Consider the following 57,671-nt stretch of genomic DNA (forward strand, 5'->3'; position numbering starts at 1 on the left):
GATTGAAGGAGAACGAGATGCAGAACCACGTCGAGACGCTGGCCATCGCCTGGGCGGAGCAGGACGGCCTAGAGAGCTGGATGCTCGCCGCGCCAGATGCACGGCCCCTTTCGCAGGCAACCCTAAGGGACATTGTGTCCGACTACCTCGCCAGTCACGATCCTTTCCCAGATGGCATGAATGTCGAAGTCGCGCGACAGGACGGCTCTGGCTGGGAGCCGGCCGTCATCATCGAGCGACCAGGCACGGATGAATGGACCGTCGAGTACGACGACGGCACCCAGGCCTGGCGCGATCACAGCGAGCTGCGTCCACGCCATTAACCGTCGTTTCCAGCGCGCCCGACAATCAGGCCCCCGCGGGGGCTCGTCCTCTTCTTCCCCGTCCTCAAAATCGTCCTCGTCCTCAAAGTCGTCATAGCGATACACCCAGTCGATCCCTGGAGGTCGGTGCAGCCCGCTGTGCGGGACACCTTCGCGGGACAAGGAGTGTGCTCCGCGAAAGCTACCAAGGCGGAGAAATAAGCTCCAGTGGCGAGGCTCCGCTGTCCTGTCCGTTGGCCAAACCTTTCATCGCGGCACTGGCCGGGCGGGCAGGATTACTTGAACTTGAAACGGCCGAGGAGTGGGGATATGACGCCGTAGATGATCTGGACGTTATCAACAATTGAGTTGAGGGCCACCCTCGTGCGACCAGCATCGTGAGCCACCTGCTCGGTTGTCTCGGCCAGGACTCGAGCGGCTTTGACGAGATCAGTTAGGAATCGTCGCTTCATGTTCAACTCTCTTTTCTCCTGAGGATCTCGTGATACATTACACGGACACGAAGTCTTTGTGTTGTGGTGAAATCGAAGATACACGATTTACAAGGAGTTTGTTAAGTGAAATCCGGATCTAGTTCCGCAGTGGCTTTCGGAACCGTGTTGCAGGCTGTGCGGAAACGCTCGTCGAGGAACCAATCCGAGGTCGCCGCTTTTTTTAGCCCCAAGCTATCCGTTGCCGCTGTCTCAATGGCCGAGGGTGGGAACCGTCCGCCCAAGACCGAGGCGATGGTCCGCGGCTACGCTGATGCGCTGGAACTCGATGCCGATGCCCTGCTTGTACTCTGGTGGGCCTTGCAGGGAATGGTCGAGGAGGAGGACCCGGGGAACGAGCGTCCGATCCAACAATGGTGGCACCAGCTCGAGGCAAGTCCTCAGCTCCAAATCGACCATACCCAGGCGGAAGAGTGGGCTGAGGACGAATCGGGTCGGAACGACGAGAAGTACGTCCCTTCACTGGAGGCCTTTGTGCTCGCCGATCGGATCTGCAAAATCCTTAGGAACCTTTTGGGCGACACTTGGCAGATTGACTACAAAGTCCATCTTGGCCTCAGTGACCCTGTCGACGGGTGGCCGGCGGTACTCAAGATCGAACTGCGCTCGGTTCCGGAGGAGGGCGACTTGGGGAGGGGCCAGGAACTGATCGGCTCCTTCGCATGTCCGGAACCCGTGACGCGACCCGTCACGGCCGATGCGACGCAACGACCCAATGCCGAGACCATCTCGCCAGACGTGGCATGGATTCTGTCATCGGTCGAGGCGATGCCTGTCCGGGAACGAGCAGCGGTCGCCGGATTCATCCACGGACTGCGAGAGGGGGCCACCCTCTTCTCCGGGCCCCCGCAGCCGCCTCACCCTGCCCGTTAGCCGGTCGATCCCCCTGTTTGGTCCTGGGCTGCACCGCCGGACCGGTTGCTCCTGGGGTAGTGGACAGACAGTCACCAGGACTTCATCCGATCGAGTGTCGAGCGAGAAGCCCGAATCGAGTTTTGAGAAGAGCGAGACGCCAAAATATCGCCCTCATTGAGATCGGCGAGCTTAGCACCCGCCGGGCTCCATGGAATCCGAGTTGCAACCTAGGAGTTGTCGCGTTGGCGAATCTTTTCGGAGAAGGATATTCCATCCCACCATCGCTCTTTCGTGGCGTCGCTCGGATCGGGGTACCAGCCCGGGGGCGGGCCCGGTTGTATCGAAGTCTCAGCAGCGGAATTCGCCCCAACAAGACTGACGCCGAGAACAATTATGATGCACACACCGATAATGCCTGCCAGCACCATAAGAACAATTGGGACCGTGTGGCTGTTCGCGCACGCGCTGCCAACAAGAGCCCGAGTTGGAAACCAAGGCGAGCCGCATGAGGCAGTCTTCCCGTCAAATTCCACCGTGTTTGGCGTGATGCCGGCTGCCAAGACCACGGCCGCGCAGATCGCGATAGCCGCGCCAAGGTGTCTACGAGTAATCTTCACCGCCCCCTTCTGCCCGATCGCGGTGACCGAAACGATTTCAGCCAGATCATACTGCCGAACCCGGCCCTTCTCGAAGTCCCTGCCGGGCCCCGTTCATTCGCCAAGGAAGCGGTTCTCCGACGGAACCGGGGCTTTCGCGTCGTCTTGGCTTGAGATGCGAGGCGTCTGACTTCAGTTACGAGACCACAATTCGCTGTGGATCGTAGTCAGTGATAGATGGCGTAGAAATTGCAGCGCTATGTGGCCTGGGTTCCAGCGGAGCCAATGGACGTCTGGTGGCGGTAAAGTGTCGCGCGGCTCCATCCGACGAGAGCGGCAGCGTCTGCCGCTGTGCGTCCGCGTTTGCGGGCATCGGCGACGATTGCGAGCTTTTCCGCGATGACCTCCGGTTTGATTGGTGGTCGGCCGAAGCGGGTTCCGCTTTGCCTGGCTGCGGCGATTCCGGCGTTGACACGTTCGACGATCAGCTCGCGCTCGTATTCAGCCAGAGTGGCAAGCATGTTCAGCATCATCCGCCCTGTTGAGGTAGCCGGGTCGATTCCGTCCGAGATGGATCGGAGGTGTACGCCGTGTTCGCGCAGCAGGTTGACGGTGTTCAGGACGTCGATCAGGGACCGGCCGAGCCGGTCGACTCGCCACACGACGACGGTGTCGCCGGCTTCGGCGTACTCAAGCAGCTTCTTCATCCCGGGACGCTGGGTCGCCGTTCGGCTTCCGGATGTGACATCGGCGAACACATCGCGCTTCTGGACGCCGGCAGCGAGGAGCGCGTCGAGTTGGAGTTGGGCGTCCTGGGTGGCGGTGCTGATTCTGGTGTACCCGAGTTTTCTCACCCCGCCATTCTGTCTCAGAAACACCCAAAACTCGCCGCGAGACACGATGGACAGTGAGACGACTTTGTAAGACACCCGCCGTAGGATGGGGTCCGCGTGATTCCGGGGCATTGAACATTTGAGCCGGCAGGCCAGGTGGTGTCTTGTAAAGCTGTAGTTTCTTGCGACACTATGCGCGCGAGGCGATTGTCGACAGCTGCGAGGGGCGAAGGCACCCGTTATGCACGGATATTGCGGTCGAGTTCTCTGAGCCTCTGATCCCGCTCCGTGTTCACCTGAACGTATCTCACGCAGTAGCGGATGCAATTGATCGCGCCGAACACGATCCTTATGTTCTTGCCAGCTGCTCCTTTAGGACCGTAATGACGGTCGTCAGAGCATCTTCATCGAAGCCTTCTGTTCTGAGTTCGAATCTGTGGAGGAAATGATTCTCTCCCCCTTCCGACTTGCCGTCGTGGTGACGCCTTACTTCTTCGACCTTTAGCAAGCCGAACGATTCCAAGGTTTTGCGGGCGCGTGAGTAAGGATCGCGGCCTATCCCGTAGTGGAGAAGTCTAGTTTCGGCTGGGATGCTTACAAAGGGACCGACCAGACTTCCTTTGCCACAAGCGACCATGAGTAGGAGGGCGAGTTCGGAGTCCTCCAATACGTGGACCCAGGAATTCATAATGAACCCAGACGGCAAGGTGGTCAGGGACTCCTTGGGGCCGGGCACTTTGTAGAGTTGTTGCTCCCCGCTGGCACCTCTCTCATCCAAAAGGTCGTAATTTTCGAAGTCGCCTCGCTTGCCCTCGGATTTGGGAAACCGAATGAGTTCTGCCGTCTCCAGCCGCTTGAAGCTTGCCCTGACGGATCGGGCTCTCTTGTCCTTTGCCTCGAGTGTTGTCAGTCCGTGGCCCGCTCGCTCTGCGTCGGTTGCGACAAGGTCGGTCCAGCCGGGGCGGTCGGTGTTCGCCACGATGGGCAGCCACTGGGGATGTCCTCCAGCTCTCATGGTCTTTTGAGCAATTGCCAGGGCTGTGAGATAGATCCGGAGAGTTGAACCACGGCTTGATGAAATCTCGGTGCAAGGCGGGCGGAGTTCGCGCGGAGGAACCTTTCGGTCCGAATAATCCCCTGCCGGCGCTTCTTGCCGGTAGATGAATTCGTCACGGAGGCGGAACCCATGCATGAACAGGGGCCCTTTTCCCTGAAGAGCGTCAAGTGTCCTGGCCGAGCGTTTGACCGATGCCCCGTAGTTGCCACTTAGCCTGGCGAGTCTGGCTTCGTACGCCTGACGGTCCTTGGGCGTGGGGAGGCGGGAAAAATCTAGGTTCACGATGCTCATTTTCGACGCCTTTCTACTTCTAATATTGAACGTCTAAAGCCGCATGATAATCTTCTAAGCGTCTTCTTAATGACCTGTCTCACTTGCGGCTTTACCCGTCAGATCATTCTAGTGGATACACGCCACGATCGCCCATACAGTTCTACGTGTTCACCCGTTCGCCCCTACTCAGATATGTGCCACTTATGCCTTCAGAACTTCGCGCCTACCTCGATGAGTCCTCAGCTAACCGCTCAGAAGACACCCAGGAGTACCTTGTGTGCGCTGCCGTAGTTCCGGATGACTCCGCTGAAGAGCTTCGGGAGCAGTTGCTGGCTCTGCGCCTCAAGGGGCAAATCAAACTGCACTGGACGGACGAAAGTGAAGCGCGGCGGAAGAAGATCGTTGCTGCTGTGAGCGAGCTGACGCCCATGTCCGCGGTAGTGACCCATGTGAGCAGGCGTTACAACAAGACTGAGCGTTTCAGGCGGAAGTGCTTGGAAACGATCTACTACGAGCTTGCCTCCATGGGGGTCCAGGAAGTTATCTGCGAAGCGAGGATGCCTACCCAGAACCAAAAGGACATCGCCCATATTGTGGCCCTCAAAGGTCAGAAAGTGGTCGATCGCGACTTCACCATCAGCCATTGTCGCGGCGGCGACGATCCGCTTCTGTGGATACCTGACATATTCCTGGGCGCCATTAACGCCAAGCACCTGGGGCAGGACGCCTACTACGAAGCGTTGAAGGATCTCCTGATACTTGAGCGTAAGACCCCGGACTCGGCTTAAACGCGAAAGGCCCTAGATCCAGTCGTCCGGCTGGGGTTCAAGGGCCTTCTTCCCAATCCATCGCAATGGCGGGCAGTTATTACGATAGTCGGCCTCTATTAGGTAAGCAAGTGGACGAGGGGTCGGAGCTTGAAGGCAGGTAGGCCCCGGCCAGACCCCTCTGCCACTTGTTCTGGTTCCTTGGTTCTATCGGGGCCTTGTCTCCTGTTGTGGACTGTGGCACAAGCTCTGTCGCTTGTTTCGTGGACTGCGGTTCTCTCAGTGTGTCGGTCAGGTGGTGGACCCGTTGTGGGTCGATGATTGACGCGGGAGATGACGATGCGAACTTTTCCAGTCAAAATGCCTTCCGGAACGCGGTACTGGACAGTGATCGGCGATGACCTGCTGGTTATGTCCGAGGCCGATGCTTATCTGCGGCACCTGCGGTTCGGGCGTGATGCTGCCGAATCGACGACAAGGACGTACGCGGGCGCGATTGCGCTCTATCTTTCGTGGTGCGCGGCCACCGGACAAGACTGGCGGGCAGCTGCGGAGAAGATGCCATCCTTCGTGCTGTGGCTCCGTCACTGTTCGCTGCATGGGACAGCGGGCGGTTCGGCAACTACTACGGTTCGCGGACCTCGACGGATCAACTGCGTGCTCGCAGGGGTGAGGGGCTTCCTTATCTTCGCAGTAGACCACAACGATGCGCCTAGAGCGGTACTTGCTCATCTTTATGAGCTGGCCAATAGCCAGGATCTGCCAGCCGAGGCGCGCGGTGAGGACGGCGTGTGGAGACTGCGACTGAGGGCCCGGCACCGGGTTCCAGCCATTAACCGTCGCCCTGACCGTGCAAGCGATGACGATTTCCTGGCGCTGCTGAGAGCGTGTCTCTCGGCCCGTGACCGGCTGCTGGTGATTCTGCTCGCGCGGGCAGGGTTGCGTCGGGGCGAACTGGTGGGTTTACGGCGTGAGGACGTCCACTTTCTCCTCGATTCGTCCTCCCTGGGTTGCAACTTTCCGGGAGCTCATCTGCATGTAGTACGGAGGCAAAACATCAACGGTGCGTGGGCGAAATCGCGGCACTCCCGTATCGTTCCGGTGGATTCACTGGTCGTGCAGGCGCACGATCAGTACTTCACCGAGAGGGCTAGGAATGACGCGGCACGGGAGAGCGATTTCGTGTTCGTGAACCTGTTCCGGGCACCCATCGGTGCGCCGATGACGCCAGCTGCAGTCAACGAACTGCTGGCTGCGGCCTCACACCGTGCAGAACTAAACCCGGCCGTGCACCCGCACGCACTGCGTCACGGGTTTGCCAGCAACGTCCTGGATGCCGGCGGAAGCATCGATGAAGTCCAGGAACTCCTCGGACACGCCTCAATCAGCTCAAGCCAGGTGTATCTCCATCCGGCACCTCGGCGGCTACGTGCTGCGGTCGAGCGAGTAGCCCACCACCCCACGCCAGCGTCAAGGTGAACACAATGCCAGCCCATGCCATGGTCGCATCCACCCGTGAAGCCCAGCTGGAGGCAGAACAAACCAAGGACATCTGGGCGATGTCCTGCTTTGGCCACAGCGGACGGTTGGACTTCACGGCCATCAGCCAGCCCTGGTTACGCGAGAGCATGAAAAGGTGGGCACTCCACGACCTGATACGGCGTCGGGGCGAAGAAGTCACCGGGGTACTGCGAGCTCATGTCGCAGCGATAGCCGGGCTCTCAGAGAGCCTGCGCATCCATCGAACTGACCGGGGACTTGTCATCCGCGAACTCGGCCGCCACGACATCGAGATGTTCCTGCAGCGCATCGCCTACCTGGAACACTGCGACAGGATCAGCGAATTATCCCGGGCCCTGAGCTGCCGAAAGGCTCATCATGCACTGCGTCAAATGCGACTACTCGGCCTTACACGGCCCGGAGGCCCACTCCATGGTCTCCCTGACGACTTCGCGCTACGACGCGAGGACATTCCCCCGCGCCCCGACCTGCAACCTCCAAGCCGGGCGCTGCCACCCGAAATCCTCGCCCAGCTCTGCGACGCGCTTCCACTGCTGCGCACGCGCGCCCCGAAAGTGCTGGCCACCGCAATCGAGTTACTCATCGACACGGGCCGCCGCCCCAACGAGATCCTGAACCTGTCCTGGGACTGCCTGGGCCGCGACCATGACGACAATTACGTGCTCGTCTATGACGACCTCAAGAACAACAGGCCGGGCCGGCGGCTTCCAATCGCCAAGGCGACCGCGGAACTGATCAGCGCCCAGCAGCAAGACACCCGGGACCGTTTCCCCGACATCAAGCCAGCGGCACTGCTCCTGCTGCCCTCAGACGACCCGGAGCCGAACGGTAAACATCCGATGGGACGGCACAAGATCGGCCGAACCCACCGCCGCTGGCTCGCTGCCCTGCAGCATCCTCTCCTACGCTCGGACGGCAGCATTTTCGACCTGACCACGATTACGCCGTACTCCTACCGACACACCTATGCCCAACGGCACGCAGACGCCGGCGTCCCGCTCGACGTACTCGCAGAACTAATGGGCCATGAGTTGCTAAGTTCGACTCAGGCCTACTACCAGATCGGCGAGAAACGCCGCCGTGCCGCCGTCGACCGACTGGCCAACCACCAATTCGACCGTCACGGCAACCACCTCTGGCGAGATGCCCAGGCATTACTGGACGACGAGCACGCCCGCCACATCCTCGGCCACGTTTCGGTGCCCTACGGCACCTGCCAGGAACCGACCAACGTCCAAGCAGGGGGCGGCGCATGCCCGTTCCGGTTTCGCTGTGTCGGATGCGATCATTTCCACACCGATCCATCGCATCTGCCCGAGCTGAAGGCATACCTTCATGACCTGCTTCGTGACCGCGAACGCGTCCTGGCCACAACCAATCTCGAAGACTGGGCCAGAACGGAAGCGTTACCGTCAGAGGAAGAGATCCGCCGGATGAAGGAACTCGTGCATAAGGTCGAAGAACACCTCGACCAACTCAACCCCGCCGAACAAGCCGACATCGCCGCCGCTGTCTCGGCGGTCCGGCGCACCCGGCAGATAACCAACCTCGGCATGCCCTCCATCAAGCGGCAAGCCCGATCTCAGAGCGGGACTTGAAAAGCCGTGAATACCAACACCACCGGGATCGCCGCAGCCAGGCAAGCCCACAGCACAAGATGCCGACAACGCGTCATCGCCGCCCTCGAACAGGCGGCCCATCAGGGTAGCGAAATCAGCATCTCCGCGATCGCACGTCGAGCCAAGGTAGACCGCAGCTTCCTCTATCGCCACCGCGACCTGCACTCAGCCGTCCTGGCCAAAGCCGCCGAACCGACCACCACCAAGACCGGAGGACCAGCTGTCAGCCGCGCCTCCCTCATCGCCGACCTGGCCAACGCACATGACCGCATCACCCGTCTGTCTCGGGAGAATACCCAACTTCGCCAGCGTCTGTCCGAAAGTCTCGGCGAACAGATCTGGCGGGAATCCGGCCTCGGTGCGCCCGACGATGTCGACCGTCTGCAGCGCCGGGTCACCGAACTCGAACAACACGCCGCTGAACAACGCCGGCAACTCGCAGAACGCAACGACGAACTCGACGCCGCACGGGCTGCGAACCGCGATCTCATGGCCCACCTCAACCGGCCCCAGACCACGGGTGCAGCCGTTAGTCCCAACTAATGTCCCGGGACTGAACTCCTGTCCACAGTCTCACCACGGAAAGACAAGATTCATGGCCATCAGTACACCAAGGATTATGAACGCCACCCCGAAACATACGGACACAACAGGCATAGACCGCAGGAAAGTCCTCTCACGTTTCATCATGGTCGGTACCTGACGGACAAGAGAGAACACGAAGCGTGAGTAAAAGTCCCTGGCCAGGATGAAGAACGCGCCTGCGAGTATCAGGAAAAGAACCGGCACCGCCCTCATCGTCAGCGTCCCGTCATCAAGCCGAAAATGGCGATTCCTGCGCCGATGACAAACCAAGCTGCTGCCATGAAGCGCAGAATCCTGAGATTCCGACGTTTGAAGGCTGCCTTGTCAAGGTCCGGCTGCAGATACGCGCGGCTGCTCGCAGCGACGTTAGTAAGAAATCGTGAAGCGATCAGGATCAGGATGCCTCCTGCAATCACGACCAGTCCGAATAGTGTTCCGGGTGCCATCTGAATTCCTTTCGCTCCCCCAACGAAAGCCTGAAGCCTCGAGTCCGGATGGGACGAGACTAGGATCGCAGCCGAACATAAGCAAGCTCTTAGTCGATTTTGGCTACGTGATTTCTTTCGTCAAGTCCCTATGGATGGGAACGATAGGCCGGCCGTCTTTCAAGAACGAGGGGGAGCTGGCTCGCTTGGCCAACACATGTAGCCCACGCTAGAACGGCGCCAGATGACGTTTCACCTGCACAAACGAGGCCGTCTCCAAGCATGGGCAGTGTTGGGCCCCGATAGAACCTTGGAACTGGAACAGTGCTCAAGGTGCCGGTTCACCGAAAACTTTCTGAGATTTTCGCGACACGATTCTGCCCGTGGCCACACTGTATCCGTAGGGAGGGGTATGGCCGGTAGCCGGCTCCCCAAGCGCCGGGAAGGCTGACGGCGTGAAGGTCTATGATTCGGGAGGCACCGACAGGGCGTCTGTGTCCATGAATGCAGGAGTCGAGAGGATCACCCATGGAGTTCACGAACGTTTCCGGATTTGTCGTGTTGCTGGACAAGGACATGAAGGAAGCTGTCCCCCGGCAAGATGCCCAGTTCAATTGGCAGCCGCTTAACGGCGGAGCCACCTACCAGATCACCTCAAGTCATGAGTTCGATCTGATCGGGCAGGGGAAGGAAATCTACTATCTCGCGGTTGGTGCGGAAAGCCGGCTGGATTTTGTTTCGCCGCTGCCTGGGGCACCCGTCGAAGGCGGCCTCTTTCAGGTTCGAGGGGCCTAGGGACTACTGGTGTGGCCCGTCGGTGGTGACTGTGGTGATCGCTCCCGTGACCCAGGCGGTAGCCCCCTTAGCGCCTGCGAAGCCGGCCGGCCCCGTGCCCTGGTCATGTTCCCGCAGCGCCCAGGCCCCGAGCGGAAGATCGACCGGTGATGGTGACTAGCAGACCTGCCGTGAACGCGGCGGAACGGTTTTGGTCCAAGGTTGTCAAGGGGCCAGCTCAAGGTGATTGCTGGCTCTGGGCCGCTGCAGTCGGGGATGACGGGTACGGCAGGTTCACCCTCAACGCAGATGGCCGAACCGTGGCCGTCCGTCCCCACCGCTTCGCCTTCCACTTGCTGCACGGCAGCGACCTGGATGCCTTCGGCCCGCTCATGCACACCTGTGATGTGCCGATCTGCGTCCACGCGACTGCTGACACTTTTACTCATTTGGTGGAAGGAACCAGCCGCAGCAACATGCTCGATAGATTGGCCAAAGGACGCGACGCGAACGGAAGTTCCTTCCGCTGGCGCGGACTGGCCCGGGCACAGTTCGCTGCGGGGTCCGTAGCCCTCAGGGACGAAGTCCGCGCCCACGGCTGGGACAGGCCCCTGCGCGTAGCCGCGCTCCTGGCCGGCGTCGATCCCGACGCGCCAACCTTGTTCTGAGGTCCCCCGTATCATCAGATTTGTAGCCGCCAACCGTCGAATCGAGGACCGCTGTGCCTGACGTCCCCACATCATGGGAACTGTCCCGGGAGGAATGGGAGGCAGTAGTCCTGGACGATCTGAACCGGCCAGCGATGAAAGACCGGCAGCGCGTCATCGAGGTCCTGATGATCCGGGACGGCGGCATCTGTGGGCTCTGCAAGACCCCTGTCGATTCCGGCTTCCGGGAACCCCACGATCCGGCCAGCCCTCAGGCGGACCACATCATCGAAAAGAGCTATGGCGGACCGCATACTTGGGAGAACTTGCGCCTGGCCCACGGTTACTGCAACAAATACCGCAACAACTTTCCCGCGTCCGTGGCCGTACCTGAGGAAGTCTTTCGGGAGGCCTTCGAACAAGCCGTTCACAGGTGGGAGAACCCCCATGTCTACCTTCCCCGGGCTATCGCCTGGGACGAGGGGCTCATTGCCGAGTATCGGCCGAAGCTGGCCGCCGCCGAGCGAGAGCTCCGCAAACTCGTTATGGCAGACGGCGACAAGGACGCGATAACGGAAAGCGCCCGGGCCGTCGCCCACTGGGCCAAGCTCGTCAAGAGCGCCCAGACGCACCGTGCCACCCTGGAACGCCGGATTGCGAAGCATATTGCCAAAGGGGTGACTCGTGAAAAGTGAAATATCGGCGCTAACGTCGGATATTTCTCTTTCACAAGCCCTGTGAGTATTTCGACCTCATCGGCCCAACCGATTTCCACGATCAGCCAACACTCGGAGTGCCATGAAGTCGCAAGCTTCGTCTTCGGTTTCAAAGCGTGTATTGCCGGTACGTCCACCGCGCTCCGAATAGAAAACGGACCATCCACCCAACTCAGGCAAGAGGCAAAGGCATTCGTCTGGAACTTCTCCGGTCAAGCTATATGCGTCGGGGTCGACGCCTTCTGACATTAAGAGATCTTCAAGCCTTCTACGATTCATTTTTATGTTCACCACCCACCTCAAACCCGGATACAGGCCATTGCACCCGCAACCTTAGCGCGGGATCTTCACTTTTTCACAAGCCTCCCTGCACCGCCTGGCCATTTCAACGCTGCCGCCCCTTGCGGTCCGCTCCGCACACAGTGACGCCAGAAACGGGACCCACAATCTGTGCTGCCAACCGCCTCTCATCGGTCCCAATCCTGTTCATGGGACCAATCTTTCAGTACGCCACTGAACTAACAGCCCCATCCCTACGGGGCCGGGTCGCCGTCCGTGGATGCAGCTTCGTCTGCGCGGGGGAGGCCCCTGATCAGGGCCGCCATGCCGCGCACCGCCTCGGGGTCGTCCTCCCAAGAGCTCCCGTCACGCGTGCAGGCGCGGAACGTGTTCACGCCGGCATCTTCGGCCGCCTGGTTGAGCTCGGCCCAGGCCTTTCTCAAATCTGCCAGCTGTGCCGGTGTCAACGGCTCGCGCTCCTCCTTGGGTGCGGCCACCGCGGCGGGGGAGGAATCCTCCGTGACTGGGGTCCGGCCCCGGATGAAGAAGCTTCGCAGTCCCACAGTCCCTCTCTCCTTCTGACAAAGAATGTCCCGCCTGGGATTGGGGGAAACCAGGCGGGACAACCCCCACGGTACCAACCCAGTCTGACAAGGCTCAGGGCAAGAGCATGCTCGCGGGGCTCGCACCCCTTTTCGGGCGTCCACTCCGCTTCGCTGCGTGTCCGGCTGTTGGGTGATGACGGTCCGTCGCAGAGCTCCTGCCCGTCATCACCTGTTTGTCTACGACGTTTTCTGGTTGCTGTCCTTCGGATTCTAGGCGTCCGCTCCACCCTGTCCAGCCCCTCCTTCGTCGGGGCCTGCGGCGCAGGAATTTCCCTATGGCGCTCCTTCGTCGCTTATTTCCTCCGGGAATTTCCCACACCTTGCCCAAGGGTAGACAGGGCTCCGTCGGCCGCCGAGCAAGCAAGCTTGCCAGCAACCAAAAAACAACGGGGGAGAGGGAAGCTGGCCGGTCACCTGATCCGCCCCACTCACCCAACTTCTCGGCAAAGAAGGAGCAACACCATGAACGCAATCACCATCAAGACGGTGACCACAGCCGACACCGGCGAAACCATCGACGGCGTTACCGTGCTGGGCGATTACCACATGAACGGCGGCTACGACTGGATGGAACTCATCGGCGAACACGGCTGGGCCGTGATCCCCAGCTGGGGCTGTGACGGCTGGGACCTGGGCCAGTGGCCCTATGTCATGGTCGCCGGGATCCGTACCGCCGATGAGATCGGCAACCTGTTCGGCATGGCCACGTACTGTGAGGGCGACGTTCGGACGACCTTCTACAGGACCAAGGCCCGGTTCTGGGATGCGATCAGCGAACAGGCGTTCTTCCACTGGAAGAACGGACAGGCCCAAGGACCGGAAGACCTGCCCATGGCGGCGGCCGAGCTGCCCAGCCGGTACCGCCAGCTGTGCACCGTCTTCACCGCAGCCTAACCACCGGCGAAGGGTCCCCCGCTCCGACCGGAGCGGGGAACCCCCACCCCGAACCTCCGTCACCGCGGCAGACTCACCTTCCGCGCCGGGGGCGGTCCGTCGTCGTGGCCGGCTGCCGCTGTGGTCACCGGCGACGGACCGCCGTCCGCATCAGGGCCGCGCGGGGTGGCTGATGCCGGCGGCCTGCCCTGAGGGGATGGCCGGGGCGGGAGGACCCATCCGCGTCCTTGGGCAGGTCCTGGTCTCCGCTTCGCTGCAACCAGGTAATCGGGCGTCCGCTCCGCGGCCGGCTGTTGGGTCCAGGGCGTACCGTCGCAGAGCTCCGTCACCCCCTGAACCTTGGTGTCTACGACGTTTTTTGGCTGCTGTCCTTCGGATTGTACGTGTCCGCTCCACCCCGTCTAGCCCCTCCTTCGTCGGGGCCTGCGGCCCGAAGAATCGGCTCCGGCGCTCCTTCGTCGCTTATTTCCTGCGCAGATTCCACGGCCCTTGCCCTGCGGGTAGACAGGCCTCCGTCGGCCACAGCTCCGCAAGCTTCGCCAGCAGCCAAAAAACAACGGGGGAGAAGGAGAGCTGGCCGGTCACCTAAGCCGCCCCACCCACCACATCCTCGGAAAAGGACACACAACCATGAGCGACTTCATCAGCTTCACCAACCCGGCCGACATCCTCGCGCTCATCCCGCACACACTGGGGGAACAGCCCACGGAATCCTTCGTCGTGCTGACCATGAACGGAACGCGGCTCGGCGCGACCCTGCGCGTGGATGCACCGTTCGGAGCGGACCCGCGCGGCTACGCGCAGACGCTCGTCAGCCACCTGAGCGCGGACGAGAACGCCACGGGCACCCTCCTCGTGATCTACACGGACGAGAACAGCCCCGGAAACCCCCGCCCGTACTCGGAACATGTCGAGGCCTTGCGCGCCGAGCTGGCCACCGCTCAGATGCCGCTGAAGGACGCATGGATGGTCACCTCCCACGCGTGGCGGAACTACCTGTGCACCGACCCCGCATGCTGCCCGGACGAACCGCTGGAGGCGATCACGACCAGCAACGGCAACGCCGAACTGATCTACCGGGGGAGCCAGGTCACCGGATTCACCGCGCCGGAACCCTTCACCGGCGACCCGAGAGTCCGGGAAACCATCAAGGCACACACCCCCGAAGGATGGCCAGGGGAACTGGACCGCAGCCGGGCCATATGGGCCGAGGTTCTTCAAAACCCGGAAACCCTGACCGCCGGGCGCGGGCACGAACTGGCCGGAGCATTCCAGCACCCCACGGTCCGGGACTACCTGATGGCCGACGTCATGACCACCGCGCCCGAGCAATTCACCTCCGTCCTGCTGGGCGTGGTCCTTGCCCGTCCGGACTGGGCACGCGTGGACCGCGCCCAGGAAATCGCCTTCGAACTGATGAAGGCAACCCCGGAAGGCCAGCGCGCACCGATGCTCTGCCTGATCGGCTGGCTGGAATGGCTCAAGGGCAAGTCCAGCTTCGCCGCACGGTACTTCAAGCTCGCCATGGAGGACGTCACCGATTACCGGCTGGCGTCGCTGCTGACCGAGCTCCTCAACCGTGGACTGGTCGCTGACTGCGCACGGAACAAGGCAATGTCCTACACACCGTCCATTCGGTAAACCGGATGAACCAAGGCCGGGCCCCAGTTCACACCGGGGTCCGGCCTTGCCGATCCTCCAGCGTGCGGTGGCGGCCTCCTCCGCTGCGCTCCCCCGGCCGCCGTCAACGCTGGCGCGGGCGCAGCACCAATTCCAGACAATGCGCAGGATCCGCCGCTAGGGTGAAAGGACAACCCACGTCCCAAACCCAGGCAAGGAAGACCCCGCCATGGCATCAGAGTTCCGCATGACCGAGGACGACACCGTCGGCCCCGATGCCAGCCAGATCGAAGACCTGCTGGAATTGCGCCTGCTCACGGCAGGCCCGGAAACCGGGCCCGTAGACTTTCCCGTAACAGACCACCGGCTCGAGCAGCCGTAACCCACACAGCATCGACGCTGCACCACAGATTTCCTTTTTCCGAGGGAAAACAGAAAGAGCCGGCGCATTGAGCGCCGGCTCTTTCGCCTTAACCGCTCCGGGGGCGAGCCGGCGGTGACGAGGGCAAGAGCATGCTCGCGGGGCTCGCACTCGTTTTGGGCGTCCACTCCGCAAGCTCCGTGGCCGGCTGTTGGGTGATGACGGTCCGTCGCAGAGCTCCTGCCCGTCATCACCTGGTTGTCTACGACGTTTTCTGGTTGCTGTCCTTCGGATTCTAGGCGTCCGCTCCACCCTGTCCAGCCCCTCCTTCGTCGGGGCCTGCGGCGCAGGAATTTCCCTACGGCGCTCCTTCGTCGCTTATTTCCTCCGGGAATTTCCCACACCTTGCCCAAGGGTAGACAGGGCTCCGTCGGCCGCCGAGCAAGCGAGCTTGCCAGCAACCAAAAAACAACGGGGGAGAGGGAAGCTGGCCGGTCACCTGATCCGCCCCACTCACCCGACTTCTCGGCAAAGAAGGAGCAACACCATGAACACCACGCCCACGCTCGAAATGATCGACCCGGCCACGCTGACCGTCGAGGTCAACGTCCGCAAGGACGCCGCCCTGACCGCTGATTTCATTGCCAGCATCAAGGAACACGGTGTGATGGAACCCGTGATCGCCCACCGCAAGGACGACGGCACCGTGCACGTGCTGATGGGCCAGCGCCGTACCCGGGCCGCTGTAGAAGCCGGACGGGACAGCATCCCGGTCATGATCATCGACAGCCCCGAGGAAGCCGAACGCATCGTCACGCAGGTCGTGGAGAACATCCAGCGCGCCGAACTGACCGAAGCGGACGAGGCCGACGCCTACCACCAGCTCTCACTCATCGGAGTGTCAGCCGCCGCGATCGCCAAGAAAACAGGCCGGACCAAGACCACCGTCGAGGGAGCGTTGAAGGCCAAGGCATCCGAGGCGGGAGCCACGGCGCTGGGCAAGGGATGCACCATCGAGGAGGCTTTGATCCTCGCCGAGTTTGAGTCGGATGAGGAAGCCATCGCTGAGTTGGAATCGGTCATCATCGACGAACCCGAGCAGTTGTTCCACGTAGCCCAGAAGTTGCGCGACGAGCGCAAGCGGGCCGCAGCCCTCGCGGCGCTGATCGGGGAACTGGAAGCCCAGGGCAAGGCCATCGTGGAGGACGCCGGGAACTACGCCGACGAGGAGAACCTGTACGTCTCAGCGGCAAACCGGGCAGATGGAGAACCGGCCACCGAAGAGGACGCCAACGCCTACCTGATCAGAACCGACTACCGGGGCCAGCACAACGCGAAGCCCGTCATCACAGGCTGGAAGGAACTCGGCTTCACCCCGAAGTACGAACGCTACGACGGCGGCACTCAGGCCCGGAAAGGCCCGATGACCGACGAGCAGAAAGCCGAGCGGAAAACCCTGATAGCCAACAACAAGGCCATGGAATCGGCAACGACCGTGCGCCGCGACTGGGTCAAGACCCTCCTGGCCCGCAAGACCGCGCCGAAGGGATGGCAGTACTTCACCGTCCACGCGATCACCCACCACCCCGAAGTCGCCAGCGGCTACGACGGCAAGGTGGCCGCCGAAATGATCGGAGCCAAGTTCGAAGACAGCGACCGCTGGGGATGGAACCCGCTCCGGGACCACGTCGCCAAGTCGACAACGCGGCCCGAGTTCCCCCTGATTGCGCTCGTCTGCGCCGGGTACGAGAAGGCGATCGCCAAGGACTCGTGGCGGTCCCCGTCCCAGACCCACCGGGACTACCTGAACCAGCTGATCACTTGGGGATACACGCCGTCGGAGGTTGAGCAGATCATCCTCGACAGCGACAAGCCCACCGAGGAAGAAACGGCGGAGTAAGACCGGCGTGCCGGGCGGAACCCCACCGCCCGGCACGGCCACGGCCACTCACCGTGAGGGGACAGGGAACCTCCCAAACTTCGGGCGGTCCGCCGCCCAGGGCGAACCACAGCAGCCACTCACCAGCGGCGGACCGCCATTGGACGCGAACACCCGATCCTGCACCCCACAGCCGCGCAACCAGGGACAACGATGTCCACCGATGAGTTGCGACGCGCCATCCATCGTCAGCTAAGCTGAACCGTAGATTTCCTTTTGCCGAGGAACAGAAAAGGCCGGCTAACAAGCCGGCCTTTTCTGTTTAAGCACCATGCGTCCGAGGCGGGACGACGAAGGCTAGCTACGCGGCCTGCACCTCATTCGACTCTGTAACTTCCGGGCCCTGTACCCCATTCGGTTCTGTAGCTTTCGCATGCTCTGCAACCAGGTCTATCATCCGCTTCACTTCGGCGCCGCTCAGGCCAAGCCGTGCCGCCACGGCGGACTTGGCTTCTCCCGCGCCCAGCATCGCCTTGACTGTTTGTGCTGCGGATTGAACGGCGCTCTGCGCGTCAGCTTCGGCTTTCGCCAGGATGGCTTCTGCTTTCTTCTTTGCCTCCGCGCGCAACAGCTCGGCTTGCTCCTGCTGCTCGAAGAATTCCGCGGCCATCTCGATCAGTCGCTCGTGACGTTCCGTCAGTTCCTTGGCCTTGGCGCGAGCTTTCTCGCGGGCGGCCAACTGCTGCGCAGACTTCCGTGGTGTTGCCATAGCTTTGGGTCCCTTCCCCTTGGGTTATCCGCGCCCCGGACCTAACGGCTAGCGCCGGGTCAGGGCCACGGCCGGCGGCGTGCGCCGCAGCGGTCCTCGCTTACGCTCGGGCTGGTTGTGCCCGGGTTGCCCCCACGTGGACAGCTTACGAGAAAAGGACGGTCTCTCCGCTGCCCACCCGGGGATAACCCGGGCGGCGGTTCTACACAATCGAACGGACCGTGGATAACGGAAAAGCGTGTTACCCACCGCCCATTCTCATGTGCAGAACCGCATCAAATCCTTGATGGCCCGATCCTACACTTTTCGTCTTTGTTCCATCGAGTTAGCTCGTCCCTCCCGTCACCGATTCCACAAACCCAAAAAGCGCAATATCTGTCACACCTCATGCATCATCGATAAGTGAGGTGGTTTGGGCGCTATGCTGGGGTTCGTGATGACCGTGCACAAGCTCAGTGCCGGCGACGGATACACGTACTACACCCGTGAAGTCGCCTCGGCTGATAAGCTGCGCTCGGCGGGCCGTCAGCTGGGCGATTACTACACGGTGGACGGCAATCCTCCCGGTCAGTGGGGTGGGGGAGGGGCGGCCCACTTGGACGTTTCGGGTGAGGTCACCGAGTCCCAGATGGCAGCCTTGTTCGGCGAAGGAATCCATCCGAACGCCGAAGCCATGGTGGAAGCCGACAAGAATGCTGACGTGCGTTTGGGTGCCCGCTTCAAGCAGTTCTCGCAGAAAGATCACGAGCTGCAGGGCCGGATTGCCGTCGCGATGGGCGACTACAAGCGCATGAACCATGCCGATCCTGATGCCGATACGAGGCGGCGGATCCGCATGAAGGAAGGCGCCCGGTACTTCCGTGAACTCAACGGCCGCAGCGCCAAGGATACGGAAGAACTGGGCCGGTTCGTCACCGCCCAGACCAAGCCTGGATCGCAGGCAGTGGCGGGTTTCGACCTCGTGTTCGCGCCCGCGAAATCCGCTTCCGTGCTGTGGGCAACCGGGGGTGATGAGGCCCGCAAGGAGATCGAAGCGGCCCACAACGAGGCCATCGCCGAGACCATGACCTTCCTGGAAAAGGAGGCGACATTCACACGCCGAGGCCGCAACGGGGTCCGTCAGGAAGATGTCGACGGCGGCCTGATCTACACGAAGTTCCGGCACTACGATTCCCGCACCGGGGATCCCCAGCTGCACGATCACGTGGTGGTGTCGAACAAGGTCCTGGGCGTTGACGGCAAATGGTCCAGCCTGGACGCACGGCACCTGTACCAGTTCAACGTCGCCGCCTCCGAGCGGTACAACCGGCTGGTCATGGAGAAGATCTGCGCACGCCTGGGCCTCGGCCTGACCGAGCGCAAAGTTGCCGGGGACCGGCCTGTGATCGAGATCGCCGGCGTCGACGTCGCCGCCATCGACGCCTCCTCCTCCCGCCGCGAAGGCATCAAGCCGGTGCTGGATGAACTTGCCCGGGAGTTCATCGACAGGCACGGCTACGCTCCCTCCAAGAAACAGCTGATCGCCCTGGCACAGCAGGCAACCCTGGACACCAGGCCGTCCAAAAAGGAAGCCCGACAGCTCTCCGTCCTGGTCGAGGAATGGATGCAGGACCTCGGATCCATCCCCGGCGTGAAGGTCGGCCCCGAGGCGCTGGAACACGCCCGCGCGCACCGTCACGACCCCCGCGACGCCGGCGAGCAGGACAAGCCAGGCTGGCTTGTCTCGCACGCTGATGAACTCAACCCGGCCGTGGAAGCGGCCGCGATCATCGAGCGTCTGGAACGCGACAGGGGAGTGTGGGGAGAACACCACATCGAGGCCGAGGCACTGCGCCGGCTCGGTTCCCGCCTGGGCGAATTGCCCATCCCTGATGCCCTGCTGGAGCAGGTCACGGCCCGTGCGATCGACCAGTACTCGCTGCGCATCACCCCCGAAACCCCAGTCCCGGAACTGAAGGAGCTGCGGCTGGCCAACGGCGCATCCAAGTACGGCCGCGCCAACGCCACGCTGTACACCTCGGCCGGGATCCTGCACAGCGAAGACCGCCTACTGACTGCCGCGCAGCGCGTCGTCATCCCCGCTGCCACCGTCGAATCATTCGACGCTGCGCTGGCCAGGCAGGACAAGAGGTTCGATTCCGGCCAGTTGGGCATGGCCAAAGAGTTCGCCACCAGCGACCGGCTTTTGATGGTCGGTGTCGGCCCTGCCGGTGCCGGCAAGACCACCGCGCTGAAGCTCGCTGCCGACACGGTGCGCGAGGCCGGTGGCAGGGTGTTCGGTCTCGCACCGACAGCCGTCGCCGCCGCCGTGATGGGTGTCGAACTGGGCGCGACGGCGACGACGATCGACTCCTTCGTTCTCGCCCACAGCAGCGGCCGGGCCGATGAGAAGACCACCCCGAAACCGGGGGACGTGATCATCATTGACGAGGCCGGCATGGTCGGCACCCAGCTGTTCGCCGCGGCCGTGACGATCGCGGACCAGCATGGTGCCGTGGTCCGTGCCCTGGGCGATGACCAGCAGCTTTCGGCCGTCGCATCCGGTGGTGCGCTGCGGCTGTTGAAGAACACCGTCGGCGCCGTGTACCTGGAAGACCTGCACCGCTTCCGCAACGCGGACGGGTCCCCGAACGATGCCGAAGCCGCTGCGACCCTGGCGTTGCGCGAACCCCCGGCAACCGGCGCGGATGACCCGTGGGCGTTCTACCGGCAGAACCGCCGCGTCATCGGCGGGGACACTGAAACCATGACCTCGCTGGTGTTCGAGGCGTGGCAGAAAGACACCAACGCGGGCAAGCACTCCATCATGATGGCGTTCGAGAACGCCACCGTCACCGAGCTGAACGCCCGCGCCCAGGCCTACAGGATCGCCACCGGTGAGCTGGACGCGAAGAAACCGGCCGCGATGCTGCGCGACGGCCTCACCGCCCGTGCCGGGGACATTGTGGTCACCCGGGAGAACAACCGCCGGCTCTCCATCAACCGGGGCAAAGACTTCGTGAAGAACAACGACGTCTGGAACGTCGTGAAGGCCCACAAGGACGGTTCGCTGACGGTCAAACACCACGGACACCAGGGCACGCTGACCCTTCCGGCCGAGTACGTGCGGGCCCACACCATGCTCGGGTATGCCGCGACGATCCACCGCACCCAGGGCCTCACGTGCGACACCACGCACGCCCTCATCAGCTCCGGCCTGTCCCGGTCCCTGGCCTACGTCGCCGCCTCCCGCGGACGGGAGTCCAACAAGCTCTATGGCGTCGTGGCCGACGGCCAAACCCTCGAGGACGTCCTGGCCAGTGTGGCCGCGAACCACGATTCCAACCTGACCGCGCACGAACAGATGGACGCCGCCCGCTCCCAGACCCGCTCCCTGCCGGACATGTCCGCTGCGTACCGGGACATCGATGACCAGGCCAACGAGCTGCGCATGGCCAACATCGCAGCCCGCGTCCTGGGCGAAGGAACAGCCGCCGGCTTCACCAAGTCCACCGCGTGGGGTGCCGTGGCCACGCACCTGCGCCACGCGGAGAACGACGGCTTCAACATCACCAACCTGCTCAAGGACAGCATCAACGAAGGCGGCTTCGACGCCTCCGACGATCCCGGGGCGGTGCTGGCCTGGCGCGTCGAAGACCGCCTCGCCCGGTGGCGTGAGCGCACCCAGAACCCGGGCCGCCGGCCCCTGGAATCCATGAGCGACGACGTCCTTGACCGTCTGAACAAGCGCGCCGTCGGCGAGCTGATGCGCGCCAAGGCCGAAGCATCCAGGATGCCGGCCATGGAAGAACCCGACCGGAAGACCCTGCTGCGCGGCTGGCTGGCCGAACGCAAGGACACCCCGTGGCAACGGCGCCTGCACGGGGACCTCAGCGACGATGACCTGGCCGCACTGATCACCGCCGCGACGCAGCAACTGCGCACCGATACGACCATCAACGACACCGCCGCAACCACTAAAGCCCGGTGGCTTGCATCCTCCTTGCAGAAGGAACAGGCCCTGCGTGAGCTGATGAACCCGGAAGCCCGGGCCGATGAAGCCTACGAGCGCGGCGCCGTGACCAACTACGCCCGGGATGAGCACGCCTCCCGGATCCAGGCCGCGGCACAGATCCAGCACCGGATCCGCGCCGAAATCGAACTGCGCCGCCAACTGCCGGCCCCGGTCACCCGGGAAGCAGCAGATGACAGGCTGCCGGCCTGGATGGCACCGGCCGACGTCATGAACCACCAGGACACCCCGGCACTGTGGCGGAAGGAACTCGCAGCACGGCGTGAGCTCATGGCCAACGAAGCCACCCGACTGGGCGCACAGCTCGCCGCCGAGCCACCGGCCTGGGCCGCAGCCCTGGGCCCGGCACCCTCGGACCCTGCACGGCAAGCGCAATGGTGCCAGCTCGCCGTGGAAATCTCCACCTACCGCGACACCTACCGCGTGCCGGAGTCCGAGACATCGCCCGTTCCCGCCCAGCACCAGGAGAACGGCACGGGCGCGGAGCTGACCGCGAGGATCACGGCCATGCACAAGTACAGTGCCCAGACGGCCAAGGAACCTCTGGCACCGGCCGACGCCGCACACATGGCCGAAGCCGCCCAGGTCGAGGCCCTTGTCAAGGAAACCCCCACCCCGGCCGAACACGTTGTCGACCACCTGCAGGAAACCCGCGGCGCCCAGGCGCAGCTGAACCCGGCCCAGGAACGCGCCGAACGCATCGCCGCCCTGGCCCGCAAAGTACGCGAGAACCGCGCCACGACCGGCCATAAGACGGAGGACCGGCCGGAATCGGTCAAAGAAGCACTGGAGGACATCGCGGCCCGCCGGCGCAGCGAGAAAGCAGACAAGACCGCAGCCACACAGCAGCCGGGAACCTTTGCCGAACGCCTCGCCGCGTCCCGTGCGGCCGGGGCCGGCACGGACGGTTCCTCCGCAGTGGAACGGCTCCGCCGGCAACGCGCAGTCCAAGCTGCCGCCGAGGATGAGCAGCGCCGCCGCGAGCAGGACGGTCCCGCCGCCGGAGGACCGTCCACCGGGCACCGCGGCCCGCGACTGTAGGCTGTTCAGACCGGCCAGACCGGTCAAGATCAGCACCGGTCAGAACAGCAAAGGGGTGAGCATGGGGAGTCCTCGCGGCCGCGCAGCACAAGAACGCCTGCAGACCCTCTACGCGCGTACCCCCGGGCCGGTCGTCTTTGTGGACGAGAGCGTGCGTGCGCCAGGGAACAGCTTCGGTGAACGCCCGTTCTACACCATGAGCGGCGTCACGGTCCCCAAAGACTCCCTGGACATCGTCCGCAAAGAACTTGAACGCATCGTCGGTGCGAACTACTGGCACACGACCGAGGCATACAACGGCAAGCTCGGGCCCGTGGAAGAGCTGCGGCCAAGGATCCTGGAACTGAACGAATATCTCGCCCGGGTTGTGGACTTCACCGTCGTCACCGTTCAGACGGAAATCAGTACCGGGGACCATGCCCTGCAAAAGGCCCGCGAGGAATGCATCACGACCCTGGCCCGTGCGGCGACCAGCTCCGGCAGGGAGGATCCTCCCCGTCTGATGGTTTTCGAACAGCTCAAGGAAGACGCCTATCCCGGCGGCAATGCCAGAGACCATGACGTGTTCGCGCGCCTGCGGAACGCCGGGCTTCTCCACCGTTCGGTCGTCATCGAATCCATCTCGCCCTGGGACGAGAAACTGCTGTGGGCCGCGGACCTGTCGTCCTGGAGTTTCTACCACCAGCTGGCCAGATCAGAAGGCACGTGGTTCAAGCCCCTGGCCCCGGTGACGACGGTGCTGCACGCCCGGACCGGACTGGCCGTTAAAGGAAGCAACCCCCATCTGCCGCAGCAAGGTCCGGGGGTCCAGCCAACTGTCGGCGCTCAAAGAGGCGGAGGGCCGGCTGTTGCTTCTGAATCAAGGCTAGTGCATCAGGGCAAGGAGAGCCAAGTCCTCCACGCCGTCCGGACCGAAGCAGACAGCCAGCGGCCACCGCTGGACCACTCGGTCAGCCTGGGCGTCGGAACCAACGCGCCCAAAACCATCGAGGCGATCAAGGAACGCTTCGACTGGTACCTGAACGCCCAGCGCAGCCAACGGTCCAACCCCGAAGCATCCGAACACATCAAGCAACTCCTGGAACAAGCCCAGCAAGCGCTCCGGAAACCGCAACGCCCACCGGAACCACCCGGTGCCCGACCGGAGATCACCGGCCCGCAACGGTAGGCCCGTCGTGGAATAGTTCCTTGAGGAGCACAGCCGCGACCATGGGCCAGGGCGCCCCCAAGCAGGAAGTCCTGCCCAGGAACAGCCATAGATTCTCAGAGATGGCAAGAACGGCCTGACCCGATGAACACCCATCCACACCAAAAGGGAACAGCCACGCCGCATGGTCCATCGGGTTCAAAGGACTTCGGACACGGGAACAGGCGGCCCCGCCGGAACCGTACCCGGCCGGCATGTCTCCGACGGACACGGCGAAAGCACACACCAGGAATCACGACCATGCTCGCCGGACCGGACTTGGCAGCCCAACCGGCCGACGGGCTGAGGAAACCACCATCTCGGCTCCCACCGCGGGCAACGGAGGCGCTGGTTTGATGGAGTGCATCGCCGGAGAGGATTAGGATTCGGCCCATGAGGATAGCGAAATCCGACACGATTGCCGGCTTGCCCGCACCCGTAGCGAGGGACCTGGTGCGCCTGTACCGGGGAGGCACCTTCGTGCAGGAGTTGGCCGATACCCTGCTTCGCAGGAACGGCGTCGAAGACACCGAGGTAGTGTTCGCGCGCATGGAGAATGCCGGCTACCTGGTGAAGGCCGACACCGGCGACGATCCCGGCTACGTCTGGTGGGAGGCGACAACCCTCGGAAACGCCCTGGCCATGGCCAGCTTCGGCAAACCCATCACCCGATCAACGGCAGACCGCCTCGTCGCCGGCCTCCTGGAACGGGCCCGGATGTACAACGCCGATCCCGGGATGCCGCTGTTCGTGGAACGGCTCCGGATTTTCGGAAGCTACCTTGACCCGACCGTCGACCCGCTCGGGGATGTCGACGTCGAACTCTCCTTCGGCATGCGCACCCGAGACCACCAAAAGATCAGGGCGTACGTGCGGGCCAGCGGCCGGACCTTCGATTCATTCATGGAAGAGCTTTTCTGGCCGCAGAAGGAACTGACCCAAAAGCTCAGAAACCATTCGACAGCCATCAACATCACGACGGAAAACATCGACAACATCACGAACAAAGCCCGGCTCGTTTACTCCATCGAAGATGACCCCGGCGCGGTTCCGCGGCCCGTAGAGGCAAACCGAACCGCAGGTGACGCGTTACAACGGCATCCTGCCGAGGTAGGCGTTCGTGAGCCCAGACAATCCTCTGCCAGAAACCGAACCCGATAAGCGCCCATATGTCGTCCGGAAGAGGTCTTCCCCCTTAAGTGTCAGGTTGGGCTTTGAGACTTCAAAAGCTTGATGTCAGAAAGATTCATGGGAGTTCTATTCGTAGGCGCTCGGTGCTTCATCCTGACGTCAGGTTGGGGTGTACGTCAACCTGATAGTGGTTGACGAGCCATCCATTCGGGACTCCGACCGGTACTGCCAGATCCACTGCTTAACTGAGTCGTGGGTCCCTCCGGAAACCCTCCGAACTGGGCTGGGACTACCCCATGACTTCCAGCTCCTGGAGCTTTCCAAGTGCTACGCCCGCCAGAAATTGTGCTTGGTCGACGAGGATACCGTCGTCAAACACTGCCCTGGGCGAGTGCATAGGAGGCCAATCCATGGGGTCAATATCGGGAGACCCAGCTCCGAGGTGCCCGTACGCGCCGGGGACCTCCACGAGGACACGGGAGAAATCGTCAGACCCGGTCCTGGGGGACGGGCTGGGGACGAACCGCTGCTCTCCGAAGAACGCCCGTGCGGTCCTGCCCCAGAGTTCGGCGTCACTGTCGTGATTGACGGTGGCCGGCATAACCGGAGTGAACGTTGCCTCGGCTGTCAGTTGATGAGCGGTCGCCAGTTGCCGGATAAGATCCGGCAACTCCTGTGCGAGCCGTGCTTCGACACCGGGGCTGAAAGACCTGACGCTGGCCCTGAATTCCGCCGAATCAGGTATGACATTAGAGGCGGAACCGCCATGGAATTGGCCCACGGACAGAACCACGGGGTCAAAAACGTTGAATCGCCGGGTAATGTACGTCTGTAGCGCGCCAAGCATTTCAGCAGCTACCTGTATGGGATCCAGAGCCTGGAAGGGGCGCGAACCGTGCCCACCACGCCCGATAACCTTGACGGACAGATCTCCGAAGGCTGCCATGTAGGAGCCGGCCCGGGTCGTGAACACGCCTGATGGCATGTCCGAAACGACATGCAAGGCGTAGGCAGCATCCGGTCGCCTGCCGGCTGCGTTAAGAACGCCTTCCTCCAGCATGATGCGGGCCCCGTCATGTCCTTCCTCCCCCGGTTGGAACATGAAGATGACGTCGCCGGTCAGGCTGTCACGTACGGACGAGAGCAACCGGGCGGCACCAATCAGGCCCGCTGTATGCAGGTCATGGCCGCAGGCATGCATCGCTCCATTGGTCGAGGCAAAGGGTATTCCCGTCTTTTCTGTCACCGGAAGTGCATCCATGTCGCCTCTGAGCAGCACAGTTGGGCGGGTCCCGAGCGGGGCTTCGCTGGCCCCGCCGCGAAGTACTGCAACCACGGACGAGGCGGCTTTTCCGAGGGTTAACTCGAGGTCGAGCCTCTTGACTGCCTCAAGGACCCGGGCCTGGGTGCGGGGCAGATACAGGCCAACTTCAGGGTCTGCGTGCATTTCCCTACGGAAATCAACCAAGTCACTCCCGAAGGACGGGATCGCTGCTGAGGCGCCCTCAAGGAAACTCAGCGCTGAAAACCGCTCCGCATCTGTCATTGAAGTATTTGTCATTGAAGGACTTTCTCGTGTTGGACGGCCCCGCCCTGCTCATTCTCGTGAGAAGTGCGCGGGGGGGAAACCCGCTCCCTGACCGCGAGCACGTTTCCCGGAGTGTTTTCTATTGCTGCCGAAGTCGGATATGGCGCCTAGAGCGGGAAATCCGTCCTGTCCACGCCAACCACGCGGTCGCCGGTAAAGAAGCGTACGCCGTACTGGGGACCGTGGCCTCCGATACCGCTGGTACCCCAGAAACTCTGGCGCGAATTGCCGGCCAGGTCGCTCATGAACGTGCCGTTGATACGGACCTCCCCGGCACGAATACGGGATGCCACGTCGATGGCCCGTGTTTCGTCACCGCCGAATACGTAGGCATCAAGACCGGTTGCCGGTCCGTTTGCATGGCTAAGCGCCTCTTCAACGGAATGCACGGGATGTACCGTGACCAGTGGCCCGAAGAGTTCTTCCGTGGCGGCTCCGGCGGGACATCCGACGATCATCCCCGGTGCCAGGAACCAACCGTTAAGATCCGGTAGGTCGCCGCCAGTGACCAGTGTTCCCCCCAGTTCGAGGAGTCGATTCACTGCCGCTTTCAACCCATCACGCTGCCGTTCAAACGCCAGGGGACCCACTTCCGTTGTCTCATCCAAGGCATTTCCGACCCGAAGCTTACTGAGTTCGAACTTCATAGCTTCAACGAAACGGTCGTGAATCGACCCGTCAACCAGTACCTTGCCGGGCGCCTCGCACCACTGGCCATTGAGACGGGTCATGCCCTGCAGAATGGACTGTGCCGCCGAGCTGACATCGGCATCATCCAGAATGATCACGGGGTTGTTGGATCCAAGCTCCATCTGCATGACAGCGAGATTGGACGCCGCAGCCTGCGCGACTGTGCGGCCTGCCGAATCGCCGCCGGTAAACGAAAGAGCCTCGATGCGGGGATCCGAAGTCAGCAGTGATCCTGTCTCCGAATTCCCATGAACCAGTTGAAACGCGGCACTTGGGTAGTCGAGTTCGGTCATGGCGGCGGCGATCGACTCGGCGAAGAGCTGGCAACCGCCGGGTGCGTTCTCGGAGGGTTTGAGGATGACCGGGCACCCAGCCGCCATTGCTGCCGCAACCTTGCCAACCACGGTGAAGGTTGGAGCATTCCAGGGGCCAACGATGAGGGCCGGGCCGAGGGGCTTGCGCAGGATGACCACAGACCGGTCACCGCCGTCAAGGGTCTCCGACTCGCCAAGCTCCTCCGCTTCAGCGATTGTTCCCCGGACTCTGTCCCCGAGTGCACCGGCAATCAGGCGGGTGGTCCGGATAGGGACTCCCGTGTTGATGCTGTCCTGCAGTGCGATTTCTTCGCTCTGAGCATCGAGAGATGCGGCTATCTTCGTCAGGAGCTCAAGACGGTCCCGCAGTTTGATGTCTTCAAGTTTCCCGGACTCGTGCAGTGACGCGGCTGCGGCGAGTGCGTGCTCGACGTCAGCCCTTCCGGTCTTTCGCATCGGCTGCCGGGGTTCGCCGGTATTTGGGTTGGTAAGGTAGCGGCCGTTTTCGTCGAGCTGCAGCCATGCGCCATCGACAAAGGAGCGTTGCTCGACGAGGTCGGGGGAGATATCGGTCAGTTGTGCTAGTCCTTCAGCAGTCAATTAAGGTGCTCCTCTGGTTTTCTTTTGTTGTCTTTGTCGTCCAGGACCAGCGACGGTAGGGGCTGAGCCTTGACGTTCGACCGTTTATGTTCAGGAGGATTTGCAGCGCCATGTTGTGCAGCCTTCGTTCCGGCGCTGGCCGTGGCGCAAAATTAGATCATGATCGGCGTAACAGTCAGCTGCCGAACGGTCTTCAAGGTTGTCCGGATCACGATTGCCTGTCGGTCATGTTCAGCACAACTCGGATCGTCGATGCTTCCGCCATCGCTTCGAATCCCTCGTTGATACGTACGAAGGGCAGTTCCTTGGTGACCATTGCATCGAGATCCAGTCGGTTATTCAGGTAGTGGTCCGTGAACATGTCGACGTCGCTGAGGAACCTGTTCGCGCCCATGTAGGCGCCTTGCAGGTGTCGGTCGCCGTAGACGAGTGCATCTGCGGGGATACGCAGTTCGGACCCTGTGGGCATGAGACCGAGGATGGTGGCGGTTCCGTTCGGGCTCAGGAGCGAAAAGGCGAGTTCCGCTGTCTGGCTGCGGCCCACCGCCTCGATTGCATGGCTGACACCTTGGGGAAGAAGTGATCGGACCTGGATGAGTGTTTCTGTTGGGTCGGGTAATGAGACAACAGTGTCCGTGGCACCGAAGTTGCGGGCGAGCTCCAGCTTGGCCGGCACGGCGTCAATGGCAATGATTCGTCGTGCCCCAGCCAACCTGGCACCTTGAATGGCCGCTATTCCGACGCCGCCGCAACCGATTACGGCAACAGTATCCTCTGGCCCTACCTTTGCGCCGTGAATAACCGCACCGACTCCTGTACTGATGCAGCAACCGAGAAGACACGCCACCTGGGGAGGCAGATCCGAGCCGACCGCTGCAACGGATGCCTCCTTCACGAGGAAGGCCTCTGCAAATGCGCCGATACCGCCGAGCGACTCAACGCTTGATCCATCAGGTGAGAGCAGCCTGGGCCGATGCCGCTCACGCACCGAGTCGACCCGTTCGCACTGGGTGGGGCGCCCGCCTATGCAATTGCGGCATGCCCCACAGGAGGGGGTGACCGTTACCACGACCCGGTCACCGGTCTTGATTCTTGTGACCGCAGAGCCGACGCGCTCGACAATGCCTGCGACTTCATGCCCGAGGACAGCCGGCAGGGAGATATCCAGCGACCCCTTCAGATAATGCAGATCGCTATGGCAAAGGCCCACTCGCTCAGTCCGGATGAGGACCTCATAGTCCTCCGGATCATCCAGCAGCAGTTCGCGGATCTGAAGAGGGGCTCCGGGCTTTTCCAGCACGGCGGCAAGAATCTGTGTACTCACTTGGCATCCTTGATAGTGGAGGTGCTTGCAGATGGGTCGCCTCGACCATCTTCAGCCCTGGTCGAGTTTCAAAAGTGTGAGGGAACAGCCTTTAGGACCACTATGGCAACCTGACCAGCTCCGGCTCCACTGTGGAACGGCCGGGATGAGAGTCAGCTTCCGGTTCCGACTCGGGATCCATGCCGGTTGTCATCCACGGCCGCCCGGCGCTTAAGGTAGCGTTCCATGGCGCGGACGGCTTTCTCCAGCTTCGCCAGCAGTACTCGTGTCTCCTCTCCGGTGATCACCAAGGGCGGGGACAGGATCACGGCGTTGTTCAGCGGGGCGATCCCGCCCGGATAGACAATGAGCCCATGGGCAAGGCATTCCTGCACGAATGCGTTGGCCGCTCCCAGCGCAGGATCGGGTGCCTGCTTGCTTTCCTGGTCCATAACGAACTCGAAGCCCCAGAGCAGGCCCCGCCCACGGACATCGGCCATGCAGCGGTACCTTGTTGCCAAGGAGAGCAGACCCTCCTCGAGCTGCTTCCCCCGTTGCCGGACGTTCGCGAGGATATTCTCGCGTTGCATAAAGTCCAGGACCGCCAGGCAGGTTGCTGCCCCCAGGGGGTTTCCCGAGAAAGTGTGGCCGAACGGCGCGACGCCGCTGCCCTCTCTGAGCGCCTCAACGATGTGGCCTCGCAGCAAGACGGCGGCAACAGGGGAGTAACCGGCACTCATTCCTTTGCCGATAAGAAGAAGGTCCGGCACGACGTCCTCGTAGGAACTCGCGAACCAGTCGCCAGTGCGCCCCATGCCGGTAATGACCTCATCGATGATCATCAGCACGTCCAGCCGATCACAGATCTCCCGAAGCCGGGCGAAGTAGCCCGCTGGAGGTGTGAGGACTCCTCCTGCGGCTCCTACGATTGGTTCGACGATGACTGCCGCGACTGTGCCGGGGTCCTCGTTCTGAATGGCATCTTCGAAGGCTTTTGCGGCCCGCGCAGCGTACGCTTCCTCGCTCTCGCCTGGCAGGGCGAAGCGGTATGCGTAGGCTGGCGGGGCGGAGGCGAACGCATGCAGTAAGGATCCGTAGTCGGGGCGGCGTGCTGCATGCCCGGACATCGACAGGGCGCCCATGGTCATGCCGTGATAGCTGATGGTCCTGCCAAGGATTTTGACTTTGCCTGGGAGCCCCCTTTCCCGCCAGTAGCTCACTGCGGTGCGGATGGCGTATTCGGATGCCTCGGACCCGCTATTGACGAAAAACGCCATATCGAGGTCCCCGGGAGCAATGTCGGTGAGCCGGCGGGCAAGTTCTTCGGCGGGCAGGTTGGTGAACTGGGTTCTATACGTAAAAGCCACGAGGCGGCACTGTTCTTTCACCGCCTCCGCAATCTCGTCCACGCCGTGGCCAATATTGGCGGTCATGGCGCCGCTTGAACCATCCAGGTACTGCCGACCCGTTGAGTCATAAAGGTAGACCCCATGGCCATGCGTAACCACCGGGTACTTCTTATCAATGGTCTGCTTCAACAGAGCGCTCTCAGAAATGGAAAACTCCTCTAACGTTTGGCGGGTCTTCTTTTGGCACTGCCGTCGCGGCTCCGACGAGTGCCACCACGACAGCGCCTCCGGTTCCTGTCTCGTTATCCGTGACGAGACAGGAACCGGAGGCGGGATGTGTTCGGCTCTTATTCCGCAGTTGCGCAGTTCTGGCTTTCTGCGGATTGGTGCTCCCGGTCTGACACCGCTGGCACAAGCGCGGCGTAGGCATCAGGCCGCCTTGAACGCATTACCAGGGCGGTCACCAAACCACCAGCAAACAGGGCGCCCATCACCGACAGCAGGATTCCTGCAGCGAGGTCACCGCCGACAAGAAGGCCGAAGTTCTGTACGACCAAGAAGACAATCCCACCGAGACCGGTCACTGCAAGTGTCGGCGCGAACAGCGTGGCCCAAAGCTTTCCTTTTGCCTTCTTCCGGAAGAACACGAGGACAGATAATGATGTGAGGGCCATCAAAACCACCACGCCGAGCGTTGCTGATCCCGAGAACCAGGTGTAGGCCTGCGTCACCGGGTCGAGCCCGATGAGCGCCTCGACCCCAAGCAGGGCAATGGCCACGATCGACACAGTCAATGAAGCTCTCGAGGGAGCCCTGTGGCGAGGGTGGACGATTCCGAGCCCCGCGGGGAGCACGCCCTGGGTTCCTAGGGTGAACAGGTAGCGGGTGAGCACGTTCTGGAAAGTCAGAATGCACGCGAAGAGGCTGCTGATCAGAAAAACCTGAAGGAGAGTTGCAAGTACAGGTGAGACGTACTTCGCAGCCAGACCGACCACAATGCTGGTGGGATCATCTGTTGCCACTTCGACGATGTGGCTGTCGCCGATGCCGGCCTGCATGGCCCATGCGGTGAAGGTGTAAAAGACGCCAATAGCGAGAACGGCGATGTACGTTGCGCGCGGTATTGTCCGGTCGGGGTCACGCGCTTCGTTGCGGAAAACAGCGGTGGCCTCAAAGCCGATGAACGAGAAGAAGGCGAACATGACGCCCAATGGGGGGACTCCTTCACCCAGGCGCGCGGGGGACAGCGAGTCACCGCTCAGCCCCTCGGCACCGCCATGTACAACGACACCGATATTTACTGCCAATAGAACGACCGTTTCGATGACCAGGACCACGCCCAGGACCTTGGCGGAGAGCTCGACGTCCCGGTATGCAAGGGCACCGCAGGTTGCCATCAGCACCAAACTGCACAGCCACCATGGAAGATCCGGACCACCCAGATCATGGACAGTGGTCTGGGCCGCAGATCCCAGGTAGGAACACAGTGCGAGAAACAGGAGCAGATACGTTCCGAGTGCGAAGGTTGATGCACCAAGCCCCATGCCCCGGCCGAGCCCCGTTTGGATGTACGAGTAAAAGGCCCCCGCGTTCTTCACGTAGGGGGTCATCCGCGTGAATCCAACGGCGAACAGAAACAGGATCACCGTAGCGATGAGGAAGAACAGCGGGCCGCCCGTGCTTTCCGAGGCAGAGACCACCACGGGCCAGCCGGCCACGACGGCTGTCATCGGTGCGGCACCGGCCACGACCATGAACACGATTGACCCGACGCCGAGCCCGCGGCCGAGTAACTTGTCGGGGCTCAGGATTCCGTTCGGGCCCGCATCCACAGGCTCAAATTTAACATTGTTAGTTGCCATTCGTCCCTCCCGGACGTTCGAAGCTCATTTATCTTCACGACGCCTTCGATAGGCCTGAAGAATTCAGTCATCGTGGAACTCAGCTTTGACGGCCCCCTTGCCGCATCGTCTGTGAACTGCATTACAGCCTAGGTCCCGCGTTGCCCGCCCCTGTGTCAGCTCTGCACACTGTCGCCACCGTTCATGGTCGTAATGCACAGCATTCGAACGGACCGCCCCGGTGTGCAGTTTGCACATGGCCCTCATTGATGTGGTGCCCGGCGCACTCGCTCCTTCCCAGGGAGCCCGGGCATGCTCGGTAACAACGGAGCTTCCCGGACTTCAAATGGGGACGAGGAATCTTCCGACGAAGACCACTCTCCTGAAGGAGCACCAAGTATGAGCAGCATTATTTCCGTCTACAACCCCGCTACAGAAGAAAAGATAGGCGAGGTGCCCGCCTACGACCTGCCGGACGTGAATGCAGCGGTCGAACGCGGACGGGCCGCCCAGCGCGCTTGGGTTCGCAAGCCACTGGCTGAACGCCGTGATGCCCTCTGGGCTATTGCCGATGCTGTCATCGCTCACTGCGACGAACTGGCCTTGCTCGAATCCACCGACGTTGGTAAGCCATTGGCGGCGGCCCGACAGGAAGTTCTTGGTGTCGCCGAGTGCTTCAAGTACTACGCCGGAACGGTGGACAAGATCCTCGGAGACACCATTCCGGTCGACGGCGGCGTCAGCATGACTTTCCGCGAGCCGCTGGGTGTTGTGGCCGTAATTGCCCCGTGGAACTTCCCTCTGCCTATCGCATCCTGGGGTATCGCGCCGGCTCTGGCCAGCGGTAATTCCGTGATTGTGAAACCCGCTGCCCTTACCCCTCTGTCGACTGTTCGATTTGGTGAAATCGTGAAGGAGCTGGGCGTCGTCGGAGACGCGCTTCAGGTTCTCACTGGGTCGGGCGCCCGGATCGGCAATGCCCTCGCTGAACACCCGGATGTTAACAAGGTAAGTTTTACTGGCTCCACCGAGGTCGGCCGGTCCATCGTCCAGGCGGCTTCAACGACGATGAAAAGAGTCTCCCTTGAGCTCGGCGGGAAGTCCGCCAGTATTGTCTACAACGACGTTGACCTCGCCAAGTGTCTGCAGGCAGCCCCGATGTCGGTCTTCGACAACACGGGCCAGGACTGCTGTGCACGCAGCCGCTTTCTCGTGCAGCGGGGGGTCTTCGACGAGTTCGTTGAGGGATTCATCGAGTCTACGCGTGCACTGAAAATTGGTAACCCGCTGGACGACAAGACCCATCTTGGACCTCTGGTATCAGCAGCTCACCGCGACACCGTTTCCAGCTTCCTCGAAAACGGGCTCAACGTCGTCACCGCCGGTGAAGCACCGGATGGCCCCGGCTTCTGGATGGCACCCAGAATCGTCATTGCCCCGGACCCCAAGAGCCGGGTGGCAACCGATGAAATTTTCGGCCCAGTCGCCTCGGTGATTCCCTTCGACACCGAAGAGGAAGCCATCGCGCTGGCCAACAGCTCAATTTACGGCCTGAGCGGCTCCATCTGGACCAATGACGTCGGCCAGGCCCTGCGGACGGCGCGGGCACTCGAGTCCGGGACTCTCTCGGTCAACTCGAACTCATCAATTCGAATCCAGACACCTTATGGCGGCTTCAAACAGTCAGGCATCGGTCGAGGGCTGGGCCAAGCTGCCATCGAGGCATACACCGAACTCAAGACCGTGTTTGTAAGGACAGAACCGTGACAACTGATACAGGGGAGCTGGTTCGGACGAACCAAGGCACCTCTTCCGAAGTATCCAGTGGGACAAACACCGCCGTGCAGACCCTTAGCGTCCTCTACGGCAGCCAGACCGGGAACGCTGAGTTCCTTGCGTCCAAGATCGTGGACAAGGCAAACGGCCAAGGTTACTCAGCCGAGCTTATGAGCCTGGACATGGTGACCCCGCAAGATGCGGCACGCAAGGACCGCCTGTTGATCGTTACCGCCACACACGACAACGGCCACATGCCGGACAATGCGCAACCGTTTTGGGAACAGCTTCAAAGCGCCGGTTCAGATCTCTTTAAGGACGTTCCCTTCGCCGTCCTTGCCATTGGTGACTCCATGTACGAAGACTTCTGCAAAGCTGGCATCGACCTTGACGAGCGCCTTGGCGAACTCGGCGGCAAGAGAATCCTCGACCGCCTCGATTGCGATGTCGACTATGACCTGACGTCAGGCAAGTGGATCAAGGGCATGCTCGAAACCTTCAAGACAGTTGTTCCCAAGAAGCGAGACAACAACCCAGAAGGCTCCACTGTTCCAGGAGCAAACCCCGCTGAGCAGCCCAAGAGCACACGCCGGGAACCTGACACTGCCACTGTCGTCGAGGCCCGCCTCCTTAGCGCTCCAGAGTCCGAAAAAGAGGTCTGGCACTATGAGCTGGAGGTTAGCGGCGACAGCCGCAACTACCGGGCAGGTGACTCACTTGCCGTAATCCCCGCCAACTCCGCCGAGCTCGTGGAAGACCTTCTAGCATTCCTCAACCTCCGGGGAAGCGAGGTGTTCGGTGACGACGGGAAGACCGTACGGGAGACGCTTCAAAACGACTATGAGCTTCGGCTGCCCCATCTGGGCATTGTGGCCTGGCTTGTTGAAGATCTCGCACCGGATCATCCCGTGCGGAGCCTGGTCGAGTCCGGTGACCGCAATGCGCTGGAGGACTGGCTGTGGGGACGGGACATGCTGGACGTGCTGCAGGAAACCCGGACAACAGATATCGATCCTCAAGAGTTCCTCTCAATGCTGAGGCCTCTGCAGCACCGGTCGTACTCCATCGCATCCAGTCCCCTCGCTGACGGCGACCGCATCCACTTGACGGTCTCCTCAGTGCGTTACGAGATTGCCGGGCGGCGGCACTCGGGTGCATGCAGCGGATTCCTCCAGTCCGCTGCGTGCACCAAAACAGCCATAAAAGTGTTCCCGCTGCCGGCGCACGAGTTCCATCTGCCCAATGACAACTCAGCTGATGTGATCATGATCGGTCCAGGTGTCGGAGTTGCCCCGTTCCGCGCTTTCCTCCGTGACCGTGAAGTCTCACAAGCCCGGGGACGAAACTGGCTGTTCTTCGGGGACCGGCACGAAAAGCCTTCCTGGCTCTATCAGGCGGAAATGGAAGAACTGCAGAGCAACGGAGTGCTGGACCGTCTCAGCCTGGCTTTCTCCCGGGATCAACAGGGCAAGCTCTACGTCCAGGACCGGATCCGCGAAGAAGGTGAAGTCATCTTTGCCTGGCTATCGGGCGGAGCTTCCGTCTATGTGTGCGGCGGCAAACAGATAGCACCTGATATCGACGATGCCCTGCTGACGGTGCTCAGCAGCCACGGCGCAATGACCCCTGAAAAGGCGAACGACTACCTGCAGTCCATGAAGAGCGAGGGCCGTTACGTCAAGGACGTCTACTAGGCCCCGCATGACCCTGCCCAGTATCAGGGGACTTTCGTGTCCTGGGTGGGCAGGAACACGAAATTGGCCTGCGTACGGCACTGGATGTGACCTGACTTACCGAATGCATGTAGCCGGTAATCATGATGTGCAACTTGCACATACGGCAAGCAAGCCCCCCATTTAGTGTCTTCAGTAACGAATATCAATGAGGATAAAGAGGTACATAGTGAATCCGATCACACAGGTCCCGGAGGACCTCCAAGAACTCGAGGCTATCGACATGCAGGATCAATCCGCGGCGGCGTCAGCCCACGACGAGCTCCAAAAGTTCGTCTCCGAAAACGACATCAAGACGTTCAAGGTGGGGGTGGTGGACCTGGACGGTGTTTGGCGCGGTAAGCGCATCCCCGCCCGCTACTTCCTGGAAAGTGTCGCTGAGCGCGGAACGAATATCTGCAATATCATCTTCGGCTGGGATATTCAGGACGAAATCATTTCTGATCTAAGCTACACGGGGTGGGACTCAGGCTATCCTGACGTGACGCTCCTTCCGGATCTCAGTACCCTGAAGGTCGTTCCGGGGGAACCCGGCGTGGCTTCTGTCATTTGCGACGCCTACGAGCTGTCGGGGGAGCCTGCGGCGATCTGTCCTCGGAGCATTCTCAAGCGGGTTGTGCAGAAAGCCGAAGACCTCGGTTACTCGCCGGTCTGCGCTTATGAGTTCGAGTTCTACCTGTTCAATGGCACGCCAACGGACCTTGCCGCCAAAGGCTGGCGCGACCTGACCACCATCACCGCCGGAAGCCATACCTACAGCCTCGTCAGGGACACAGGCACAGAGTTCCTCATTGGTGAGATCCGCCGCCGCCTGTCTGAGCAGGGGATCTTCATCGAGGCCAGCAACAGTGAAAACGGGCCGGGCCAGTTCGAGATGAACATTCACTATTCAGATGCCCTGGCTGCCGCCGACAACGCTCTCCGGCTTAAGGCCACTGTCAAGGAAGTAGCAGCGGAGGCTGGTTACACGGCATCCTTCATGGCAAAGATCAACCCGGAGTGGGCCGGATCCTCCGGGCACATGCACCAGAGCCTTTGGGATGCGGAATCCGGCAAGTCAGCCTTCGCCAATGCCGAGGATTCCGGCGAGCTGAGCGCCATCGGGTACAACTACCTGGCGGGGATTGTCGAGACGGCACCGGAGCTCACGGCCCTCTACCTACCCACTATCAACTCGTACAAGAGGACCGAAGGTGGGCAGTGGGCCGGATCCAGCGCCACCTGGGGGCTCGACAACCGGACGGTCGCGATTAGGTCCATCCCCTCAACGGGCAGTGCGGCCCGCATCGAAAACCGGGTACCGGGTGCTGATGCCAATCCCTACCTGGTCATTGCCGCGAATATCGCCGCCGGCCTTCACGGCGTGGAGCAGAAACTGGCTGCCCCGAGGCGGGTGGTAGGCAACGCCTATGCCTTGGAGGAGGGCCACCAGGTAAAACAGCTGCCAGGAACACTCGACCAGGCCATTGAAGAGTTCGAGAAAAGCGAGGTTGCCAAGGCGTACTTCGGTGAAACCTTCGTGAGGCACTACGTCCAGACGAGGCGCTGGGAGCTCCGCAAGCTTCAGACCAGTGTCACTGACTTCGAAATCGCACGTTACCTGGAACGAATCTAGCGCGCAGTGCAGCGCTAAGAACGTCCATTTCCACATTTCATACCCAGAAAGAAGCACCCAATGACTACTCACCCCGGAAAGATCGCTGCTGTCACCGGAGCCGCGTCCGGAAACGGCCTTGCCATCGCAGAAAAGCTGCTCAAGGAGGGCGCCACCGTCGTGGCCCTCGACCGTGACGAGGCCGCGCTCGAGCGTCTGGTTGTCCAGCACCCGGAAATGGTGCCTGTTGTTATGGACGTCGCTGACGAAGCCTCGGTCCGCAGCGGCATGGCAGAGATCGACGCAAAATTCGGCCGGCTTGACACCCTCGTCAACAATGCAGGCATCGTTAAGGGCAGCAACTTCGATGACTTGGGCGTTGCGGAGTGGGACCAGGTCTTCGCTGTAAACTCCACCGGACCGTTCTTGGTCAGTCAGGCCGCCCGACGCCTGCTGGAGAAGGGTGCGGCGGCTCGGGGCGAGGATTCAACCAGCGCCATTGTGAACATCACCTCTGTCGAGGCCCACATTGTTATCGCCAGCAGCGGGCATCCTCAGGTGCACTACAACGCTTCCAAGGGTGCACTTCTTATGTTCACCAAGGCTTTGGCAATCGAAACCGCAGCGTCCAAGATCCGCGTCAACGCTGTCGCCCCCGGCTTCATTGAGACCCCGTTCACCAAGTCCGTGCTGGAAAACCAGGATGCTGTGAAGTTCCTCCTTGACCGTACGCCGCTCGGACGAATCGGCCGCCCATCGGACGTTGCCAATGCAGTCGCCTTCCTGGCCAGCGACGAGGCCAGTTGGGTGACCGGTACCACGATTCACGTCGACGGTGGTTGGCTGGTTTACTGACATGCGGGCGCCCCTCATTGCTATTTCCGCGGCCCGGCAGATCGTCGATACCGCCTTTGGCCCGATGCCTTCAACGGTCCAGAACATGGCCTACGCCAACGGCGTGCTTGCCGCGGGAGGCCGTCCTGCCATTCTTCCCTCAACGGCAACAATTCCGGAGGGCGCGCTTGAAGGGTTTGACGGGCTCATCCTCACCGGTGGCGGTGACATCAGCCCCCGGCTGTACGGCGAGGACCCGATCGACACGGTTTACGACGTGTGTGATATCAGAGACGATTTCGAGATCGAGCTTTATAACGAGGCCATGCTCCGTGGCATACCCGTCCTGGCGACCTGCCGGGGGATGCAGCTTGTCAACGTGATACGCGGCGGAAACCTCGTCCAGGAGGTGAGCCCGGACAGGGGGCACTGGCAGGACAACCCTTCACACGAACCCTGGCACAGGGTGCAACTGGAACCAGATTCCGAACTAGCCCGGATCGCCAAAGGCCTGAGCATCCCGGTGAACAGCTACCACCACCAGGGCTTGGGAAAGCTCGGAACCGGCCTTCGTGTCGTGGGACGGGAAGGCGACGTCATCGAGGCAATTGAAGCCGATGATGCCCGCCTCATCGGAGTCCAATGGCATCCAGAGCACATGGTCGACTATCACGAAGCCCAGAAGGCCCTCTTCGTTGATCTCGTAGAGAAGGCCGCAGCGTACGCACAGTCACAGCAACCACTTCAGGAGCAATTCTCATGAGCACAGAAACTGAGCGGGGACTCAGCCACAACAAGTCAGACTTTGACTTCCACGGACGGTCGCTCGACAACATATTCGACGAATACCAGGACATCCTAACCAACGGCCCTGTTGGACACAGCAACAAGTATGGAGGCTTTTGGTACGTCACCAAGAGCGAGGACATCTTCAATGCCGAGCAGGACCCAGACACTTTCGCCGTCGGACCCTCAATGATCCTACCCCCCTTCGGCACCGATGTCCCCCTGATTCCGATCGACATCGATCCGCCAGCCCACGCTGACTTCCGCAAGATCCTCCTGCCGATGTTCACTCCCATGAATGTTTCAAAGCTTGGACCCGGCATGCGTGAGACCGCCAGACAGCTATGCCATGAAGTCCTCGCGGCCGGCGACGTCGTTGATGTTTCGGCGAAGCTTGCCCGCCCGATGCCGACGATTATCTTCAGCCGGCTGGCCGGATATCCGGAGCAGGACTGGCCCATTTTCGACCGGTGGATTGACGAGATCATCTATGAGCGGACCGCGCATCCGGAAACGGCATATGCGGCCGGACGCGAGCTCAACGACTACTTCGACCGTCTTCTCGACGAACGTGAAGAGGCCGGACCGGAAGCAGAACCCAGCAATGACCTGATCACCCAGCTTCTGAAAGCGGAAGTGAAAGGCCGGAAGCTCACGCGTGAAGAGCTGCTGTCGTACTGCTACCTGCTCTTCCTGGCCGGGCTGGACACGACCGCCTGGGCGATCCGTTCCGCCCTTTGGTACCTTGCCGGCAACCCGCAGGCCCAGCAGCAGTTGCGTGAAAACCCGGACCTGATCCCCACAGCTGCGGAAGAGTTCCTGCGGACGCTTTCCCCGGTCCAGGCCATGGCCCGGACCGCGAAGAAGGACACAGTTGTCCGGGGCCAGGAGATCAAGGCCGGTGAACGCGTCGTGCTCGTCTTCGGCGCGGGCAACCGAGACCCAGAGGTCTACGAAGAACCCAATGAAATCAAGATTGACCGTGAAGACAACCGCCACCTGGCCTTCGGCGGAGGGATCCACCGGTGCCTTGGCTCGAACCTTGGCCGCGCGGAGATGGTTATCGCCATGGAGGAATTCCTCAAGGCTGTCCCTCACTTTGAACGGGCGAATGACGACGAACCGTGGCACGGCGTCGGCCCGCTTACCCTCAAGATTGGAGCTTGATCACCATGGGAGAACTTTGGGTCGACGGAGGGCGTTGCCAAGGCCACGCCCGGTGCTGGGCTCTGGCACCCGAAACCTTTGAGATCGACGAGGAAGGCTACGCGCACGTCATTCCTGGCCGCGAAAACAGCGGCGATGAACCCAACGTCCGCAAGGCCATCCGGAACTGCCCCGAACGGGCAATTTTGGAACGGGAAACGAACGATGCCGGCGAGAAAGCGTCAGAGGTTTCGGCGTCGTGACACATATGCCAGAACGGGTTGTGGTCATTGGCGCTTCGGTTGCATCGGCGATGCTGATTGAACGCAGTCGCGAGCTGGGCTTTGCGGGCGAATTTATCGTCATTGATTCAGACCCGAATGCGCCCTACGACCGGCCCCCGCTGTCCAAGCAATTTCTTCTTGGCACTGGTTCCGTCGAACCGGCCGAGTGGTGGCCGGAGGCTACGCCGATCCTCAACGCAAAGGCGATCGGGCTGCTCACCGACAAGCGGACGGTCCTGCTGGACAGGCTCGGAGAAGTAGCAGCTGACGCGGTCGTAATCGCAACAGGAGCCGGCTCAATCCGGCTGCCGAACGAGCCGGCGGGCGTTCTGAGCCTAAGAACCGCCCAGGATGCCCTGTCCCTGCGAAACGCCGTGGATGCAGGAGCCACCAGCGCGATTATCGTCGGCGCCGGAACCATTGGTGCGGAACTGGCATCTACGCTCGCCCAACGTGGGCTTGCCGTCACGGTAGTAGATTTGGCTCCGCAACCTATGCAGCGCTTCTTTTCAGGACATCTTGGGGAGGAAGCGAAGGCATGGATGCACCAGGCCGGTGTTGTAACTCACTTTGGTGTTGCTGTGGAATCCATTCAGAAGACGGATCCTCACTGGGCGGTCCGGATCAGCGGCCTTGACCTGCACGCCGACCTGGTTATTAGCGCTGTCGGCGCGCGGCCCAATACCGAATGGCTGACCTACAGCGAGCTTGACGTTTCCAACGGAGTCCGTTGCACAGCGGACGGGAAATCCCTGCTGACCACCGGTGAAATCGCCGACGGCATCTTCGCTATCGGAGACGTTTCGGCCCGGCAGGCCGAGGACGGAACCTTTCGGCGGTTCGAGAGTTGGACCCAGGCCCAACGGCATGGCGCAGCCTTGGCTGAGTACTTTGCCGGCTTCGAATCCGCGGAACTGGAACAGGCTCCGTATGGTTGGACGGAGCAGTTCGGCCGAAAGGTACAGGTGCACGGGATGCTTCCGTCGGCAGGCGAACTTGTACAGGTGTACGCTGCAGAGGAACGCAACGCCGCCTTGTACCGGATTGGATCTACGGAGGAGGACGTGGCCTGGATCGGCGTCAACGCGCCAAGGCAGTTCAGCCGGGCCTCCATGGGCATGAGCCTTCTAAGCTGAAACTATGAAATCCCCTGCTGAGCCCGCGGCCTCGCAACCGAATGAGGTCCTGCCCGCTGACTATCGCCATAAACTCCAAATAGCAGAGCTTCGCGCAGATACGTTGTCCGAGCTCACGCAGCTAATGGCGGAAGGACCTGATTCACTCGCGCTTGCTCAAAGAGCAGTGGACTTGGTAGCCAGGGCAACAGACTCAGCAGGGGTTTTCGTCTACCTGTGGGATGAACAGGAACAAGTCCTTGTCATGCGCGCAGGCACCGCTGGAGTGCAAAGCCAGCAAGTGGGAAGAGTCACCCTTCGCCTCGGCGAAGGTGTAACTGGCTGGGTAGGGCTTACCAGACAGTCGGTTGTCCTTAACAAGAACATTCAGCAGGACCCGCGGTTCGTCAGCATCAGCGAACTCCAGGAAGAAGATTTCAATTCGATGCTGGTAGTCCCGATCGTGGCACCGACCGGGACCCTCCTTGGCGTGTTCAGCCTCTGGTCATATGAGGAGGAAGCCTTCACCTGGGAGTCAAAGCTGATTGCTGACGAGGTGGGAGTGCTGCTTGCCAGCGGCCTGCTGCAGGCTGAGACTGTTGATGACTTGCGGCGCCAATCCGCAGCAGCGCATTTCCTTGTCGATTTCCCGATCAACTCCGCCACGTCCGTCCTGCAGTGCGCCCAAGTGGCCTCCCAGGCGATTCTTAAGCACATGAGCTCCGACGGCTGCGTCATCGAATATTTCGGGCGTGGTCCAGCCACGTCGCCGCCCACCGCCGTCGCAATGGACAAGGGCGAGCGAAGCGGAATCACGGTTCGAACCACTCACTCACGAACGGCAACGTCCGAGTTCATTGAATCCAATTTCGCCGGACACGAGCGGATATCTGTCTCCTTTGGCCTGACGAGCACCCGGGGCATCGTCACGTGCTATCGTCCACGCCGCTATTCAACCAGAGAACTCGATCGGCTGAGCGCCATTTGCTCTCAGCTGGCCGCCCTGTTTGAAGCAGTGGAACTGGAGTCCGTCGGTTCATCCCATGCTTCACGCTTGCTCCGAAGCGTCGGCACGAGCACATTCGCCCGCATTCTCGAGGAGTCAGGCTGGTCCAAGGGCCGCACTCTGCCGGTCTTGGTGCGGGTGAAACGGCTGAAATTCGACTCTGATGCGGTGTCCAGGCGCATCGCCCCCTATCTTCAGGAGCTGGCCGGCCCCCGATCCCTCGTCTTTACGGAAGGCCCCCTCAGCCTGCTCTTTATCGATACCGCCTCCGGCTCCGGAGAAGAGATTAAGGCGAAGCTGGAGACAACTCTTTCTGACCTCGACGAACACCGTGGAGTCTCAGCTTTCGCCGGCGTGGGTCCACTGGCGCGCGACGTCGCCTCTCTACAGCCAGCGCTTTCGGACGCCGAAACCGCACTGGCGTGGACAGAACTGGTCGGCAGGACGTCAGGGAGAAGAGTCACCTCGTTCAGTGATATAGAACATCTGCAGGAACTGCCGCTCGTGGGGGAGGGGATGTCTGCAGAAATTAAGGGCGTGCTCGCTGAACTAAGGTCCCTTGTGCAGTACGACGCGGAAAATGGAACGCAGCTGGCCGAAACAGTTGCAATGCTTCTATCCAACAAAGGATCCATTGCCGACACAGTCTCGAAGCTGCACATTCACCGCAACACGCTCCGGCAACGCCTCCAGCGTGTGGAGCAGCTCATCGGGCATTCCTTCGAGGAAGCAGGAGACTGGCTGCCTACAGGCATTGCTGCCCGCCTGGCAATACGCGAAAGCGGCAAGTAGTAAGCGTTCGTGCAGCACATAGAGCTAAATCCAGGTGTTCAGTATGCCCTGCGGCTAAGAGCGGAACTGCTCCATAGTAGTGAGCGGTCAGTGTCCGCAGGAACGCAAACGCCTAGCACCTTGAGCTGCTCCAGCGGGAGCCCGATGCACGCCCACAGGGTTATGTCAGGTCCCGTTCTAATTCAAAAAGGAAATTCGAGAATGAAGCCGCACACTGAGTCATCCGGAGGAACCGGCAGCATACAGGTCCTGGTCATTCAGCCAGATCCACACTGTCCCCTTGACCGTTTCGCTTCGTGGTTAAGCGACGAGGGAATTACCGCAAGAGTTGTCCAGCCCTTTAATCACGACACTATCCCGCAAAACGTCGAAGAGGACGCTTTGGTGGTTCTGGGTGGGGACATGAGCTCCTTGGATGACCACGTCTACAGTTGGCTTGCAGATATTCGAAACCTCATTGTCGACGCTTCCGGCAACAGGAAGCCGACATTAGGCATCTGCCTTGGAGCTCAGCTGATGGCACAGGCATTCGGTGGAACCGTCACCCGGGGAGACCAGGGCCTTGAGGCAGGGGTAGTTCGGGTCGATTGGCAAGCCGACGCAGCCGAGGATCAGCTCGTGGGCGGGTTACCGCGTCCCTTCCTCGCCGGGTCCATGCACGGCGACGTGATCGCCCAACTTCCGCCCTCTGCGGTCTGGCTCGGCATGAGCGATCAGTATCCACACCAAGTCTTTCGCTTGGGTGACATGTTGTGGGGCGTTCAATTTCACCCGGAACTTTCGCCCGTTAGCTACCGTCAGTGGTTGACCCTGGTGGACGATAACGATCCCTTGGCCCTCCAGCGGGCGGGCCAAGGGATGAGCGAACTCGAGCAGCAGGACGAGACGGTGGCGGCCCACACAGAAGCACTGGCACGACGTTTCTCTGGGCTTGTGCGTGCCACTACTGGAGTAGCTGCAGGCTAAATCCCTGGGCCCGCAGACAAAGCTGCGGGCCCAGCAAGACCCACTACAGCAATTTAGCTGTGGCAGACCAGCGAGTTGTTCCGGTGGGCCCGATCAGCGGATTGGGGTCTCTCATTGTCAGCGGCGCCAACGTCCGCCCACGATGCTCGGCTCGCGAATGGACACATTTATGGTTCGAACGACTCCAACAGTGGCTTCTCCGTAAACCAACATTGTGTGGCGGCTTGTAGCCGCGGCTTGGACGTATCTTGGACCAGCCGCACAGCGATTCTTGCCCGTGGGTCCAGTAAACCTACGGGCAGGAATACGTCGTTCGCCGGGTCCGTGGCGCTCAGATGCACCCGGGGAGTCGAGATCCGGGTAACGAAAGGTCTTTCCAGGCGTTCCTCCCGGGACCGCGTCACGATACTTTCACGAGCGATGGTGCTCTCATGGTCAGCGGTGCCAGGATTTCTCCGGCAGAGTAGCTGTCTGCGAAGACAGCCGTACCTGAGCCCGTCAGCGCGACCTGGATATTCGCCCACATGCTGACGCCGTCTTCCACCGACACCGCCGGCAGATCGAGATTGGCGAGGCGCACGGTCTCGTTTCCTTGTTGGATGGACAGGTATGCTCCGTCGGGCCCCACTTCAATCTTCGGGTGGCTAATTGAGACCGACATAAGCCCATGATGGGCGAGGAAGCGGGCCTCTCCACCGAACTGGAGCACAAAGTTACCCCCGTGAGACTCATCCAGAGTTCTGAAGGGGAAATAGAACTGTCGGGTATTGGTCACGGCGGCACCCTCGCGCAGGAGTATTCGTCCATCGTGCATGGACTGCACGTACCGGACAAAGCTGTCTTTCACCGCCCAGGCCATGCCGAGATCTGCTCTTTCAACAGTAAGTTCGGACATCAGGGTTCCTTCGTCGTTGCCAGGTTGCACACTGCCGGTGGTGCTCCCGCCCACGCCAGGAATGGGAGTGGCTTACCGACTCTTCATATTCGACCATTTTCGTGCCGACTCAGATGAACGACATGTACCTCGGGCACAGCATTCGCATCGGCCATGTGCCTTGTGCCCATCCCTAAGGAAAGGCGGACCCTGGAACCGACTCGTCGTTGAGGTCCAGAGCCTGCTGACGGGACGCAGCCGGGGCCATGGTCACCTGGCGTTGGAACACTCGATAGGCGAAAAGCGCGGATGGTTCCACCAGTCAAACAGGTCCTGAATCAAATTGCCCTGTTCAGCCGTTCAGGCGCGATGCACTCGTAGACGAGCCCGGGAGGAATCTGGTGGCAGAGCTCCAGAGTGTAGGACCAGGGGCCGTGCCAGGTGACAAGAACACCCGAGGGTTCACCGGGGCCTCTTTGGGAACGCAGCCGGGTAATGGCCCATGACAATTCATAATCATCATGAGGCCGTTCCCAATGCTTTACGCCTTCAGACGCACCGTCCCTCATGGTGCAGCCGCATGTTGGAAGCCGGCGCCAAGGCTGGTCTTATCGGTTTCCCACTGGTAGTCGACCCACACGTTGAAACCGTCTGCTCGTTGAAAGAGGCGGCGGTGCTCGGCGCCGTCACCGCCGAGCCACAGAATTTGATCATCATCGGTAACTGCGTCGACAACTCCGCGGCGGATCTCATCATCCTGAAGTTTAACGATGACCAGCTGGCCAATCAGCGGCTGCCATTTCGATTGCAGGTGAAATGCCATTCGATGCTGTGCCCTTCCTATGGAGCGGGCTGTGTCTGCCTTCTATCCGGCAGACACAGACGATGTCCTAGACCGTTACGAGGTCTTGCCAGTCGGCGAGGTCATGCCCGTGGGCATCGCTGACAGACTTGTGGGTGACCTTGCCTGCCGCCACGTTCAGACCGCCGGCGAGAGCGGGGAGCCGGTCGAAAGCGCCCTTGACTCCGTGGTTGGCCAGAGCCACCGCGTACCGGAGCGTGACGTTGGTCAGCGCGTATGTGGAGGTGTTCGGAACGGCGCCAGGCATGTTGGCCACGCAGTAGAAGATGCTGTCGTGGACTTTGTACGTGGGTTCCTGATGCGTAGTGGGGTGCGTGTCTTCAAAGCAGCCGCCCTGATCCACGGCGATGTCCACCAGGACCGAGCCGGGCTTCATCCGGGCCACCAGGTCGTTGGTGACCAGCTTCGGAGCCTTCGCTCCCGGGATCAGGACCGAACCGATCACCAGGTCGGCGTCCACCACTGACTTTTCGATCTCGTACTTGTTCGAGGCAACCGTCTTCAGGCGGCCCTGGTACTGAGCGTCCAGTTCGCGCAGCCGGTTGATGTTGATGTCCAGGATGGTCACGTCGGCGCCGAGGCCCAGCGCCATGGCCGCGGCGTTGGTGCCGGCGACGCCTGCACCGAGGACCACGACTTTGGCGGGACGGACGCCCGGAACGCCGCCGAGCAGCACACCCTTACCCCCGGCCGGCGCCATGAGCGAGGTCGCACCCACCTGGACGGACAGCCGGCCCGCCACCTCGGACATCGGTGCGAGCAGCGGCAGGGCTCGGCCTTCCTGGACGGTCTCGTAGGCGATGGCCGTGACTCCGGAGTCGACAAGCGCCTGCGTCAGTGCGGGTTCCGCCGCGAGGTGAAGGTAGGTAAAGAGAAGTAGGCCCTTGCGGAAGTGGCGGTATTCAGATGCCACGGGTTCCTTTACCTTCATCACCATGTCGGCCCGCGCCCAGGCCTCGTCTGCAGTCTGAACCATCTCGGCTCCGGCAAGTGCATACTCGTGATCGCTGATGCCGGAACCAACGCCTGCGCCGGTTTCCACAAGCACCTCGTGGCCGTTTGCCGTAAATTCATGCACGCCCGCGGCCGTGATGGCGACGCGGAACTCGTTGTTCTTGATTTCCTTGGGTACGGAGATGATCATGACTCATGCTTTCTGAGGGGATTGATACTTGTGGGCAAAAGAATGACAGAAAATGCGGAAACTCGAGCTTTTCTCGCAGTATCTGCGGGAGAATGGGGGAAACTGGTCAATCCCCGCATTGTGAGGAGCGTTACAAGGTGTCGGACTCGCAGAAACTGCAACAAGTGACTCTGGACGAAGTCGACCAGAAGCTTCTGGGCCTGCTGTCCAATAATTCAAGGCGCACCAATCAGTCGTTATCGGAAGCCCTCGGGCTTGCGCCTACAACCTGTCTTGCCCGCCTCAAGGCCCTCAAAGAGTCGGGCGTGATCAAGAGGTTCACCGTGGAAGTTGCCCCCGAAGCGATGGGCCTGCCCCTCCAAGCCTTGGTTAGCGTGAGGCTTAGGCCTGGCGCCCGGCATCTGATGAACGCCTTCGGAAACGAGCTGCGGGATCTGCCCGAAATCAAACAATTCTTCGTACTTGGAGGTGCAGACGATTTCTTGATCCACATCACGGCCAGGAACACCGAACACATCCGTCAATTCGTACTGGATCATCTGTCATCGAATCCGGCCGTCGCAGGCACTCAGACCAACCTCGTGTTTGAACATGGTCACGGAACCGCCCTCGGACTTTAGGTGGCCTAAGACAAACTGCCGTCGAAGCCCGAGTCGGGAAGGATAACCACCGGAGCGCTCATTGGTGCTCTTCGCTCCTCCCGATCAACGTGGCCGTTATCGCTGGGTTTCGTGCTCAAGACATCTGCGGCAGACGTGAGTCAGCGAAACAGGATGAGCACTGAGCAGTTCCGGTCCATGTCCTGCACTAGTGAGGGACGCCGCCAACTGCTCCAATGGAATTACGAGACGCGAAAGTGGCGCTCACCAGGGAAAGGAAACCGAAAGTGTCATCCTCAGATGCACGTAACCCCGACTTTCAGAAAATCTTCGAAAGCCTGCCGAACCAATACATCATCGTCACCCCCGACAGAAAGATTGTCGCTGCCACTGACTCGTTCCTTGCATCTACGGGAAAGAGCCGTGAGGGAATCATCGGCATGGACATCCTTGACGCCTTTCCGGACAACCCGGACAACCCTGATGCCAAGGGAACAGAGATTCTGCGCAGCTCCATCGAGCGTGTTGTCGAGACCGGAAAAATCGACATTCTTCCGCCTGTTCGCTATGACATCGAGAACGCAGACGGGATTTTCGAGCCCCGGTGGTTCCAGCCCCTGAACGCTCCGGCTTTCGACGGTGAGGGCAAGCTCGTCTACGTCCTGCACGGGGCGGAAGACATTACGGCTCAAATGATAAGCAAAAGCTGAACCTCCCGGAATCAGCCGTCACCGACCCGATAAGGACCCAAATCATGGACGACGTAAAAGTGACCCTCATTGGAGGACCCACCCTGCTCCTTGAGATCGCCGGCTACCGGATGATCACTGACCCCACCTTCGATTCTCCCCAGGTTTACCATCACCCAATCGCCGGGCCTGTTACCAAGAAGCTCGGCCCGAGCGCCACCCCCGAGGAGCTTGGTCAAGTTGACCTTGCTCTCGCATCCCACGAGCACATCGACAATTTGGACGTGGCCGGCCGGGGTTTTCTGACGATGATGCCGCTTGCCCTCACCACGAAGGAGGCTGCGGAGAGCTTCGGCCCCAACGTCCGAGGGATCAGCGACTACGACGTTCATACCGTTGCGCTTCCCGATGGAAGGTGGATGAAGATCACGGCAGTGCCAGCGCATCATGGCCCGGAGGGCGTGTGGGACGCGCTCGGTCCTGTTATTGGCTTCGTCCTCGAAGCAGAGGGCATGCCCACGATATATATCAGCGGCGACAACTCCGAGCTCGATATCGTGCGTGAAATCGCCGATCGTTTTCCAGCTATTGATATCGCTGTACTCTTCGTCGGTGGCGCCAAATTCGATGTGATCGCGGATGGGGCGTACATCACCCTCAGCAATGATCGAGCACTGGAAGCGGCCAAGATCATGGGAGTCAAGAAGGTCGTTCCAGTGCACGAGGACTCGTGGGAACATTTCAGCCAAAATGCGGACCAGATCAGCAAGCTTTTTGCGGACGCTGGGCTGAGCGACCTCATCATCGCCTTAAAGCCGGGAGAGTCTGCCGACATCCGACTCTAGCAATCGGACCGCAGAATCGAAGGTTGGACGGTTTGCTGTCAACCTTCGATTCTGCGTTTAAAGGCAGACCCAGTGAAGGCCGGCCACGGACAACGCGGGATCAACGTATGTGCGCGGCGCACATACAACCGCCCATCGAGTCGGGAAGAATGGCGGCAGCACAACTCACAAATCGCTTGGAGCTCAGGGACGATGACCATTGCAGAGCACTTCACCCGAGAACACGACGAGCTGGCAAACGCAACAGGGCGCATGAGTGCCGACTATTGGTCCATATCGCAAGGGCTGCGGCTGGTGGGCGACCGCTGGTCCCTATTGATCGTACGTGAACTGCTCGGCGGTGAAATGGGGTTCAATGATATGTCCCGCGCGCTGCCTGACATCTCAAGAACGCTGCTATCCCAGCGGCTGAAGCGGCTGGTCCAGCTGGAGCTTGTCATTCGCAACGATGAAGCCGGCCCCCGCGGCTCACGCCGCTATAGACTGACGCCCAGCGGCTACGGGCTGCGGCAAACCTTGGAGTCGCTCGGTCTCTGGGCAAGTCAATGGCAAGCGCCCTTTGAGAATGACCTGCGGGCAGGGCTTGGCAACCTTCTCGAACACATGGGCCGCAGCCTCGTGACAGATTCCCTGCCTCGGAAGTCGATTGTCCTCGCGTTCGAGTTCGACAACGTCAGGGGAGCACCCTTTCAAGGTTTGATCTGCAGAGAAAACAACAAGACAACCTCGAGTATCGGACGGTCAGAACGTATCCCTGATCTTCAGATCCATGTCGCACCCCGGGTCCTCTACGATCTCTGGTGGGGTCTTCGCCGCTGTGAGGATGCAAGGAAGCTGGGCTCCATCGGATTTGTTGGCCCAGAGGAGTGGGCTGCTGCCTTCTCCGGTTGGTTCGCTCCTCGAGCAGCTTCCTAGTGCTCCATGCCCCACTGAACAATCCAGATGCCTCTGCGGACTGCCGGCCCGCGCCTTTTCCCTGCTTTCTTCGCCGTTATTTCCGCTGCACAGGTTCCCCTCTTTTCCTGATGCAACTGAGGGACACCAAACAAGGACTGCATCCCTTAGCAAGGGGAGAGTAGGGTCAATTAAACACAGGCGCCGTCGCCCAGGAATGTCCAGCAGACCGCGTTTGTGCCGGTGCTGCTTTCTTGGAGGAACCAGTATGGCTGGATGGAATGCTGACACGGCTGCCGGCCCAGTGGGCGCAGGGACCATTACCCTGGTAGAGGAAACGTCGTTCTGCATTTCCTTGCCCAATGGGGACATCCATCCCGAGCACCCGCATGGCTTGTTCGTCCAGGACACCCGCTTCCTGTCCCGCTGGAACCTGACAGTCAACAGTCACCCGCTTGAGTCCTTGGCTGCCGAGACACGTGAGCCGTTCCGGGCCCTGTTTGCAGGTCGTGTTCCCCGCTCTGACGGGTATGCTGACAGCCCGCTGATCGTAGAGCGGCTGCGGGAAGTCGGGTCCGGTATCCAAGAGCAACTTACCGTTCGCAATTACTCGACAAAGCCCGTAGAATGCGCGATTTCCCTCGAGGTTGAAGCGGATTTCGCGGACCTTTTCGAAGTGAAGGAAGCCCGTATCCAGCGCACATGGGACACAACCCGCTACGTCGACCGGGACCAGCTAACCATTGCCGGTGTCTGGCGAGGCATGCGAAAGCGGGTGATCATTCAGGCGCCAGGAGCAGAGGTGAAGCCGGACGCGGTCACCTATCTGGTATCTGTCCCGCCGCACGGTCACTGGAGCACGGTTATCAGTGCCACGGCTGAGGTCGAAGGCTCCAGCCGGAGCGCCGCACTTGTCCACCCTAACGGGGAGGAGGTGTCCCCTAGTGACCGGCGCCGTAAGGACTGGGTTGCCAGGATTCCAGTCGTCCGCATGGGTAATCGATCCATCGAGCGGACTTTACGGCGGAGCTACGATGACTTGGGTGCCCTCAGGATCGAGGACCCGAATCATCCCGAACGTGTTGTGGTGGCTGCTGGCGCCCCATGGTTCATGACGCTCTTTGGCCGGGATTCCTTGTGGGCATCGGAAATGGCGCTGCCGGTGGATCCCTCACTGGCCCTGGGGACGCTGCAGACGCTGGCGGATCGGCAAGGAAGCGTGGTGGACCCGCTGACGGAGGAGGAGCCCGGCAAGATCCTGCATGAAGTAAGGCTTAGCGTCAATGCCGGTTTGGCCCTTGGAGGCAAATCGGCCTACTACGGAAGCGTCGACGCGACGCCGCTGTTTGTGGATGTGCTTGGAGCCGTCAGCCGGTGGGGATTCGGGGCAGATATCATCGCTAATTTGCTGCCACACGCGGACCGCGCCCTGGAATGGATAAGTCATTACGGGGACAAGGATGGCGACGGTTTCGTGGAGTATGAACGTCTCAACGACCAAGGCCTGATAAACCAGGGGTGGAAGGACTCCTGGGACGGAATCAATTTTGCCGATGGAACGCTTGCTGAGCCCCCAATCGCGCTCTGCGAGGTTCAGGCGTATGTCTATGCGGCGTACACAGCCCGCGCCTGGATGGCATACGACGCGGGGGACACCGCGCGGGGAGATGAACTCGCCGATCGGGCGGCGGAGCTGAAGCGGAGATTCAACGAGCAGTTCTGGATGCCGGATCGGGGCTACTATGCAATCGCCCTCGACGGCAGGAAACGCCAGGTGGACGCGTGTGCTTCCAACATGGGCCACTGTCTGGTCTACGGCCTCGTTGACGACGACAAGGCTCCCCAGGTTGCCGAGCGGCTTATGTCTCCGGAGATGTTCAGCGGCTGGGGTGTAAGGACCTTGGCCAGCAACATGGGTGCATACAACCCGGCCAGCTATCACAACGGTTCGGTATGGCCCCACGACAATGCAATCATCGCTGCCGGTCTGTTGCGATATGGCTTCGTGGCGGAAGCACAGCGCGTTACCACCGCGATATTGGAAGCCGCCGAATTCACGGGCGGGCGCTTGCCCGAGCTCTTCTGTGGCTTCAGCCGTGATCAGTTCGCCGAACCCGTACCTTATCCAACGGCATGTTCGCCCCAGGCTTGGGCAGCAACGGCCCCGATCCTCCTGCTGACAAACCTGATGCGGTACGACGTTCATGTCTCCCGGCGGGGACTCTGGATGGATCCTGTGATCCCCGAAGCCTACGGCGATCTGCACATCACCAACGCACCTGTTGGCGGCGCCCGGATCACGATCGACATCGACAAGTCTGGCGCATCTATTCAGGGCCTGCCCGAATGGATGGAATTCCGACGCGGACATCGGCCATGGATTACGGAACTGATAGAACAAGCAGACCGCCGGCGACGGGAGTAGGCAGCTTGGCTGCCGTCAACACCCACGACGTCATAGCTGTGCTGCCTATAGGATGCGGGTGGCTTCCCGGGCCGCCAGCGGGTGCCGGCTGAGGCTTCACAACGCCCGCGGGTTCGCGGATTCGGCTGCCACAGTCCTTCCGGAGCATGCCATGGATGGAGCGGCAGACGGGCCGTGGATCTTCCTTGGCTTAGGAACGAAACCATAGGCACTTAGATGATGCTTTTCCGGCCGACTCACGAGGAAGGGGTTCGGCCCCAGACGGATGCAGTTCGGTGTCTGCCGCCTAACACGCCTCCCGTTAGGCGCTGCGACTTGCCTAACGGGAGGCGTGCCGATGATGAGCGTTATCTCCTGCGCTCACCGTGCCAGGAGATCACATCATGCCTGGTGGCCCGTCTCAGTGCTCGGGCCAATAGTCGTAGACGTCACTGGTCCCGCGCATGAATTCGATAAAGACGCAGTCCTCGTCCCCGACCGTCCATGCTTCATGATCCGGGGGCAGCATCATAAGGTCTCCGGCAGAGAATTCCTCCTCGGATCCGGTACGCTGGCGCACCCCTAAACTGCCTTCCAGTATGTAGGCTACGTGCGGCATCGGACACATATCCGTGTCGAGAACCCCGGTCTTGACCGCGTCCTCCGTCACTGATGCCCCCACCGGAAAACGGACGAGAAGGGCGCTGGCCCCGTCAAGAGTCACCATCCTCTTCGTGATCCGACCGATAGTAATGAGTTCGTACTTGTCGTCGTCGACAAAATTGGCCTTCTGCATGCGCGCGAGGTTTGCAGCCATAGTTCTTCCTCTACTCCTTGTCGTGTAAGGCGTCGGCGGTGACGCCTTGCTTCAATTCAGCGTCCGCTCGGTGGGCAGGACAAGTACGAAAGCTGTACCGCCCCCCATACTGAGCACACTGGTCCGCGCACTTTTCCTTTTAGAGCGGGATATCCGACGACGTCCTCAAGTCCGAATAATTAGGGCCAAAGCGAGCGATATAATCCCTGCAACCATGGTCGAGGCGCCGAGAGCGGTCGGAAGGCGACCTCGGGGGCCGGGCAGGTGGCTCTGCGCACCTTGGAACCTCAGATCGTCCGCTGCAGTTGACGCCAATACCCCACATAGAATTCTCGAGCCTCTCAGACGCGGACGAGGAGGTCCTCGACCGTCTCGTCCTTTAGGCCGAGACGGCGGCGGTCGCGCTGCTGGTTGACCAAGACCAAGCACAGGATCCCGAAGACGAGCGTGAGCCCGCCGGCTAGCGCAAAGGCCGCTGAATAGCCCTCCACCCTTGTTGCGGCGTTCTGGATGATAAAGCCGGACACGGCCGGGGCGAAGATGCCTCCCCTCGTCACCATCGCGTTCGCAAACGACAGGTTGGCGCCGCGTCGGGCAGTCGTGGTCAGCTCAGCCACGATGTGCATCGTGAGGGCGAACAGACCCGGGGCGGTACCGAAGCCGACGACCATGAGCGCCATGGACGCGATGGGTGAGGACACTATGACAGCGGCCAGAAGCGAGCCGCCGGACAGTAAGGGCTGCTCCTCCGAGCACCCAGGCCCTCGAACGGCGGGTGGGGATGCCGCGCAGGTGCAGCCGCCGGGCGAGGGCGCTCAGGCCGACCATTGCGATAGTCCCCCACGCGCACGGCAGCGCGATGAGGGCGCCAGCCTGTTGGCTCGAGAAGTGCAGGACTGTCTCGAAGTACGCGGGACCCCATGTCAGCACCGCTGCCGGCCCGCTGGACCAGCTCGGCCGCCCGTTTCGGTGTGAGGGTCTTTTTCCGCCCTTTGTAGACGCCGCGCTGGCCAGGGCGATGCCTTCCTTCTGGCGTTCCCTGACATGAAATAAGGTGCCCACGGCTGTGTGGGTCCCGGGCGGAGCGACGTCACCTTGCTGGGTTGCGGGAGTGGGATGCGCCAGCTTGGTGCCTCTTTCTGCGGTCATGACTGTTCATGGGGTTGTTGATGGGTTACGGCGTAGCGTCGAGCCTCTTCGGCCTTCCTGAGCGGCTTGACTTAAGCGCGGCTCTGCTGGGCTGAGGTGGTCAGAAAGGGAACTGCCTGGCTTGCGCGAATGCGGGATGGCGTGGCGTACGTAGTGTCTACCATGGCTGCGCCATGTTCAAGACAGCTGCCAGCGAGACGCATCCCGCGATCAGGGTTGTGACGCTGAGGGTCATGATCAGCCGGCCGCTGGCGACCTGTCCCGGCAGCACGTCTGTGCTGGTGAGGAGTCGATTGTGCCGGAGGTACCGGCACCGTACGAGCGCCAGAAGTGTCAGAGCTTCGATTACCCCGGCCAGGCCAAGGAGCATGGACCACGGGCCAAGTGCCGGGGGCAGGACCTTGATCGCTGCGAGAGACCCTGCAAGGAGGGAGAGGCACGTCCGCTGCCAGGCCAGTCCGGTCCGCTCCGGCTGCAGGCCGGGGTCGAACAGGCCGCTCATCTCAGCAGGATCCCGAGCAGGATCAACACCGCGATGACCGCCAACAACACAACCAGCGGGAGGGCGAGGGGCGCTGAGGGCAGCGGCGTGTTGACGCGGAGGGCGCGTTCGGTTCTTTTCCATCCGTCCCAGGCCTGGAGGGCGGCGAGGATGCCTGCGAGTATAAGCAGTACCGAGGCTGTGAGCTTGTAGGCGGGGTGAAGGCCGAGTCCGAGTGCTTCAAGGGCCACCCCGGCGGCGAGCAGTGCCAGTACGGTGCGGATCCAGGCCAGGAACGTTCGCTCGTTTGCGAGGCTGAAGCGGGCGTCCGGTTCCTGGCCGTGGGTGAAAACCGATTGCGGAAATCTCCGCCGCGTTTCAGCCATCGGTGTCCCCCTGATGGGGGTCATTCACGCGGAAAGCACTGTTCGAGTGGTGGGTCCAATCGTCGATTCGTACCCTGACGGCGGTCCGGGGGGCCCGGACCGCGTAGGGGCCGCCGAAGTAGTGCATTGTCATGGCGTCGATGATTGCAAGGTTCTCGTCGCCAAAGAACTCGACGGCAGTTCCTTGGATGGTGACAGCCTCGGTCCAGTCGTTCCGTTGAAGGACTGTTAGGGACATCCTCGGGTCGTGGCGGAGGTGTTGAAGACGGCCGCCCCGGGAATTTTCTGACGCGATGCTAAGCAGGATGTGTTCCGGATCTTCGGCCAGGTACACGATCTGTACGCTCACAGGATGGCCGTCTGAATTGACGGTGGCCATCACAGCGGGGTTTGGCTGCGAAACGATGTCGAAAAGGTGTGGGGGAAGGGCTGGCATGCTAGGGCCTTTCAGGCGGGGATGGAGGGCGCGAAAGCACAGCGCGGGGCAGCGCGAGAGTGGGGGCAAACGGGATCCGCCGGAAGACTCAGTGGCTTTGAAGCGTGCCCTTAGGCGGTACCCCATACGGTGTGGAGCTGATGCAGGTAGACGCGCAGTTCCGCCACCATTGACATACTGTGTGGTTCGGCTACCCATTGCTGTTGCAGGCCGTCGAGGACGGCGATGGTGTTGCGCACGATGGCGTCCACGGGGGCGTCGGGAAGGACCTCCCCGTTTTCCTTCCCGTGTTCCAGGGCGCGGGTGAGCCATGCCCGGACACTGCTGTAGTGGTCCAGCATCCATCTGTTGGCGGGATGGCTGGCTTCGGTGGCCTCAGCGGAGATGCGGACGAAAAGACCGATCCACTCAGGGCGGGTGGAGTTACGGGCTACGAGTGCCACGAGGGAGTCGAAAGCAGCCCAGCCCAGCGGCGGTTCGCCTTCGCCGAAGAGGAACTCGCTGTCTTCCTTCTCCCGTTGTTCCAGGACCGCGGTAAGGAGGGCAGTCTTGTTCGGGAAGTGGTGAAGGAGCCCGGATTGGGACAGCCCTGTCCGGAGCGCGACTTCGGCTATGGACGTTTTGTTGTAGCCGCTGGTGGAGAAGAGTTCGATCGCGGCCTGAATGGCTTTGGACCGGGCGACGTCGCCCGCCTTTTCGGGACGGGTCCGCTCGCGTTCGATACGGAAGCCGGGAGGGTAAGACACGCGTTAGGACTCCTGTCCGTTTTCGAGCGGAAGCGTGATTCGGAGGTCACCAAGGCCACGAGCAACCGCAATGGAACCACCGGTTAGCGGACGCCATCGTTGGTCTGCGACGTCCCAGCTCCGTTGGGTTCTGGCATCGCACTTGACTCGAACAGTACCGTCCGTCCCGGGATCCAGGGAAACTTGCGCCCAGCCGATAAGGCGCACCGGTTCCTCGCCTTCGGCGGGAATACGGTAAATCTGGACGGTTTCCCTGCCAGCGCGCGATCCCGTGTTCGACAGTTTCACGGCCACTTCTGTAACTGCCGGCCCCTCCTGTTCTGTAACCTCCGCTGAAGCGTATTCCCACGTGGTGTAGCCCAGGCCATG

The 57,671-nt window shown here is 61.4% G+C and carries 54 protein-coding genes and 1 pseudogene (2 of these 55 running past the window's edge); 32 read left to right on the top strand and 23 right to left on the bottom strand.

From position 1 onward, the window contains the following. Together QRN52_RS00535 and QRN52_RS00540 are read left to right on the top strand one after the other, a co-directional pair. Positions 1-6: the 3' portion of a ParB family protein gene (locus QRN52_RS00535; RefSeq protein WP_284750860.1), read on the top strand. It extends 267 nt beyond the left edge of the window; the window shows 6 of its 273 coding nt (coding positions 268-273); its start codon lies beyond the left edge, outside the window; it ends in the stop codon at positions 4-6. Positions 7-17: 11 nt separating this feature from the next. Further along, positions 18-323: a tudor domain-containing protein gene (locus tag QRN52_RS00540; protein WP_284750861.1), complete on the top strand. Its 306-nt coding sequence runs from the start codon at positions 18-20 to the stop codon at positions 321-323. A gap of 275 nt (positions 324-598) precedes the next feature. Here QRN52_RS00540 and QRN52_RS00545 read toward each other — a convergent pair whose 3' ends face one another. After that, positions 599-775 carry a hypothetical protein gene (locus QRN52_RS00545; RefSeq protein WP_284750862.1) on the bottom strand — a complete coding sequence of 59 codons (177 nt, stop codon included), beginning with the start codon at positions 773-775 and terminating at the stop codon, positions 599-601. Between the two features lie 105 nt (positions 776-880). On the opposite strand from QRN52_RS00545, the gene QRN52_RS00550 reads away from it, so the two are divergent. After that, the gene (locus QRN52_RS00550; protein WP_284750863.1) at positions 881-1,687 is read left to right on the top strand and encodes a helix-turn-helix domain-containing protein; all 807 of its coding nucleotides are present in this window, start codon (positions 881-883) and stop codon (positions 1,685-1,687) included. 209 nt (positions 1,688-1,896) lie between these two features. Here the strand turns inward: QRN52_RS00550 and QRN52_RS23885 are convergent, their stop codons facing one another. The 3 genes from QRN52_RS23885 to QRN52_RS00560 all read right to left on the bottom strand — a co-directional run bounded on the left by QRN52_RS23885 (position 1,897) and on the right by QRN52_RS00560 (position 4,446). Continuing rightward, positions 1,897-2,097 carry a DUF2510 domain-containing protein gene (locus QRN52_RS23885; protein WP_350225116.1) on the bottom strand — a complete coding sequence of 67 codons (201 nt, stop codon included), beginning with the start codon at positions 2,095-2,097 and terminating at the stop codon, positions 1,897-1,899. 425 nt (positions 2,098-2,522) lie between these two features. Further along, entirely contained in the window at positions 2,523-3,119 is a 597-nt protein-coding gene (locus QRN52_RS00555; RefSeq protein ID WP_284750864.1) for a recombinase family protein, read from the bottom strand. 328 nt (positions 3,120-3,447) lie between these two features. After that, positions 3,448-4,446, bottom strand: a complete 999-nt coding sequence (locus tag QRN52_RS00560) for a hypothetical protein (protein ID WP_284750865.1) — start codon at positions 4,444-4,446, stop codon at positions 3,448-3,450. A gap of 185 nt (positions 4,447-4,631) precedes the next feature. On the opposite strand from QRN52_RS00560, the gene QRN52_RS00565 reads away from it, so the two are divergent. From QRN52_RS00565 to QRN52_RS00580, 4 genes are all read left to right on the top strand, one after another. Further along, complete coding sequence (locus QRN52_RS00565) at positions 4,632-5,216, top strand: hypothetical protein (RefSeq protein ID WP_284750866.1); 585 nt, start codon at positions 4,632-4,634, stop codon at positions 5,214-5,216. A 318-nt stretch (positions 5,217-5,534) separates the two neighbouring features. Further along, positions 5,535-6,674, top strand: coding sequence for a tyrosine-type recombinase/integrase (locus QRN52_RS00570; protein ID WP_284750867.1), 1,140 nt, complete (start codon positions 5,535-5,537; stop codon positions 6,672-6,674). 5 nt (positions 6,675-6,679) lie between these two features. Next, positions 6,680-8,314 (top strand): tyrosine-type recombinase/integrase, encoded by a 1,635-nt coding sequence (locus QRN52_RS00575; RefSeq protein ID WP_284750868.1) that lies wholly within the window; start codon positions 6,680-6,682, stop codon positions 8,312-8,314. A 6-nt stretch (positions 8,315-8,320) separates the two neighbouring features. Beyond that, entirely contained in the window at positions 8,321-8,878 is a 558-nt protein-coding gene (locus tag QRN52_RS00580; RefSeq protein ID WP_284750869.1) for a DUF6262 family protein, read from the top strand. A 257-nt stretch (positions 8,879-9,135) separates the two neighbouring features. On the opposite strand, the gene QRN52_RS00585 is transcribed toward QRN52_RS00580, so the two are convergent. After that, the gene (locus tag QRN52_RS00585; RefSeq protein WP_284750870.1) at positions 9,136-9,366 is read right to left on the bottom strand and encodes a hypothetical protein; all 231 of its coding nucleotides are present in this window, start codon (positions 9,364-9,366) and stop codon (positions 9,136-9,138) included. A 507-nt stretch (positions 9,367-9,873) separates the two neighbouring features. On the opposite strand from QRN52_RS00585, the gene QRN52_RS00590 reads away from it, so the two are divergent. From QRN52_RS00590 to QRN52_RS00600, 3 genes are all read left to right on the top strand, one after another. Beyond that, the gene (locus QRN52_RS00590) at positions 9,874-10,140 is read left to right on the top strand and encodes a hypothetical protein (RefSeq protein WP_284750871.1); all 267 of its coding nucleotides are present in this window, start codon (positions 9,874-9,876) and stop codon (positions 10,138-10,140) included. A gap of 149 nt (positions 10,141-10,289) precedes the next feature. Next, positions 10,290-10,787: a hypothetical protein gene (locus tag QRN52_RS00595; protein WP_284750872.1), complete on the top strand. Its 498-nt coding sequence runs from the start codon at positions 10,290-10,292 to the stop codon at positions 10,785-10,787. A gap of 53 nt (positions 10,788-10,840) precedes the next feature. Beyond that, positions 10,841-11,461, top strand: a complete 621-nt coding sequence (locus tag QRN52_RS00600) for an HNH endonuclease (RefSeq protein WP_284750873.1) — start codon at positions 10,841-10,843, stop codon at positions 11,459-11,461. A 554-nt stretch (positions 11,462-12,015) separates the two neighbouring features. Here the strand turns inward: QRN52_RS00600 and QRN52_RS00605 are convergent. Next, positions 12,016-12,324: a hypothetical protein gene (locus QRN52_RS00605; protein WP_284750874.1), complete on the bottom strand. Its 309-nt coding sequence runs from the start codon at positions 12,322-12,324 to the stop codon at positions 12,016-12,018. Positions 12,325-12,828: 504 nt separating this feature from the next. Between QRN52_RS00605 and QRN52_RS00610 the strand changes: the two genes are divergently transcribed. From QRN52_RS00610 to QRN52_RS00625, 4 genes are all read left to right on the top strand, one after another. Next, positions 12,829-13,260, top strand: coding sequence for a hypothetical protein (locus QRN52_RS00610; RefSeq protein ID WP_284750875.1), 432 nt, complete (start codon positions 12,829-12,831; stop codon positions 13,258-13,260). Positions 13,261-13,890: 630 nt separating this feature from the next. Then, positions 13,891-14,901 (top strand): DUF4192 domain-containing protein, encoded by a 1,011-nt coding sequence (locus QRN52_RS00615; RefSeq protein WP_284750876.1) that lies wholly within the window; start codon positions 13,891-13,893, stop codon positions 14,899-14,901. Between the two features lie 208 nt (positions 14,902-15,109). Further along, a complete protein-coding gene (locus QRN52_RS00620; protein ID WP_284750877.1) occupies positions 15,110-15,262 on the top strand; it encodes a hypothetical protein in 153 nt (50 codons plus the stop codon). Positions 15,263-15,788: 526 nt separating this feature from the next. Next, the gene (locus QRN52_RS00625) at positions 15,789-17,141 is read left to right on the top strand and encodes a ParB/RepB/Spo0J family partition protein (protein ID WP_284750878.1); all 1,353 of its coding nucleotides are present in this window, start codon (positions 15,789-15,791) and stop codon (positions 17,139-17,141) included. A 340-nt stretch (positions 17,142-17,481) separates the two neighbouring features. Here the strand turns inward: QRN52_RS00625 and QRN52_RS00630 are convergent, their stop codons facing one another. After that, positions 17,482-17,859, bottom strand: coding sequence for an SPFH domain-containing protein (locus QRN52_RS00630; RefSeq protein ID WP_284750879.1), 378 nt, complete (start codon positions 17,857-17,859; stop codon positions 17,482-17,484). A gap of 466 nt (positions 17,860-18,325) precedes the next feature. On the opposite strand from QRN52_RS00630, the gene mobF reads away from it, so the two are divergent. From mobF to QRN52_RS00645, 3 genes are all read left to right on the top strand, one after another. After that, the gene (mobF, locus tag QRN52_RS00635) at positions 18,326-22,942 is read left to right on the top strand and encodes a MobF family relaxase (protein ID WP_284750917.1); all 4,617 of its coding nucleotides are present in this window, start codon (positions 18,326-18,328) and stop codon (positions 22,940-22,942) included. 61 nt (positions 22,943-23,003) lie between these two features. Beyond that, entirely contained in the window at positions 23,004-24,110 is a 1,107-nt protein-coding gene (locus QRN52_RS00640; protein WP_284750880.1) for a hypothetical protein, read from the top strand. Between the two features lie 411 nt (positions 24,111-24,521). Then, the gene (locus QRN52_RS00645; protein WP_284750881.1) at positions 24,522-25,289 is read left to right on the top strand and encodes a hypothetical protein; all 768 of its coding nucleotides are present in this window, start codon (positions 24,522-24,524) and stop codon (positions 25,287-25,289) included. A gap of 259 nt (positions 25,290-25,548) precedes the next feature. Here the strand turns inward: QRN52_RS00645 and QRN52_RS00650 are convergent, their stop codons facing one another. The 5 genes from QRN52_RS00650 to QRN52_RS00670 form a co-directional block, all read right to left on the bottom strand. Then, entirely contained in the window at positions 25,549-26,820 is a 1,272-nt protein-coding gene (locus QRN52_RS00650) for a M20 metallopeptidase family protein (protein WP_284750882.1), read from the bottom strand. Positions 26,821-26,954: 134 nt separating this feature from the next. Next, positions 26,955-28,451: an aldehyde dehydrogenase family protein gene (locus tag QRN52_RS00655; protein WP_284750883.1), complete on the bottom strand. Its 1,497-nt coding sequence runs from the start codon at positions 28,449-28,451 to the stop codon at positions 26,955-26,957. Positions 28,452-28,659: 208 nt separating this feature from the next. Continuing rightward, entirely contained in the window at positions 28,660-29,775 is a 1,116-nt protein-coding gene (locus QRN52_RS00660; RefSeq protein WP_284750884.1) for a Zn-dependent alcohol dehydrogenase, read from the bottom strand. A 152-nt stretch (positions 29,776-29,927) separates the two neighbouring features. Then, the gene (locus tag QRN52_RS00665; protein ID WP_284750885.1) at positions 29,928-31,292 is read right to left on the bottom strand and encodes an aminotransferase family protein; all 1,365 of its coding nucleotides are present in this window, start codon (positions 31,290-31,292) and stop codon (positions 29,928-29,930) included. A gap of 158 nt (positions 31,293-31,450) precedes the next feature. Beyond that, complete coding sequence (locus QRN52_RS00670; protein WP_284750886.1) at positions 31,451-32,965, bottom strand: APC family permease; 1,515 nt, start codon at positions 32,963-32,965, stop codon at positions 31,451-31,453. Between the two features lie 378 nt (positions 32,966-33,343). On the opposite strand from QRN52_RS00670, the gene QRN52_RS00675 reads away from it, so the two are divergent. The 10 genes from QRN52_RS00675 (at position 33,344) to QRN52_RS00720 (ending at position 44,976) form a co-directional block, all read left to right on the top strand. Then, a complete protein-coding gene (locus tag QRN52_RS00675) occupies positions 33,344-34,711 on the top strand; it encodes an aldehyde dehydrogenase family protein (protein WP_284750887.1) in 1,368 nt (455 codons plus the stop codon). Then, on the top strand, positions 34,708-36,414 hold the full coding sequence (locus QRN52_RS00680; protein WP_284750888.1) for a diflavin oxidoreductase: 1,707 nt from the start codon (positions 34,708-34,710) through the stop codon (positions 36,412-36,414). Before QRN52_RS00675 ends, QRN52_RS00680 begins: the two co-directional genes overlap by 4 nt. Before the next feature lie 208 nt (positions 36,415-36,622). Beyond that, a complete protein-coding gene (locus QRN52_RS00685) occupies positions 36,623-38,068 on the top strand; it encodes a glutamine synthetase family protein (RefSeq protein WP_284750889.1) in 1,446 nt (481 codons plus the stop codon). A 60-nt stretch (positions 38,069-38,128) separates the two neighbouring features. Beyond that, complete coding sequence (locus QRN52_RS00690) at positions 38,129-38,902, top strand: SDR family NAD(P)-dependent oxidoreductase (RefSeq protein ID WP_284750890.1); 774 nt, start codon at positions 38,129-38,131, stop codon at positions 38,900-38,902. A 1-nt stretch (position 38,903) separates the two neighbouring features. Continuing rightward, positions 38,904-39,644, top strand: a complete 741-nt coding sequence (locus QRN52_RS00695) for a gamma-glutamyl-gamma-aminobutyrate hydrolase family protein (RefSeq protein ID WP_284750891.1) — start codon at positions 38,904-38,906, stop codon at positions 39,642-39,644. Continuing rightward, entirely contained in the window at positions 39,641-40,834 is a 1,194-nt protein-coding gene (locus QRN52_RS00700) for a cytochrome P450 (protein ID WP_284750892.1), read from the top strand. The genes QRN52_RS00695 and QRN52_RS00700 overlap by 4 nt, the downstream gene beginning before the upstream one ends. A 5-nt stretch (positions 40,835-40,839) precedes the next feature. Further along, positions 40,840-41,076: a ferredoxin gene (locus tag QRN52_RS00705; protein WP_284750893.1), complete on the top strand. Its 237-nt coding sequence runs from the start codon at positions 40,840-40,842 to the stop codon at positions 41,074-41,076. Positions 41,077-41,081: 5 nt separating this feature from the next. Then, positions 41,082-42,233, top strand: a complete 1,152-nt coding sequence (locus QRN52_RS00710) for an NAD(P)/FAD-dependent oxidoreductase (RefSeq protein WP_284750918.1) — start codon at positions 41,082-41,084, stop codon at positions 42,231-42,233. A gap of 4 nt (positions 42,234-42,237) precedes the next feature. After that, positions 42,238-44,010: a helix-turn-helix domain-containing protein gene (locus QRN52_RS00715; protein ID WP_284750894.1), complete on the top strand. Its 1,773-nt coding sequence runs from the start codon at positions 42,238-42,240 to the stop codon at positions 44,008-44,010. A 201-nt stretch (positions 44,011-44,211) separates the two neighbouring features. After that, positions 44,212-44,976: a type 1 glutamine amidotransferase gene (locus QRN52_RS00720; RefSeq protein WP_284750895.1), complete on the top strand. Its 765-nt coding sequence runs from the start codon at positions 44,212-44,214 to the stop codon at positions 44,974-44,976. Positions 44,977-45,376: 400 nt separating this feature from the next. Here the strand turns inward: QRN52_RS00720 and QRN52_RS00725 are convergent, their stop codons facing one another. From QRN52_RS00725 to ald, 3 genes are all read right to left on the bottom strand, one after another. Beyond that, a complete protein-coding gene (locus QRN52_RS00725; protein ID WP_284750896.1) occupies positions 45,377-45,871 on the bottom strand; it encodes an HtaA domain-containing protein in 495 nt (164 codons plus the stop codon). Positions 45,872-46,415: 544 nt separating this feature from the next. Continuing rightward, complete coding sequence (locus QRN52_RS00730; RefSeq protein WP_284750897.1) at positions 46,416-46,673, bottom strand: hypothetical protein; 258 nt, start codon at positions 46,671-46,673, stop codon at positions 46,416-46,418. A 67-nt stretch (positions 46,674-46,740) separates the two neighbouring features. Next, entirely contained in the window at positions 46,741-47,856 is a 1,116-nt protein-coding gene (ald, locus tag QRN52_RS00735; protein WP_284750898.1) for an alanine dehydrogenase, read from the bottom strand. 92 nt (positions 47,857-47,948) lie between these two features. Between ald and QRN52_RS00740 the strand changes: the two genes are divergently transcribed. The 5 genes from QRN52_RS00740 (at position 47,949) to QRN52_RS00760 (ending at position 53,308) form a co-directional block, all read left to right on the top strand. Further along, positions 47,949-48,476: an Lrp/AsnC family transcriptional regulator gene (locus QRN52_RS00740; RefSeq protein ID WP_284750899.1), complete on the top strand. Its 528-nt coding sequence runs from the start codon at positions 47,949-47,951 to the stop codon at positions 48,474-48,476. Positions 48,477-48,742: 266 nt separating this feature from the next. Next, on the top strand, positions 48,743-49,165 hold the full coding sequence (locus tag QRN52_RS00745) for a PAS domain S-box protein (protein WP_284750900.1): 423 nt from the start codon (positions 48,743-48,745) through the stop codon (positions 49,163-49,165). A 44-nt stretch (positions 49,166-49,209) separates the two neighbouring features. Then, positions 49,210-49,989, top strand: coding sequence for an MBL fold metallo-hydrolase (locus QRN52_RS00750; RefSeq protein WP_284750901.1), 780 nt, complete (start codon positions 49,210-49,212; stop codon positions 49,987-49,989). 192 nt (positions 49,990-50,181) lie between these two features. Then, a complete protein-coding gene (locus QRN52_RS00755; RefSeq protein ID WP_284750902.1) occupies positions 50,182-50,904 on the top strand; it encodes a winged helix-turn-helix transcriptional regulator in 723 nt (240 codons plus the stop codon). 247 nt (positions 50,905-51,151) lie between these two features. Next, complete coding sequence (locus QRN52_RS00760; RefSeq protein ID WP_284750903.1) at positions 51,152-53,308, top strand: amylo-alpha-1,6-glucosidase; 2,157 nt, start codon at positions 51,152-51,154, stop codon at positions 53,306-53,308. A gap of 400 nt (positions 53,309-53,708) precedes the next feature. Here the strand turns inward: QRN52_RS00760 and QRN52_RS00765 are convergent, their stop codons facing one another. The 8 genes and pseudogenes from QRN52_RS00765 to QRN52_RS00800 all read right to left on the bottom strand — a co-directional run. Continuing rightward, positions 53,709-54,104 carry a cupin domain-containing protein gene (locus QRN52_RS00765; protein ID WP_284750904.1) on the bottom strand — a complete coding sequence of 132 codons (396 nt, stop codon included), beginning with the start codon at positions 54,102-54,104 and terminating at the stop codon, positions 53,709-53,711. Positions 54,105-54,445: 341 nt separating this feature from the next. Beyond that, positions 54,446-54,805 carry an MFS transporter gene (locus QRN52_RS00770; protein WP_284750905.1) on the bottom strand — a complete coding sequence of 120 codons (360 nt, stop codon included), beginning with the start codon at positions 54,803-54,805 and terminating at the stop codon, positions 54,446-54,448. A gap of 227 nt (positions 54,806-55,032) precedes the next feature. After that, positions 55,033-55,148, bottom strand: a pseudogene (locus QRN52_RS00775) (recombinase family protein); the annotation flags it as partial. Between the two features lie 262 nt (positions 55,149-55,410). Beyond that, a complete protein-coding gene (locus QRN52_RS00780) occupies positions 55,411-55,755 on the bottom strand; it encodes a DUF202 domain-containing protein (RefSeq protein WP_284750906.1) in 345 nt (114 codons plus the stop codon). Next, entirely contained in the window at positions 55,752-56,120 is a 369-nt protein-coding gene (locus QRN52_RS00785) for a YidH family protein (protein ID WP_284750907.1), read from the bottom strand. The genes QRN52_RS00780 and QRN52_RS00785 overlap by 4 nt, the downstream gene beginning before the upstream one ends. After that, positions 56,113-56,556 carry a pyridoxamine 5'-phosphate oxidase family protein gene (locus QRN52_RS00790; protein ID WP_284750908.1) on the bottom strand — a complete coding sequence of 148 codons (444 nt, stop codon included), beginning with the start codon at positions 56,554-56,556 and terminating at the stop codon, positions 56,113-56,115. Before QRN52_RS00790 ends, QRN52_RS00785 begins: the two co-directional genes overlap by 8 nt. 110 nt (positions 56,557-56,666) lie before the next feature. Continuing rightward, positions 56,667-57,302, bottom strand: coding sequence for a TetR/AcrR family transcriptional regulator (locus QRN52_RS00795; protein ID WP_284750909.1), 636 nt, complete (start codon positions 57,300-57,302; stop codon positions 56,667-56,669). Between the two features lie 3 nt (positions 57,303-57,305). Continuing rightward, on the bottom strand, positions 57,306-57,671 hold the 3' portion of the coding sequence (locus tag QRN52_RS00800) for a glycoside hydrolase family 3 protein (protein ID WP_284750910.1). 2,109 nt of this gene lie beyond the right edge of the window; 366 of the gene's 2,475 nt are visible here — the last part of the coding sequence; the start codon falls outside the window, past its right edge; the stop codon is at positions 57,306-57,308.

This window comes from Arthrobacter sp. efr-133-R2A-120 (assembly GCF_030209835.1).
Classification (GTDB): domain Bacteria; phylum Actinomycetota; class Actinomycetes; order Actinomycetales; family Micrococcaceae; genus Arthrobacter.

Bases quoted from the DNA above. Each gene is read 5' to 3' on its own strand.
- QRN52_RS00540 (WP_284750861.1), top strand. From the start codon at position 18: ATGCAGAACCACGTCGAGACGCTGGCCATCGCCTGGGCGGAGCAGGAC.
- QRN52_RS00560 (WP_284750865.1), bottom strand. From the start codon at position 4,446: ATGAGCATCGTGAACCTAGATTTTTCCCGCCTCCCCACGCCCAAGGAC.
- QRN52_RS00565 (WP_284750866.1), top strand. From the start codon at position 4,632: ATGCCTTCAGAACTTCGCGCCTACCTCGATGAGTCCTCAGCTAACCGC.
- QRN52_RS00670 (WP_284750886.1), bottom strand. From the start codon at position 32,965: ATGGCAACTAACAATGTTAAATTTGAGCCTGTGGATGCGGGCCCGAAC.
- mobF (WP_284750917.1), top strand. From the start codon at position 18,326: ATGACCGTGCACAAGCTCAGTGCCGGCGACGGATACACGTACTACACC.
- QRN52_RS00590 (WP_284750871.1), top strand. From the start codon at position 9,874: ATGGAGTTCACGAACGTTTCCGGATTTGTCGTGTTGCTGGACAAGGAC.
- QRN52_RS00620 (WP_284750877.1), top strand. From the start codon at position 15,110: ATGGCATCAGAGTTCCGCATGACCGAGGACGACACCGTCGGCCCCGAT.
- QRN52_RS00695 (WP_284750891.1), top strand. From the start codon at position 38,904: ATGCGGGCGCCCCTCATTGCTATTTCCGCGGCCCGGCAGATCGTCGAT.
- QRN52_RS00740 (WP_284750899.1), top strand. From the start codon at position 47,949: ATGGGGGAAACTGGTCAATCCCCGCATTGTGAGGAGCGTTACAAGGTG.
- QRN52_RS00640 (WP_284750880.1), top strand. From the start codon at position 23,004: ATGGGGAGTCCTCGCGGCCGCGCAGCACAAGAACGCCTGCAGACCCTC.
- QRN52_RS00545 (WP_284750862.1), bottom strand. From the start codon at position 775: ATGAAGCGACGATTCCTAACTGATCTCGTCAAAGCCGCTCGAGTCCTG.
- QRN52_RS00675 (WP_284750887.1), top strand. From the start codon at position 33,344: ATGAGCAGCATTATTTCCGTCTACAACCCCGCTACAGAAGAAAAGATA.
- QRN52_RS00690 (WP_284750890.1), top strand. From the start codon at position 38,129: ATGACTACTCACCCCGGAAAGATCGCTGCTGTCACCGGAGCCGCGTCC.
- QRN52_RS00610 (WP_284750875.1), top strand. From the start codon at position 12,829: ATGAACGCAATCACCATCAAGACGGTGACCACAGCCGACACCGGCGAA.
- QRN52_RS00595 (WP_284750872.1), top strand. From the start codon at position 10,290: ATGGTGACTAGCAGACCTGCCGTGAACGCGGCGGAACGGTTTTGGTCC.
- QRN52_RS00585 (WP_284750870.1), bottom strand. From the start codon at position 9,366: ATGGCACCCGGAACACTATTCGGACTGGTCGTGATTGCAGGAGGCATC.
- QRN52_RS00570 (WP_284750867.1), top strand. From the start codon at position 5,535: ATGCGAACTTTTCCAGTCAAAATGCCTTCCGGAACGCGGTACTGGACA.
- QRN52_RS00750 (WP_284750901.1), top strand. From the start codon at position 49,210: ATGGACGACGTAAAAGTGACCCTCATTGGAGGACCCACCCTGCTCCTT.
- QRN52_RS00780 (WP_284750906.1), bottom strand. From the start codon at position 55,755: ATGAGCGGCCTGTTCGACCCCGGCCTGCAGCCGGAGCGGACCGGACTG.
- QRN52_RS00720 (WP_284750895.1), top strand. From the start codon at position 44,212: ATGAAGCCGCACACTGAGTCATCCGGAGGAACCGGCAGCATACAGGTC.
- QRN52_RS00625 (WP_284750878.1), top strand. From the start codon at position 15,789: ATGAACACCACGCCCACGCTCGAAATGATCGACCCGGCCACGCTGACC.
- QRN52_RS00650 (WP_284750882.1), bottom strand. From the start codon at position 26,820: ATGACAAATACTTCAATGACAGATGCGGAGCGGTTTTCAGCGCTGAGT.
- QRN52_RS00785 (WP_284750907.1), bottom strand. From the start codon at position 56,120: ATGGCTGAAACGCGGCGGAGATTTCCGCAATCGGTTTTCACCCACGGC.
- QRN52_RS00725 (WP_284750896.1), bottom strand. From the start codon at position 45,871: ATGTCCGAACTTACTGTTGAAAGAGCAGATCTCGGCATGGCCTGGGCG.
- QRN52_RS00615 (WP_284750876.1), top strand. From the start codon at position 13,891: ATGAGCGACTTCATCAGCTTCACCAACCCGGCCGACATCCTCGCGCTC.
- QRN52_RS00730 (WP_284750897.1), bottom strand. From the start codon at position 46,673: ATGGCATTTCACCTGCAATCGAAATGGCAGCCGCTGATTGGCCAGCTG.
- QRN52_RS00575 (WP_284750868.1), top strand. From the start codon at position 6,680: ATGCCAGCCCATGCCATGGTCGCATCCACCCGTGAAGCCCAGCTGGAG.
- QRN52_RS23885 (WP_350225116.1), bottom strand. From the start codon at position 2,097: ATGGTGCTGGCAGGCATTATCGGTGTGTGCATCATAATTGTTCTCGGC.
- QRN52_RS00710 (WP_284750918.1), top strand. From the start codon at position 41,082: ATGCCAGAACGGGTTGTGGTCATTGGCGCTTCGGTTGCATCGGCGATG.
- QRN52_RS00760 (WP_284750903.1), top strand. From the start codon at position 51,152: ATGGCTGGATGGAATGCTGACACGGCTGCCGGCCCAGTGGGCGCAGGG.
- QRN52_RS00715 (WP_284750894.1), top strand. From the start codon at position 42,238: ATGAAATCCCCTGCTGAGCCCGCGGCCTCGCAACCGAATGAGGTCCTG.
- QRN52_RS00705 (WP_284750893.1), top strand. From the start codon at position 40,840: ATGGGAGAACTTTGGGTCGACGGAGGGCGTTGCCAAGGCCACGCCCGG.
- QRN52_RS00755 (WP_284750902.1), top strand. From the start codon at position 50,182: ATGACCATTGCAGAGCACTTCACCCGAGAACACGACGAGCTGGCAAAC.
- QRN52_RS00700 (WP_284750892.1), top strand. From the start codon at position 39,641: ATGAGCACAGAAACTGAGCGGGGACTCAGCCACAACAAGTCAGACTTT.
- QRN52_RS00645 (WP_284750881.1), top strand. From the start codon at position 24,522: ATGAGGATAGCGAAATCCGACACGATTGCCGGCTTGCCCGCACCCGTA.
- QRN52_RS00765 (WP_284750904.1), bottom strand. From the start codon at position 54,104: ATGGCTGCAAACCTCGCGCGCATGCAGAAGGCCAATTTTGTCGACGAC.
- ald (WP_284750898.1), bottom strand. From the start codon at position 47,856: ATGATCATCTCCGTACCCAAGGAAATCAAGAACAACGAGTTCCGCGTC.
- QRN52_RS00790 (WP_284750908.1), bottom strand. From the start codon at position 56,556: ATGCCAGCCCTTCCCCCACACCTTTTCGACATCGTTTCGCAGCCAAAC.